Origin of the sequence: Saccharothrix sp., from assembly GCF_031180885.1 — a bacterium.
In the GTDB taxonomy this organism is placed as follows: domain Bacteria; phylum Actinomycetota; class Actinomycetes; order Mycobacteriales; family Pseudonocardiaceae; genus Actinosynnema.
Map to the genome: position 1 here is coordinate 57,672 of NZ_JAPSLK010000022.1, position 55,806 is coordinate 113,477.

The 55,806-nt window shown below is 72.6% G+C and carries 53 protein-coding genes and 5 pseudogenes (2 of these 58 running past the window's edge); 30 read left to right on the top strand and 28 right to left on the bottom strand.

What is annotated here, in order from left to right; translation table 11 throughout:
• Positions 1 to 778 carry the 3' end of an error-prone DNA polymerase gene (locus tag RIN75_RS23960; protein WP_309114249.1) on the top strand. 2,540 nt of this gene lie to the left of the window's left edge, so only the last 778 of its 3,318 coding nucleotides appear in the window; its start codon lies off the left edge, out of view; the stop codon is at positions 776 to 778.
• Between the two features lie 15 nt (positions 779 to 793).
• Here RIN75_RS23960 and RIN75_RS23965 read toward each other — a convergent pair whose 3' ends face one another.
• The gene (locus RIN75_RS23965) at positions 794 to 1,204 is read right to left on the bottom strand and encodes a RidA family protein (protein WP_309114250.1); all 411 of its coding nucleotides are present in this window, start codon (positions 1,202 to 1,204) and stop codon (positions 794 to 796) included.
• Positions 1,205 to 1,275: 71 nt separating this feature from the next.
• Here RIN75_RS23965 and RIN75_RS23970 point away from each other — a divergent pair, with 71 nt between their 5' ends.
• Complete coding sequence (locus RIN75_RS23970) at positions 1,276 to 1,638, top strand: helix-turn-helix domain-containing protein (RefSeq protein WP_309114251.1); 363 nt, start codon at positions 1,276 to 1,278, stop codon at positions 1,636 to 1,638.
• 126 nt (positions 1,639 to 1,764) lie between these two features.
• Here the strand turns inward: RIN75_RS23970 and RIN75_RS23975 are convergent, their stop codons facing one another.
• Complete coding sequence (locus tag RIN75_RS23975; RefSeq protein ID WP_309114252.1) at positions 1,765 to 2,124, bottom strand: hypothetical protein; 360 nt, start codon at positions 2,122 to 2,124, stop codon at positions 1,765 to 1,767.
• 117 nt (positions 2,125 to 2,241) lie between these two features.
• Here RIN75_RS23975 and RIN75_RS23980 point away from each other — a divergent pair, with 117 nt between their 5' ends.
• Positions 2,242 to 3,396 carry a hypothetical protein gene (locus tag RIN75_RS23980; RefSeq protein ID WP_309114253.1) on the top strand — a complete coding sequence of 385 codons (1,155 nt, stop codon included), beginning with the start codon at positions 2,242 to 2,244 and terminating at the stop codon, positions 3,394 to 3,396.
• Here RIN75_RS23980 and RIN75_RS23985 read toward each other — a convergent pair.
• Complete coding sequence (locus RIN75_RS23985) at positions 3,391 to 3,750, bottom strand: MerR family transcriptional regulator (RefSeq protein ID WP_309114254.1); 360 nt, start codon at positions 3,748 to 3,750, stop codon at positions 3,391 to 3,393. The genes RIN75_RS23980 and RIN75_RS23985 overlap by 6 nt on opposite strands.
• 81 nt (positions 3,751 to 3,831) lie before the next feature.
• Between RIN75_RS23985 and RIN75_RS23990 the strand changes: the two genes are divergently transcribed.
• On the top strand, positions 3,832 to 4,710 hold the full coding sequence (locus tag RIN75_RS23990) for an NAD(P)-binding domain-containing protein (RefSeq protein WP_309114255.1): 879 nt from the start codon (positions 3,832 to 3,834) through the stop codon (positions 4,708 to 4,710).
• Between the two features lie 3 nt (positions 4,711 to 4,713).
• Here the strand turns inward: RIN75_RS23990 and RIN75_RS23995 are convergent, their stop codons facing one another.
• Both RIN75_RS23995 and RIN75_RS24000 read right to left on the bottom strand, forming a co-directional pair.
• Positions 4,714 to 5,268, bottom strand: coding sequence for a hypothetical protein (locus tag RIN75_RS23995; RefSeq protein WP_309114256.1), 555 nt, complete (start codon positions 5,266 to 5,268; stop codon positions 4,714 to 4,716).
• Positions 5,265 to 5,972: an NIPSNAP family protein gene (locus RIN75_RS24000; protein WP_309114257.1), complete on the bottom strand. Its 708-nt coding sequence runs from the start codon at positions 5,970 to 5,972 to the stop codon at positions 5,265 to 5,267. Before RIN75_RS24000 ends, RIN75_RS23995 begins: the two co-directional genes overlap by 4 nt.
• Before the next feature lie 83 nt (positions 5,973 to 6,055).
• Between RIN75_RS24000 and RIN75_RS24005 the strand changes: the two genes are divergently transcribed.
• From RIN75_RS24005 to RIN75_RS24015, 3 genes are all read left to right on the top strand, one after another.
• A complete protein-coding gene (locus RIN75_RS24005) occupies positions 6,056 to 7,009 on the top strand; it encodes a helix-turn-helix domain-containing protein (protein WP_309114258.1) in 954 nt (317 codons plus the stop codon).
• An 87-nt stretch (positions 7,010 to 7,096) separates the two neighbouring features.
• Positions 7,097 to 7,339 carry a hypothetical protein gene (locus RIN75_RS24010; protein WP_309114259.1) on the top strand — a complete coding sequence of 81 codons (243 nt, stop codon included), beginning with the start codon at positions 7,097 to 7,099 and terminating at the stop codon, positions 7,337 to 7,339.
• A gap of 122 nt (positions 7,340 to 7,461) precedes the next feature.
• Positions 7,462 to 7,905, top strand: coding sequence for a hypothetical protein (locus RIN75_RS24015; protein ID WP_309114260.1), 444 nt, complete (start codon positions 7,462 to 7,464; stop codon positions 7,903 to 7,905).
• 53 nt (positions 7,906 to 7,958) lie between these two features.
• Here RIN75_RS24015 and RIN75_RS24020 read toward each other — a convergent pair whose 3' ends face one another.
• The gene (locus tag RIN75_RS24020) at positions 7,959 to 8,372 is read right to left on the bottom strand and encodes a hypothetical protein (protein WP_309114261.1); all 414 of its coding nucleotides are present in this window, start codon (positions 8,370 to 8,372) and stop codon (positions 7,959 to 7,961) included.
• Positions 8,373 to 8,491: 119 nt separating this feature from the next.
• Here RIN75_RS24020 and RIN75_RS24025 point away from each other — a divergent pair, with 119 nt between their 5' ends.
• Positions 8,492 to 11,467, top strand: coding sequence for a BTAD domain-containing putative transcriptional regulator (locus tag RIN75_RS24025; protein WP_309114262.1), 2,976 nt, complete (start codon positions 8,492 to 8,494; stop codon positions 11,465 to 11,467).
• Here the strand turns inward: RIN75_RS24025 and RIN75_RS24030 are convergent.
• Positions 11,454 to 12,002: a calcium-binding protein gene (locus RIN75_RS24030; protein ID WP_309114263.1), complete on the bottom strand. Its 549-nt coding sequence runs from the start codon at positions 12,000 to 12,002 to the stop codon at positions 11,454 to 11,456. The two genes, RIN75_RS24025 and RIN75_RS24030, sit on opposite strands and share 14 nt — an antisense overlap.
• A gap of 177 nt (positions 12,003 to 12,179) precedes the next feature.
• Here RIN75_RS24030 and RIN75_RS24035 point away from each other — a divergent pair.
• Together RIN75_RS24035 and RIN75_RS24040 are read left to right on the top strand one after the other, a co-directional pair.
• Positions 12,180 to 12,284, top strand: a pseudogene (locus tag RIN75_RS24035) (peroxiredoxin); the annotation flags it as partial.
• Positions 12,285 to 12,515: 231 nt separating this feature from the next.
• A pseudogene (locus RIN75_RS24040) lies at positions 12,516 to 13,752 on the top strand (hypothetical protein); the annotation flags it as partial.
• A 258-nt stretch (positions 13,753 to 14,010) separates the two neighbouring features.
• Here the strand turns inward: RIN75_RS24040 and RIN75_RS24045 are convergent.
• The 3 genes from RIN75_RS24045 to RIN75_RS24055 all read right to left on the bottom strand — a co-directional run bounded on the left by RIN75_RS24045 (position 14,011) and on the right by RIN75_RS24055 (position 17,511).
• On the bottom strand, positions 14,011 to 15,564 hold the full coding sequence (locus RIN75_RS24045; protein ID WP_309114264.1) for a BTAD domain-containing putative transcriptional regulator: 1,554 nt from the start codon (positions 15,562 to 15,564) through the stop codon (positions 14,011 to 14,013).
• 94 nt (positions 15,565 to 15,658) lie between these two features.
• On the bottom strand, positions 15,659 to 16,822 hold the full coding sequence (locus RIN75_RS24050; protein ID WP_309114265.1) for a protein kinase: 1,164 nt from the start codon (positions 16,820 to 16,822) through the stop codon (positions 15,659 to 15,661).
• Positions 16,819 to 17,511 carry a BTAD domain-containing putative transcriptional regulator gene (locus RIN75_RS24055; RefSeq protein WP_309114266.1) on the bottom strand — a complete coding sequence of 231 codons (693 nt, stop codon included), beginning with the start codon at positions 17,509 to 17,511 and terminating at the stop codon, positions 16,819 to 16,821. The genes RIN75_RS24050 and RIN75_RS24055 overlap by 4 nt, the downstream gene beginning before the upstream one ends.
• A gap of 170 nt (positions 17,512 to 17,681) precedes the next feature.
• Here RIN75_RS24055 and RIN75_RS24060 point away from each other — a divergent pair, with 170 nt between their 5' ends.
• The gene (locus tag RIN75_RS24060) at positions 17,682 to 18,524 is read left to right on the top strand and encodes a hypothetical protein (protein WP_309114267.1); all 843 of its coding nucleotides are present in this window, start codon (positions 17,682 to 17,684) and stop codon (positions 18,522 to 18,524) included.
• 6 nt (positions 18,525 to 18,530) lie between these two features.
• Complete coding sequence (locus RIN75_RS24065) at positions 18,531 to 19,004, top strand: hypothetical protein (RefSeq protein WP_309114268.1); 474 nt, start codon at positions 18,531 to 18,533, stop codon at positions 19,002 to 19,004.
• A gap of 358 nt (positions 19,005 to 19,362) precedes the next feature.
• Here RIN75_RS24065 and RIN75_RS44190 read toward each other — a convergent pair.
• A pseudogene (locus tag RIN75_RS44190) lies at positions 19,363 to 19,908 on the bottom strand (hypothetical protein); the annotation flags it as partial.
• Between the two features lie 591 nt (positions 19,909 to 20,499).
• Between RIN75_RS44190 and RIN75_RS24075 the strand changes: the two are divergent.
• Genes RIN75_RS24075 through RIN75_RS24085 form a run of 3 tightly spaced genes read left to right on the top strand, consistent with a single transcriptional unit; the run spans position 20,500 to position 25,243 of the window.
• Positions 20,500 to 23,547, top strand: a complete 3,048-nt coding sequence (locus tag RIN75_RS24075; RefSeq protein ID WP_309114270.1) for a hypothetical protein — start codon at positions 20,500 to 20,502, stop codon at positions 23,545 to 23,547.
• A 5-nt stretch (positions 23,548 to 23,552) separates the two neighbouring features.
• Entirely contained in the window at positions 23,553 to 23,996 is a 444-nt protein-coding gene (locus tag RIN75_RS24080; RefSeq protein ID WP_309114271.1) for a hypothetical protein, read from the top strand.
• 32 nt (positions 23,997 to 24,028) lie between these two features.
• Positions 24,029 to 25,243, top strand: a complete 1,215-nt coding sequence (locus tag RIN75_RS24085) for a protein kinase (RefSeq protein WP_309114272.1) — start codon at positions 24,029 to 24,031, stop codon at positions 25,241 to 25,243.
• A 1-nt stretch (position 25,244) separates the two neighbouring features.
• Here the strand turns inward: RIN75_RS24085 and RIN75_RS24090 are convergent, their stop codons facing one another.
• Genes RIN75_RS24090 through RIN75_RS24105 form a run of 4 tightly spaced genes read right to left on the bottom strand, consistent with a single transcriptional unit; the run spans position 25,245 to position 30,882 of the window.
• Positions 25,245 to 27,155, bottom strand: a complete 1,911-nt coding sequence (locus RIN75_RS24090) for a transglutaminaseTgpA domain-containing protein (RefSeq protein WP_309114273.1) — start codon at positions 27,153 to 27,155, stop codon at positions 25,245 to 25,247.
• The gene (locus tag RIN75_RS24095) at positions 27,152 to 28,183 is read right to left on the bottom strand and encodes a DUF58 domain-containing protein (protein WP_309114274.1); all 1,032 of its coding nucleotides are present in this window, start codon (positions 28,181 to 28,183) and stop codon (positions 27,152 to 27,154) included. The genes RIN75_RS24090 and RIN75_RS24095 overlap by 4 nt, the downstream gene beginning before the upstream one ends.
• A gap of 3 nt (positions 28,184 to 28,186) precedes the next feature.
• Positions 28,187 to 29,134, bottom strand: a complete 948-nt coding sequence (locus RIN75_RS24100; RefSeq protein ID WP_375296011.1) for an AAA family ATPase — start codon at positions 29,132 to 29,134, stop codon at positions 28,187 to 28,189.
• Between the two features lie 5 nt (positions 29,135 to 29,139).
• The gene (locus RIN75_RS24105) at positions 29,140 to 30,882 is read right to left on the bottom strand and encodes a fibronectin type III domain-containing protein (protein WP_309114275.1); all 1,743 of its coding nucleotides are present in this window, start codon (positions 30,880 to 30,882) and stop codon (positions 29,140 to 29,142) included.
• A 69-nt stretch (positions 30,883 to 30,951) separates the two neighbouring features.
• Between RIN75_RS24105 and RIN75_RS24110 the strand changes: the two genes are divergently transcribed.
• Positions 30,952 to 31,368, top strand: a complete 417-nt coding sequence (locus tag RIN75_RS24110) for a hypothetical protein (RefSeq protein WP_309114276.1) — start codon at positions 30,952 to 30,954, stop codon at positions 31,366 to 31,368.
• Here RIN75_RS24110 and RIN75_RS24115 read toward each other — a convergent pair.
• On the bottom strand, positions 31,355 to 32,590 hold the full coding sequence (locus tag RIN75_RS24115; RefSeq protein ID WP_309114277.1) for a HAMP domain-containing sensor histidine kinase: 1,236 nt from the start codon (positions 32,588 to 32,590) through the stop codon (positions 31,355 to 31,357). The two genes, RIN75_RS24110 and RIN75_RS24115, sit on opposite strands and share 14 nt — an antisense overlap.
• 26 nt (positions 32,591 to 32,616) lie before the next feature.
• Complete coding sequence (locus RIN75_RS24120; RefSeq protein ID WP_309114278.1) at positions 32,617 to 33,279, bottom strand: response regulator transcription factor; 663 nt, start codon at positions 33,277 to 33,279, stop codon at positions 32,617 to 32,619.
• Between the two features lie 83 nt (positions 33,280 to 33,362).
• Between RIN75_RS24120 and RIN75_RS24125 the strand changes: the two genes are divergently transcribed.
• Positions 33,363 to 34,016 carry a response regulator transcription factor gene (locus tag RIN75_RS24125; RefSeq protein ID WP_309114279.1) on the top strand — a complete coding sequence of 218 codons (654 nt, stop codon included), beginning with the start codon at positions 33,363 to 33,365 and terminating at the stop codon, positions 34,014 to 34,016.
• A 24-nt stretch (positions 34,017 to 34,040) separates the two neighbouring features.
• Here RIN75_RS24125 and RIN75_RS44195 read toward each other — a convergent pair.
• The 3 genes and pseudogenes from RIN75_RS44195 to RIN75_RS24135 all read right to left on the bottom strand — a co-directional run.
• A pseudogene (locus RIN75_RS44195) lies at positions 34,041 to 34,409 on the bottom strand (DUF5995 family protein); the annotation flags it as partial.
• Positions 34,410 to 34,468: 59 nt separating this feature from the next.
• Positions 34,469 to 34,783: a J domain-containing protein gene (locus RIN75_RS24130; RefSeq protein ID WP_309114280.1), complete on the bottom strand. Its 315-nt coding sequence runs from the start codon at positions 34,781 to 34,783 to the stop codon at positions 34,469 to 34,471.
• A 205-nt stretch (positions 34,784 to 34,988) separates the two neighbouring features.
• A complete protein-coding gene (locus tag RIN75_RS24135) occupies positions 34,989 to 35,267 on the bottom strand; it encodes a hypothetical protein (protein ID WP_309114281.1) in 279 nt (92 codons plus the stop codon).
• Positions 35,268 to 35,409: 142 nt separating this feature from the next.
• Here RIN75_RS24135 and RIN75_RS24140 point away from each other — a divergent pair, with 142 nt between their 5' ends.
• The 5 genes and pseudogenes from RIN75_RS24140 (at position 35,410) to RIN75_RS24160 (ending at position 37,673) form a co-directional block, all read left to right on the top strand.
• Positions 35,410 to 35,739 carry a helix-turn-helix domain-containing protein gene (locus RIN75_RS24140; RefSeq protein WP_309114282.1) on the top strand — a complete coding sequence of 110 codons (330 nt, stop codon included), beginning with the start codon at positions 35,410 to 35,412 and terminating at the stop codon, positions 35,737 to 35,739.
• A 71-nt stretch (positions 35,740 to 35,810) separates the two neighbouring features.
• Complete coding sequence (locus RIN75_RS24145) at positions 35,811 to 36,689, top strand: helix-turn-helix transcriptional regulator (RefSeq protein ID WP_309114283.1); 879 nt, start codon at positions 35,811 to 35,813, stop codon at positions 36,687 to 36,689.
• 95 nt (positions 36,690 to 36,784) lie between these two features.
• Positions 36,785 to 37,228, top strand: coding sequence for an SRPBCC family protein (locus RIN75_RS24150; protein WP_309114284.1), 444 nt, complete (start codon positions 36,785 to 36,787; stop codon positions 37,226 to 37,228).
• A gap of 15 nt (positions 37,229 to 37,243) precedes the next feature.
• Positions 37,244 to 37,434 (top strand): annotated as a pseudogene (locus RIN75_RS24155) (DUF664 domain-containing protein); the annotation flags it as partial.
• A gap of 95 nt (positions 37,435 to 37,529) precedes the next feature.
• A complete protein-coding gene (locus RIN75_RS24160) occupies positions 37,530 to 37,673 on the top strand; it encodes a hypothetical protein (protein WP_309114285.1) in 144 nt (47 codons plus the stop codon).
• Positions 37,674 to 37,708: 35 nt separating this feature from the next.
• Here RIN75_RS24160 and RIN75_RS24165 read toward each other — a convergent pair whose 3' ends face one another.
• Positions 37,709 to 38,257: a helix-turn-helix domain-containing protein gene (locus tag RIN75_RS24165; RefSeq protein ID WP_309114286.1), complete on the bottom strand. Its 549-nt coding sequence runs from the start codon at positions 38,255 to 38,257 to the stop codon at positions 37,709 to 37,711.
• Positions 38,258 to 38,324: 67 nt separating this feature from the next.
• Here RIN75_RS24165 and RIN75_RS24170 point away from each other — a divergent pair, with 67 nt between their 5' ends.
• The 3 genes from RIN75_RS24170 to RIN75_RS24180 all read left to right on the top strand — a co-directional run bounded on the left by RIN75_RS24170 (position 38,325) and on the right by RIN75_RS24180 (position 42,891).
• The gene (locus tag RIN75_RS24170; protein WP_309114287.1) at positions 38,325 to 40,850 is read left to right on the top strand and encodes a CHAT domain-containing protein; all 2,526 of its coding nucleotides are present in this window, start codon (positions 38,325 to 38,327) and stop codon (positions 40,848 to 40,850) included.
• Positions 40,851 to 41,223: 373 nt separating this feature from the next.
• Positions 41,224 to 42,384 carry an endonuclease/exonuclease/phosphatase family protein gene (locus tag RIN75_RS24175; protein ID WP_309114288.1) on the top strand — a complete coding sequence of 387 codons (1,161 nt, stop codon included), beginning with the start codon at positions 41,224 to 41,226 and terminating at the stop codon, positions 42,382 to 42,384.
• A 69-nt stretch (positions 42,385 to 42,453) separates the two neighbouring features.
• Positions 42,454 to 42,891, top strand: a complete 438-nt coding sequence (locus tag RIN75_RS24180) for a hypothetical protein (RefSeq protein ID WP_309114289.1) — start codon at positions 42,454 to 42,456, stop codon at positions 42,889 to 42,891.
• A 9-nt stretch (positions 42,892 to 42,900) separates the two neighbouring features.
• On the opposite strand, the gene RIN75_RS24185 is transcribed toward RIN75_RS24180, so the two are convergent.
• Genes RIN75_RS24185 through RIN75_RS24205 form a run of 5 tightly spaced genes read right to left on the bottom strand, consistent with a single transcriptional unit; the run spans position 42,901 to position 47,595 of the window.
• On the bottom strand, positions 42,901 to 43,584 hold the full coding sequence (locus tag RIN75_RS24185; protein WP_309114290.1) for a zf-HC2 domain-containing protein: 684 nt from the start codon (positions 43,582 to 43,584) through the stop codon (positions 42,901 to 42,903).
• On the bottom strand, positions 43,581 to 44,090 hold the full coding sequence (locus RIN75_RS24190; protein ID WP_309114304.1) for a sigma-70 family RNA polymerase sigma factor: 510 nt from the start codon (positions 44,088 to 44,090) through the stop codon (positions 43,581 to 43,583). Before RIN75_RS24190 ends, RIN75_RS24185 begins: the two co-directional genes overlap by 4 nt.
• A gap of 15 nt (positions 44,091 to 44,105) precedes the next feature.
• Positions 44,106 to 44,909, bottom strand: a complete 804-nt coding sequence (locus RIN75_RS24195) for an enoyl-CoA hydratase-related protein (protein ID WP_309114291.1) — start codon at positions 44,907 to 44,909, stop codon at positions 44,106 to 44,108.
• A gap of 11 nt (positions 44,910 to 44,920) precedes the next feature.
• Positions 44,921 to 46,111: a hypothetical protein gene (locus RIN75_RS24200; protein WP_309114292.1), complete on the bottom strand. Its 1,191-nt coding sequence runs from the start codon at positions 46,109 to 46,111 to the stop codon at positions 44,921 to 44,923.
• Complete coding sequence (locus tag RIN75_RS24205) at positions 46,108 to 47,595, bottom strand: amino acid adenylation domain-containing protein (RefSeq protein WP_309114305.1); 1,488 nt, start codon at positions 47,593 to 47,595, stop codon at positions 46,108 to 46,110. Before RIN75_RS24205 ends, RIN75_RS24200 begins: the two co-directional genes overlap by 4 nt.
• Before the next feature lie 345 nt (positions 47,596 to 47,940).
• Here RIN75_RS24205 and RIN75_RS24210 point away from each other — a divergent pair, with 345 nt between their 5' ends.
• The 4 genes from RIN75_RS24210 (at position 47,941) to RIN75_RS24225 (ending at position 53,108) form a co-directional block, all read left to right on the top strand.
• Positions 47,941 to 48,771, top strand: coding sequence for a hypothetical protein (locus RIN75_RS24210; RefSeq protein ID WP_309114293.1), 831 nt, complete (start codon positions 47,941 to 47,943; stop codon positions 48,769 to 48,771).
• Positions 48,772 to 48,879: 108 nt separating this feature from the next.
• Positions 48,880 to 49,158 carry a hypothetical protein gene (locus tag RIN75_RS24215; protein ID WP_309114294.1) on the top strand — a complete coding sequence of 93 codons (279 nt, stop codon included), beginning with the start codon at positions 48,880 to 48,882 and terminating at the stop codon, positions 49,156 to 49,158.
• 11 nt (positions 49,159 to 49,169) lie between these two features.
• Complete coding sequence (locus tag RIN75_RS24220) at positions 49,170 to 50,957, top strand: S8 family serine peptidase (RefSeq protein ID WP_309114295.1); 1,788 nt, start codon at positions 49,170 to 49,172, stop codon at positions 50,955 to 50,957.
• Positions 50,958 to 51,098: 141 nt separating this feature from the next.
• Positions 51,099 to 53,108, top strand: coding sequence for a cellulose binding domain-containing protein (locus tag RIN75_RS24225; protein WP_309114296.1), 2,010 nt, complete (start codon positions 51,099 to 51,101; stop codon positions 53,106 to 53,108).
• On the opposite strand, the gene RIN75_RS24230 is transcribed toward RIN75_RS24225, so the two are convergent.
• Both RIN75_RS24230 and RIN75_RS24235 read right to left on the bottom strand, forming a co-directional pair.
• Positions 53,109 to 53,732, bottom strand: coding sequence for an MFS transporter (locus RIN75_RS24230; RefSeq protein WP_309114297.1), 624 nt, complete (start codon positions 53,730 to 53,732; stop codon positions 53,109 to 53,111). It abuts the gene before it with no gap.
• 25 nt (positions 53,733 to 53,757) lie between these two features.
• A complete protein-coding gene (locus tag RIN75_RS24235) occupies positions 53,758 to 54,705 on the bottom strand; it encodes a helix-turn-helix domain-containing protein (RefSeq protein ID WP_309114298.1) in 948 nt (315 codons plus the stop codon).
• 100 nt (positions 54,706 to 54,805) lie between these two features.
• Between RIN75_RS24235 and RIN75_RS24240 the strand changes: the two genes are divergently transcribed.
• Positions 54,806 to 55,806: the 5' portion of an NAD(P)H-binding protein gene (locus tag RIN75_RS24240; RefSeq protein WP_309114299.1), read on the top strand. Its footprint extends 1 nt past the window's final position; the window shows 1,001 of its 1,002 coding nt (coding positions 1-1,001); the start codon lies at positions 54,806 to 54,808; the stop codon is cut by the window's right edge — 2 of its three bases fall inside, at positions 55,805 to 55,806.

Here is a 55,806-nt window from a genome sequence, read left to right on the forward strand (position 1 = left end):
CAACGTCCGCCGGGCGGAGATCAACACCAGCCAGGCCCACGCTGTTCTGGAACCCGACCCCACCAGCACCGGCGGCCACGCCATCCGCCTGGGCCTGGCCGGCGTCCGCACCCTCGGAGACGACCTGGCCACCCTCATCGCCACCCACCGCGCCGCCCACGGCCCCTACACCAGCCTCGACGACCTGGCCCGCCGCACCCACCTGACCACCCCCCAACTGGAAGCCCTGGCCACCGCCGGCGCGTTGGCCGACCTCGAACCCGACCGCCGAGCCGCCCTCTGGAAAGCCGGCGCCGCCGCCCGCGAACACCCCACCACCCTCCCCGGCACGGCGAGCGTCACCACCGCCCCCGCCCTCCCCGGCATGACCGCGTGGGAACTCGTGATCGCGGACCTGTGGGGCACCGGCATCACCCCCGACACCCACCCCATCCACCTGGTCCGCACCTACCTCGACTCCCTCGGCGCCCTCCCGGCTGATCGGTTGGCCCACGTCCCCGACGGCACCCGCGTCCGCGTCGGCGGCGTCGTCACCCACCGCCAACGCCCCGGCACCGCCGGTGGCATCACGTTCCTGAACCTGGAAGACGAAACCGGCATGACCAACGTCGTCATCAGCGTCGGCCTGTGGACCCTCCACAAGAACACCGCCCGCAACGCCAACGCCCTGCTCGTCAGGGGCATCGTCGAAAACGCCACCGGCGCCGTCAACCTCGTCGCCGACCACCTCCAACCCCTCGACCTCCGCTTGGCCCTGAAGTCCCGCGACTTCCGGTGAACGTGAACGGAGCGGTCAGTCCAGGACGGCGTACGCCTCGACCTCCACGAGCACGTCCGGTTCGAACAGGTAGTCCACCCCGATCGCCGACAGCGGCGGCAGCGGGCGTGGCAGGCCGAGTTCGGTGGAGACCCGTTCGATGCCCGCGACGAAGTCGTCGTACTTGTCCGGACTCCACCGGGTGACGAAGAACCGCAACCGGACGACGTCGGCGAAGGACGCCCCGGCCCCGGCCAGGCCCCGTGCGGTGTTGCGCAACGCCTGGGCGACCTGCCCGGCAAGGTCGTCGGTGGCGACGGGGTTGCCCTCGGCGTCACGGGCGATCTGCCCGGCCACGTGCACGTGGCGGGTGCCGGTGGCGACCGAGACGTGGTGGTAGGGGACGGGGGCGAACATGCCTTCGGGTGTCGACAACCGCACTGCCATGGGTGACCTTTCGTAGTAGGTATCCGATGTCTACCTGGTATCGAAAGGGCACTTCAACGAGACTAGGTGTCATGCCGGAAACCACCCCCGCCCTCACCGAACGCCACCGCGAACTGCTGGACGAGGTCCTGGACAAGTGGTCGCTCCAGGTCCTCGACGCGTTGTGCGAGAACCCGTTGCGGTTCAACGGACTTCGCCGGGCGATCCCGGTGGTGACGCAGAAGTCGCTGACCGCGGCCCTGCGGAGGTTGGAACGCAACGGGATGGTGGAACGGGTCGTGATCGACACCCGGCCGGTCGCGGTGGAGTACCGCATCACGGTGTTGGGCAGGTCGTTGCAGGACCTGGTGGACGCGCTCCTGCACTGGACCACCACGACGCTGGACGAGGTCGACGCGGCCCGAGCCCGCTTCGACGCCCGGACGGGCCGCTGAACCACTCGGACATCAAGAGCTTGTCTCACGCACGATGGTCATCCGGGGCGCGAGCGGGCGCCGCTCCGCCACCGCCCCCCCGGTCGGTCGGCGCGCCGCCGACCGGGACCACCGGCACACCGGTGATCAGGAAGTCCGGGTCGCCCGCCCCGATCGCGTGCCACACGCGCTCGCGGTGCGGGACCGGCGGGGGACCCGGTGCAGCGACGCGGTGAGACCGTGCGCGCGGCAGTGCTCGGCGAACTTCGCGGCGAACGGTTCCGCCGCGTGCTCGGGGATGTCGTACAACCTGCGCCCGGCCTGGTGGTCGAAGGACCGCGCCGCGGCGTCGGGACCGACGACCTCGAAGTCGACCGCCGCGACACCGGCGGACGCCCCGACCTCATCAGGCGAGCGCTCCCCGGACCACAACCCGAGGTAGCCGCCATCCACCAGCACGAGCTCCCCGGACGGACAGGTCACCGAGCCGAGCACGCCATCATCCACGGCGGGCAGTCCACGAACCACGCGCACGCGCTGAGGCAGCCACCGCACCTCGCGGCACCACTGCCCTGACCAGCCCGGTCGACGGGGGCGACGGTCCACGGTGGAATGATTCCGGCCATGCCGTCGAACACCGCCCGCAGGGTCCGTGCCACCGAGAACTGGTTCGTGCGTGACGGCACGCCGACGATGATCGAAGGTTACGGGTTCCGCACCCACGTGTTGCCGCGGATGTTGCCGGCACTGGGCTTGGTCACGTTGGCCAGTCTGGTGTGGCTGGTGCCGCTGCGGTCGGCCGGGGGACAGCGGTGGGCGTTGTTGGCGGGGGTGTTGTTGGCGACGTTGGCCACATGGGTGGCGTTGCGGTTGTTCGTGCGGAGGTTGCCGCGGTTGTCGCGAGGGGCGACGATGGGCGTGCTCGCGGTGTACGCGGTGATGCCGGTGGCGGTGCCGTTGTTGCAGCTCGCGGTGGACGACACGGTGACGCCGCCCGGTGGCAGTGCCGTCGGGCTGCTGGGGTTCGTGATCTTCTTCGCCGCGGTGTTCGTGGGCACGATGCTGTCCACCACCTACGGGCTCGGCACGTTGCTGCGCCGGGCCGTCCGGCACGCGGTCAACGACCTGGCCAACAGCGTCCGCCTGCTGGGTCGGGCGCTGCCCGCGATGCTGTTCGTGACCCTGTTCCTGTTCTTCACCGGCGAGCTGTGGCAGGCGATGAACAACCTCGGCTGGTTCCGGGTGTCCCTGGTCGTCCTGCTGTTCAGCGCGATCACCGTCCTGGCCGCCGCCGCCCGCCTGCGCGACGAGATCGGCCGCGTCGAACAGGACCTGCGCCCCGAACGCCTCTCCGCCGCCTGCAAGGGCACCCCGCTGGCCTCCGTCGAGATCACCGAACCGCTCCACGCGACCCCGCTCAACGGCCGGCAGAACCGCAACCTGCTGCTCATGCTCGCCACCCGCCAACTCGTCCAGGCGGCCGTGGTGGGGCTGGCGCTGTTCGCGTTCTTCCTGGTGCTGGGTCTGATCGTGGTCACGCCGGAGACCGCCGAGCAGTGGATCGGCGGCACGCCGACGTTCGCCAAGCTCCTCCCGGGCATCCCGGTGGCCCTGCTGCGCAACGCGACCCTGTTCGCGGCGTTCGGCAGCATGTACTTCGCCATCACGTCGATGAGCGACGCCGACCACCGCCAGCAGTTCTTCGCCCCGATCATCGACGAGGTCGAGCGGACCCTGGCCGTGCGCGCGGTCTACCTGATGACCCTGCGGGCCTCATGAACCGGGGCGTTCGGTGGCGGTGATGTAGTCGGCCAGGGCCTGGCGGGAGCGGGTGAGGGAGTCGATCTCGGCGTCCAGGGCTTGCAGGCGGGCGCGCAGGCCGTCGAGGAGTTCGGGGCACGGCTTCAACTCGGGCACCGGCCCGGTGGTGCACGGCATCATGAAGGCGATGACCTCGGTCGACAGCCCGGCCCCGAGCAGGTTCCGGATCCGGTTCACGGTCACCACGGCGTCGTCCCCGTACTCCCGGTAACCGGCGGCACTCCGACTCGGCTTCAGCAGGCCCTGCGCCTCGTAGTAGCGCAGCTGGTGCGTGCGGACCCCGGTGCGCCGGCTCAGCTCCCCGATCAACACCCCGGCCTCCTCTTGACCTTCATACCGGTGTGAACGTCCATGATCCCCTCATCTGTTCCGACTCCATGGGGGAGCTGACCGATGCGAAAAGAGGTCCCGGTGGCCGTGATCGGCCTGGGCCTGATGGGGCAGGCACTGGCCGGGGCGTTCCTGCGCGCCGGACACCCGACGACCGTGTGGAACCGCACCGCGGCCAAGGCCGACCCGCTGGTTGCGGAGGGTGCGGCGCGGGCCGGGTCGGTGGCGGAGGCCGTGGCCGCCGGCTCGCTGGTGGTCGTGTGTGTCACGGACTATGCCGCGCTGGCCGGGTTGCGGCCGTTGATCGGTGCTGTGCTCGGCGGAAAAGTACTGGTGAACTTGACTTCGGGGACATCCGAGGAGGCGCGGGAGGCGGCCGAGTGGGTTGACGCGGTGGGCGCTGAGTACCTGGTCGGGGCGATCATGTCCATGCCGCAGGAGATCGGGACGGCGGAGTCGTTCATCCTCTACAGCGGGCCGCAGGCGGTTTTCGAGCGGTATGAGGCGGTTTTGCGGGCGCTTGGCGACGGGGTGGTGCACCTCGGGGACGACCACGGTCTGTCCACTTTGTACGCCGGCGCCGGGGTGAGCCTGATGTGGAGCCTGCTCAACGGGTTCCTGCACGGCGCGGCGCTGCTGGGTGCGGCCGGGGTGGACGCTTCGGCGTTCGTGCCGTTCGCGCGGCAGAACATCGAGACGGCGGCGGGGTGGTTGGCGGGGTACGCCCGGCAGGTCGACGACGGGGTGTACCCGGCGCTCGACGCGACGATCGAGAGTCACGCGGCGGCGATGGGGATGTTGGTCCACGAGAGCGAGGTGGCCGGGGTGAACGCGAGCCTGCCGAGGTTCGTCAAGGACTTGGCCGACCGTGCGATCGCCGAGGGGCACGGCGGAAACGGCTATGCCGCGATGGTGGAGGTGTTCCGCAAGCCGCGCGTTTAGGCTTCACCACCTGAACGTGAACTGGTACCAGGGGCCGTCGATCGGGACGTAGTAGTAGCCGTCGCCGGTCGCGTCCTTCGGCCGTTCGCCGGGGCAGTGGGCGAAACCCGTGGAGGCGAACAAGCCGCCGGCGCCGTCGACGTCGATCAGGGCGCAGTGCTGGTCGCGCGAGGTGCCGGTGACCGGGTAGATGCCCACCTGGCGCTCGGCCCGCCGCGGCTGCTCCGCGGCCAGCGCCTCCAGCGCGGGGCGGTGCAGGTGGAACATGAGGCGCTCGACGGGGCCGGACCCGCCGAGCGCCAACGCGGCCAGCAACGGCACCAGGGCCAGCGGCCACAGGCGGACCACCGTGCGCCACCGGGGAGGCGGCAGGTCCAGCAGGGCGGACAGACCGATGCCGAAGGCCACCACCAGCACGAGCATCCACAGGTACAAGGAGGAGATGGTCGCGGTGAAGTGCCCGCCGGGCATGCTGACCGACCAGAGGAACCACAGCGTCGCCACCGCGGCCAACCCGACCGGCAACCACAGCCGCACCCGACTCCAGTTGATCGTCACGTGCGCAAGGACGCATGGCCCGCGCGCGGGTTGCTCAGGAATCCGGCGGTGGGGGACAGTCTCAGGTGCTGGGTTCGACTCACCCGGTCGGTCAGGTCCGGTGGCACCTGCTGCCACACTTCCGCGAGTCGCCGCTCGTGCTCCCGGTGGTGCTCCTCGTCGGGGAACGCCGCCAGCCACACGAACACGTTCTCCCCGGTGCGCACCGGCAGCGCGGGGTAGGTGTTCTCCGCCGGTTCGGTCCGGAAGCAGGCCAGGGGCGGTGCGCCGGTCGCGGCCAGCACGGGTGCCACGGTCTCCTCGAAGAACCCGACGAACTCGTCCGCGTCGGTCGCCAGGTGGTAGACGGTGATCGCCACCCGCGTCGACCCCGGCGGCATGATCGGTCCGGAGAACGAGGTGGGGCGCAGGAGCAGGGCGTCGCTGGTGTCGAGCATGGTGGCCCGCGCGGCGGCGCTGTGCTCGCGCCACGCGGCTCCGTGGACGTAGAAGGCGGTCAGCGCCTCGCGCCGGGCGTCCATGTCCGGGAACGCCCGCAGCCACACGAACCGGTCCGGGCGGTCTTCGTCGCGGAACCGGCCGAGGACGCGGATCCCGACCTCCTCCTGGGTCGTCACGAACTCCCGGTCGAACAACTCGATCAACACGTCCCGCTGCCCGGGACGCAAGGTGTACTGCCGCAACTCGACGACGTTCAGGTTCACGCCGGAGACGGTGCCGGCGCGACCCGGCGACCACGAGTGGCAGGACTTCCACTATTCGCACGATTCCTGCCAGACTCGGGCGCATGAGGTCCGTGGCCCTGGCCGTGATCGACGACATGCCGCTGTTCGAGCTGGCAATCGCCTGCGAGGTCTTCGGGCCGCAACGGACCGACCTGGCCGACCCCTGGTACGACCTGCGGCTGTGCGCGGCGGACCCGGCCGGCACCCGCAGCGAGTTCGGCTTCTGGCAGCGCGCCGACCACGGCCTGGACGCGCTGGCCGACGCCCACACGGTCGTGGTCCCGGCGTTGCCGTACGCGTGCGTCCAGTCCGGACAGCCCATCCCGTCGGCCCTGGTGGAGGCGGTGCGCGCCGCCGCCGACGCGGGCGCGCGGATCGTGTCGCTGTGCACCGGGTCCTTCGTCCTGGCGGCGGCGGGCCTGCTCGACGGCAGGCGGGCCGCGACGCACTGGATGTACGCCGCCACCCTCGCGATGCTGCACCCGAAAGTGCAGGTGGACGACTCCGTCCTCTACGTGGACGACGGTGACGTGCTCACCAGCGCGGGCCGCAGCGCCGGGATCGACCTGTGCCTGCACGTGGTCCGCGCGGACCTCGGCGCGCACGTCGCCAACCAGGTCGCCCGCCGCATGGTCCTGCCCGCGCACCGCACCGGGGGACAGGCCCAGTACACCGCCCTGTCCGTCCCGGACACCGACGACACCGGCCTGGGTCCGCTCCTGCACTGGGCCACCGAGCACCTCGACCAGCCGCTCACCGTGGACGACCTCGCACGCCAGGCGGGCATGAGCGCCCGCACGTTCGTCCGGCGCTTCCACGACGCGACCGGGACGACGCCGTTGCAGTGGCTGCTCACCCAACGCGTCATCCGCGCCCGGACCCTGCTGGAGACCACCGACCTGCCCGTCGACCAGGTCAGCGACCGCAGCGGCCTGGGTTCGGCGGCCAACCTGCGCCGCCACTTCGCCGCCCACCTCGGCGTGACCCCGACCCAGTACCGCCGCGCCTTCTCCTGACCCGCCGATGTCCGCAACCGGTCACGGTGCGGCACGCCCGGCCCGGCACCCGGAACCCTTGGGGCACCACGACCCGAAGGGAGGCACATGGGCCTGGACATGGACGTCGACCAGACCGGCCACGAGGTGAACCTGCTCGACGCGATCGGCGACGACCTCGGCCGCGCGTGGCGCGGCGCGCCCAGCAGGCGGCCGGCATCGCGAACCGGTACGCGGACGTGCTCGTCGCCAGCCAAGCGGATCATCATCGACGTCATCACGCGCACCGAAGCCCAGTACATCCGACTGCGGTGTCCCGCGCCGGGTTTCACGCTGGAGATCCCGGACTGAGCCAACGAAACTCTTTCGTCATTGAGACGTGCATTCGCGTCCGATCGGCTGACAGCGGAACCGTTGCCCGCCATGCGAAAGTGAGCGCCGGAACCCGCCCCTCGACGATGAGGAGAAGACGGATGAAGGCAAGAACCCTGTTACGCCTGGCCGGAACCGTCGCCGCCGCGTTGGTGGCCACGACGGTGGCGACGGCACCGGCCCAGGCCGCGCTCGGCCCCGCGCAACCGGTGGAGATCCAGCTGCGCGGCTACTCGTCCAGCGGTTACGAGACCAAGGTGGGGCACCTGAGCGGCACCATCCGGTTCGACGACGGCAACGCGCTCTACCGGCTCGACGTGACGATGAACCGGCAGTCCAGCTACGTGGACACCAAGCTGCGGATCGACGTGAACGGCGCGCCGCACCAGCACTTCTACCAGTCCGGCACGATCAACGCCGACTTCCCGTACGGCGGCACGGTGCAGAACGTGCGACTGGTCTTCGAGGGCCTCTACTTCGACGGCGCCACGAACACCGCGAAGCCGATCACGCGCAGCGCGTTCTACGACAACCCGTTCAACTGACCGGGTGGTGCGGCGAGCCGGCGCGGGCGGTGGTGCCGCGCCGGCCCGGCCCCTCAGGGTTCGTAGCGGAACGAGGCTTGGCCGCCGCGCACGCACACCGACCTGCCCACCTCCTCCGACGTCTGGAACGCCGAAACCTCGGCCTGGTACCGGCCCATCGCGGTGAAGTCCATGCCCTGCACGGGTGTGGCGCGCAGGTAGTCGTCCACGTGCAGGCGCGCGACACCGTCGGCGCCGGTGTCCGCCGACCCCACCACGGCACCGCCCTCGGGCGGCCACCCGAGCCGGAACTCCAGCACCAGCCCGGCGACCGGCTTCCCGCCGTCGACGGCCCGGGCCTGGAGGTCCAGATCGGCCGTGGGCGCGCCACCACCCCGGATGACCACCGGTTCGACGGTCACCGCCGTGTCGCATTCGTCCCCACCGCCGGTCGTGCAAGCCGCCCCGCCCAGGGCGAGCGCGACCATTACTGCTCCAAGTCGTTCCGCAGCCAAGGCCCCATCCCCCTCGACCGGACACTACTCGACCGCGCCGGTATTTCCGGGGGCTTCGGCCGATCCGAGGACATGTGTGGGAAGCGACGATCGTGCCGCGGTCCCTGGACGTCGAGTTGCCCCGGCTGCGGTTGGTCGACCGGCTCGCGGGTCGGTGGGAGCGGCCGGTGACGGTGGTGGTGGCCGGGGCCGGGTTCGGGAAGACGACGGTGTTGGCGCAGGCCGTGCGGGCGCACCTGCTGGAGCCGCGCGGGGTGGACGTGTGGGTGGACTGCGCGCCGGTCCACGAGAGCGCGGAGGCGTTGGCGGGGGCGCTGCTCGACGCGCTGCCGGGGCCGAGGGGGCGCGGTGCGCGGGCGGTGATCGACGCGTTGGTGCGGATGGCGCCTTTGGACGTGTGCCTGGTGCTCGACGACGTGCACGAGATCCCGTCCGGGTCGCCTGGTGCGGCGTTGTTGGCCGAACTCGTGCGGGGGTTGCCGGCGACGGCGCACCTGGTGTTGTGCGGGCGGGAGTTGCCGGACCTGCCGTTGGCGCGGCGGGAGGCGGCGGGGGAGGTGTTGCGGGTCGGCGCGGACGAGTTGTCGTTCACCGAGACCGAAGTCCGGGCGCTGGGGCGTGGGCTCGGGCGGGACCCGGCGTTGGCGGCGGCGGTGCGCGGGTGGCCTGCGTTGGTGCGGTTGGCGTTCGAGGCCGGGCCTTCGGCGCCGTGGCGGTACGCGCAGGAAGAGATCCTGGCTCGGCTGCCGGACGGGCAGCGTGATGCCCTGGCGGCACTGGCCGCTCTGCACACCGCGACGGACGACGAGGTCGCGGCGGTGACCGGCGAACCGGTCGTTCTGGCGGAGTTGGCGCGGCGGGTGCCGTTGGTCGGGGTGCTGGAGGACGGGCGGTATCGGGCGCACGAGCTGTGGGCGGAAGCGCTGTCCGTGGAGACCCGGCGGTTGCACCGGCGCGCTGCGGAGGTGTTGACCGCACGAGGTGATCTGGCGCGGGCGGGTGCGTTGGCCCGGCGTGGCGGGGACTGGGGACTGCTGGCCGAGTTGGCGGTGGTGCTGGTGAACACGACGTTGTCGGCGTTGCCGGTGGTCACCGCGCGGCGCTGGCTGGAGCGGGTGCCGGACATCGCGCGCGACGAACCGGCCTTCCTCCTGCTGCACGCGGCCGTCCTGCACGCGAGCGACTTCGCCGACCCGCGCATCGACCCGCTGCTCGACCGGGCCTGGCAGGGCCTGAAGCACACCGCCGTGCTGGGCCAGGCCGTCATCACCGCGCACTCGCGGGCCGACCTGCCCCGGTTGGCCGAACTGGCGCGGCGGGCGGGGGAGTTGCGCGGCGCTCCGACCGCGATCGCGTTGGTACTGCGGCACAGCGTGGCGGCGACCCTGGCCGAGGTCGGCGGGGACCCGGAGGCAGCGCTCGCCGAGATCGAACGGGCGCCCGTGGTGGACGTGCCGCGCCCGGTCGCGCTCGCGACGGTCCGGTTCCACTACCACTGCCTCAACATGTGCGGGCGCGCCGGGGAAGCCGCCGACCTCGCCGACGAGGCGCTGGCCGACGCCGACGAGCAACACCTGCGGCTCAACGGGCCGATCGCGCGCTGGTTCGACGGCGACCCGGCCGACCTGGCCGTTCTCCGGGGTGCACCGCTGGACGGCACGGCCCGGGATTCCTTCGTGTCGGCCGCTTTCCAAGCCGTGATCGCCGCGTGCTGCGGTGATTCGGGGGACTGGTGCCCGCTGCCGTGCGGCGACCCGGCGGGCCACGACAACCCCCGGGACGCGGTGCTGGCCTGCGCCGCGCGTGCCGCCGTCCTGGTCGGTGGCGGGCAGGAAGCGTTGGCGCGCCGGACGTTCGCGGACCACTTGGCGCGGTGGCCGGTGACGGACCGGTTCCACGAGCGGCACCTGCGGCGGTTCCTGGCCCTGGGGTACGTGCTCAGCGACGTCCTGCGGGCGGTGTGGGACCGGACCGACCTCGGGCCGTCGCACGCCAAGGCCCGTGCCGCCGCTCGTGCGCTGGTCCTGGCCCGGGCCGGGGACGTCGGTCCGGCGGCGCGGCTGCCGTTCGAGCACGCGTTGTGCTTCCTGCCGTTGCCGTGGTCGGTTGAGCTGGCGGCACGCTTGGCGGAGGTGGGCGACCTCGGTCTGGGCGGGTGGTTGGCTGATGTTCTTGGACCGGTCGTGCACCGGTCGCTTCGGTCCGCCCCACCGCGCGGGGGAGCGGCGCGGCTGCTCGCCGCTGTGCCCCCGCCGCCCGTGACCCGGACCCGCGTGGACGTGCTCGGCGCCATGCGGGTCACCCGGGACGGCGCGCCGGTCGACCCGCCGGAGCTGCGTCGCGTCCGGGTCCGGCAACTGCTGGCCGCCCTGGTGGTGCGGCCGGTGCTGACCCGCGAGCAGGCGTGCGGGCTGCTGTGGCCCGACCTCGACCCCGCCGACGCGGCGCGCAACCTGCGGGTCACCCTGACCCACCTGCGCCGCCTGCTCGACCCCGACCGCGCCCGCGGTGACGCGAGCTTCCACCTGCGCACCACGGGGGACGCGATCCGCCTGGTCCGGTCGAAGTGGCTGGAGGTGGACCTGTGGCGGTTGGACGCGCTGAACGCCGAGGTGCGCGCCGCCCGTGCCGAGGGCGATCTCGACCGGGCCACGGAATTGCTGGCCGAGGCGGTGGAGCTGTGGCGCGGCGATCCGCTGTCCGACCTGCTGGACCTGCCGGCCGCCGAGCCGGGCCTGGAGGCCGACCGGCTGCGGGCGCTGCACGGTCGGAACCTGCTGGACCTGGGCGAGCTGTGCCTGGTGTCCGGTGAGCCGTCCCGGGCCTGCTACCTGGCTGAACGCGTCCTCGCCGGCGACCCGTTCGCACCCCGCGCCCACCGCCTCCTGCTCGCCGCGGCGCTGAAGAGCCGCGACCCCGCGCGTGTCACGGCCGCCCGGACCACCGTCGTCGCGGCGCTGTCCCAGCTCGGCACGCCGCCGGACGGGGCGACCGCGTTGCTGCTGCGGCAGGCGCTGCTCCCGGCCGCTGGTCGGGAGCAGCGCGGGGCGGTGGTCAGCAGTCGATGACGACCTCGTCGTTGGGGCAGCTGTCGCCGACGGGTGCGCCGCCGTTGGCGGTGTCGCCCTCGATGTGCGGGCCGCCGTCGAGCGTGTCGAGCCCGTCGCCGCCCGCCATCCGGTCGTCGCCGGGACCGCCGAACACGCTGTCCTCGCCGTCGCCCGCGATCACGTCGTCGTTGCCGAGGCCGCCGAAGACGGTGTCGTTGCCGATGCCCGCGTCGACGTTGTCGTCACCTTCCTGCGCGAACACCAGGTCGTCGCCCGGCCCCGCGTAGACCACGTCGTTGCCCGCCAACGCGCAGATGACGTCGTTGCCCGCCAGCCCGGCGATCTGGTCGGCGGCGGGCGAGCCCAGGATGACGTCGGCCCCGTTGGTCCCGACGGTGGGCACGCCCGGCACGGCGTAGATCGTGGGCTCCAACCCGTAGCAGGGCTGGGCCCACGGCGGCGGCGGGTCGTCCGCGACCGCGACCCCACCCGCGGCGAGCACCCCACCCGCCGCCACGGCCGCCACCGCGACCAGCCGAGTACGCATGTTCATGACAGAGCCTCCCTTGTCCGATGGCCCTTCGGCCACGGGACGAGGCTGCGCGCCCGGCGTTAGCCGACCGCTAACCGATCCGGTGAACCCTTTCGCGCGTTCGCGCCCTCTTGTGCGGGTCACAACCGGTTCGAAGGGAACTCCGCAGTGCTCACACCAGGCTCCGCCGCTCCCGAGATGGTGCTGGAAGACACCACCGGCCACACCGTCCGCCTGCCCGACGACCACGCGGTCCTGCTGTACTTCATGCGCTCCACGACCTGCCCCGTGTGCCACCGCCACGTCCGCGACCTGGTCGAGAACGCGGACCGCTTCGCGACGGCCGGCGTCCGCGTCCTGATCGCGGTCCCCGGAGGACCGTGCGACGGCGGCGGCGTGGAAGGCCAAGCGCGGCATCCCGCACACCGTGGTCACCGGCCGCCCACACGCCCTGGTCGGCTTGAGCCGCAAGGCGTTCGGCTCGATGCAGCAGTCCGGCACCGTCCTGATCGACGCCCGCGGCACCGTCCGCCAAAGATGGACCGGGCCGGGGCGGACCTCGACGCGGCCGTCGCGTCCATCCGGGAGCACGCGGTGCCGTTGGTCGTCCAACTGCCGATCGGCGCGGAGGACTCGTTCGTCGGTGTCGTCGACCTGCTGCACCTGCGGGCGCTGGTGTGGACCGACTTCGGCATGTCGGAGGAGCCGGTGCCGGAAGCGTTGCGGAGGAGGCGAACCGGCGGCGTCGGCTGCTGGAGGAAGCGGTGGCCGAGCTGCACCCGACCGCGTTGGAGGAGTTCGTGACGGAGTCGACGGTGTCCGCCGGGACGCTGGCGGCGGCGTTGCGGGACCTGACGCGGAGCGGTGCCGGCGTGGTCGTCCTGTGCGGGTCGGCCTACCGCAACCGCGGTGTCGAACCGTTGCTGGACGCGGTCGCCGCCCACCTGCCGTCCCCGGTGGGGCCGCGCAGACCGAGCGGCTGATGTCGGCGTTGGCGCAACTGGTGGAGGAGGACCCGGCGCTGGTGGTCCGGACCGATGCCGAGACCGGGCAGACCGTGCTCTCCGGGATGGGCGAGCTGCACTTGGAGGTGGCGGTGGAGAAGGTGCGCCGTGACCACCGGTTGGAGCTTGCGGTCGGGCGGCCGAAGGTGGCTTACCGGGAGACGGTGGTGCGTGGTGTGTCGGGGTTCGTGTACCGGCACGTCAAACAGGAAGGGGGTGCGGGGCAGTTCGCGCACGTGGTGCTCGACGTGGAGCCGTGGGACCCGGACGGAGATCGGCACGGCGGGTTCGAGTTCCTGTCGACGGTGACCGGTGGTCGGGTGCCGGCGGAGTACGTGCGTGCGGTGGAGGCCGGGTGTCGGGACGCGTTGGCTGATGGTCCCCTGGGCGGCCATCCGGTGACGGGTCTGCGCGTCACGCTGACCGACGGCAGCACGCACGTGAAGGACTCGTCGGAGATGGCGTTCCGGACCGCGGGCCGGCTCGGGCTCCGGGAAGCCCCGCGGGCGAGCACGATGGCGCTGCTGGAGCCGGTCGCCGAGGTGGCGGTGACGGTTCCGGAGAGTGCCGTGGGCGGGGTCCTGGGTGACCTCGCGGCTCGGCGGGGCCGGATCCTCGGGTCCACCGCGCGTGCGGGAACCGCGGTGGTGACGGCGAGCGTGCCGTTGGCCGAACTGTTCGGGTACGCGACCCGGTTGCGCAGCCGGACCCAAGGCCGGGGCACGTTCACCACACGGCCCACCGGCTTCGCGCCCGCCCCGATGTAGTGCGCATGACGGCGGGTTCGACCAGCGCGCTCCACGACCAACCGGCGCTGCGTGATTGCCCGCCCATGCAACATCAACTCGACCCAACCGTCAAGGCTGTCCGGTCAGTTCGGTGAGCAGGGTGAAGCCGTGGTGGTCCACCGCCCACGACCGCGACCTTCGTCCCGGACGGCGAGACCGTCGCGACCGCCACCGGCCGTCCTGCTCCGACCCGCTCGACCACCTGCTCCGCGAGCGCGGCGTCACCCTGCACGCCGGTCACAACCGACCACCCGACACGACTTCCTGAAGCTCTCCGAACACCGGCCGGCCGTATGCCCTGGTGGGCGTGATCGACATGATGTCTTCGGCTGCGGCCGGCACGACTCTGGTTTCACGGGCGGGGGCGAGCAGCGTGCCGAACCGGTGGGCGGTCCACTGTGGACGTGAGCGGAAGATCGCCGCTGCTTTCCGGATCGCGGCGGGGTGGCCGCCGGTGTGGCGGATCACCTGGTGCAGGACGTCGGTGGTCGGGGTGCGGTCGCCGGTGGCGGTGCGGAAGAGGGTGGTGGTGTGGTCCGGGGGGAGCGGGGTGAGGGTGATGGGGTCGACGGCGTCCAGGTGCAGCAGGGGAGCGCTGGTGGTGACCAGGACCATGCAGCCGGCGCTGCCCGGCAGCAGGGGGCGGACCTGGTCGGCGTCGGTGGCGTCGTCCAGCAGGAGCAGGACGCGGCGGCCGGTGAGGGTGGCCCGCCACAGGGCCGCGCGTTCCTCCAGAGCGGCGGGGACGTCGCAGACGCCGGCGGCGCGCAGCAAGCGGGCCAGGGCGTCGTGGGCGGACAGCGGGCCGTCGGCGCGCAGGTCGACGTGGAGGCGGCCGTCCGGGAAGTGGTCGGCGAGCAGGTGGGCGACGTGGACGGCCAGCGCGGTCTTCCCGATCCCGGGCCTGCCGTCGATCACCGCCACCGGGACCCCGCCGGACCGGCTCAACCGGATCAGGCGCGCCACCTCGCGCTCGCGGCCGGTGAAGTCCGGGACGGCCCGCGGCAGGTCGGAGCGCAGTGGACGGTCCGAAGTGGACGTTGACGGCTCGGTCAGCGCCTGCCGGTAGGCCTCGGCCAGCTCGGGTCCGGGGTCCACGCCCAGTTCGTCGGCGATCACGCGGCGGGCCTGGTCGTAGGTGGCCAGCGCCTCGCTGCGCCGGCCCGCGCGGACCAGGGCCATGACCAGCCGGGCCCAGGGTCCTTCGCGCAGGGGCGCGGCGGTGGTGAGTTCGCGCAGCAGGGCGACGGCCTCGCGCAGCCTGCCCTGGGCGGTGAGCGCGTCGGCCAGGGTTTCCCGGACCTCCCAGCGCAGTTCGGACAGCTCCGACACCACCGGCGCGACCAGGTCGTCGGCCAGTTCGGCGAACGGCCTGCCCCGCCACAGCGCCGACGCGTCCTCCAAGTGGTGCACGGCTTTTGGCAGGTCACCACGGGACATGGCGTGCCGAGCGTCCACCGTGAGCTGCCGGAACCGGTCGACGTCCAGCTCACCCGGCTCGACCCGCAGCCGGTACGCGCCCGGCCGCCCCTCGACGCGCGGCCCGCCGTCCCGGGTCGCGGGCAGGAACCGGCGCAGCTGCCACGCGTAGCTCTTGAGGTTCGACCACGCCGAGCGCGGCGGCGTCCGGTCCGGCCAGACCGCCTCGACCAGCCGGTCGAACTCCACCCACCGACCCGCGTCGAGCAGCAGCGCGGCCAGCAGCGCGGCCGGTTTCCGGGTGACCCGGGTGGTGGTCGACCCACCTTCCGGCACGGCCACTTCCAACGGTCCCAGCACGCGGAACAGCACTTCTTCCCCACCTCCGGTGTTCGGCGCCGCCGCGGGTTTCGAGCGGCGACGGCACCACTGTCACAGCCGGATCATGAGGATTCGATTTCAACCGTCAGACCTTGCAGGTCGCGCCGCGGATCGCCTTCGGTTTCGTTTCGAGGACGCGTGCGCCGTCCGTGGCCTGGACCAGGAAGCAGTACTTCACGCCGGCCTCGACGGGCACCCGCATCGCGCGGTTGCGGTGGGCGATGAGGACCTGCGGGGCGCGCTTCTCCGGGGCGACGACCACGGCGAAGGTGAAGCCGTCCGGGGCTTCCCAGGCCAGGTCGACGTGCGCGCCGGCGTCGGTCGGGTCGGCCAGGGTGAGGGTGGTCGTGGCTGCCGCGGTCGTGGTGGTCGTCGTCGCCGGCTTGGCGGGTGCGGCGGAGGGCGGGTCGGAGAGCTGGTCGTGGATGAGGTTCGGCACGGTCGCCAGCACGGAGGCGGCGGCGACGATCCCCGCCACGGTCCGGACCCGCACCCGCTTGCGCCGCGCGGGCGGTTCTTCGGTGTCCTCAGGTGGTGTTGTCTCCTCCTCGGGTTCGTTGGGGTCGAGCAGGGCGGAGAGGTGGCGGACCACGGTGTCGGCGGTCGAGGGGCGGTCGGCCGGGTCGTCGGCGAGCAGTCGCCGCACGAGCCGGACGAGTTCGGGCGGGGCGTCCGGCCAGGTCACGTCTTCCGCGTTCGGTGGCGCGCCGGTGAGGGCGAGGTGCAGGACGCCGCCGAGTCCGTGCAGGTCGGACCGCTCGTCCCGGGTGCCGTCCCGTGCGGTCTCCGGGGCGGTGTACTCGCCGGTGACGACGGGGAAAGCGCGGCGCAGCGCCAAGCCGAAGTCCGCCACGACGGGGGCGCCGGACGGGTGGAACAGGACGTTGTGCGGGGTCAGGCCGCCGTGCACGACGCCGACCCGGTGGGCCGCCGCCACCGCCGACGCGACCGCGTGACCGACGGAGAGGACGTCGGGCAGCAGGAGGGGGCCGCTGCCGGCGACCAGTCCGGCGAGGGAGGTCGAGCAGAGTTCCATCTGGAGCGCGGGCCGGCCGTCGCCCGCGTCCATCACCTCGTCGACGGGCAGGATCGGGGCTTGGTCTCTTAGCGGGACGAGCGCGGCTTGTTCCTCGTGGAAGGCGTCGAGGACGTCCTGGTCGACGGGCGGGTAGACCTTGAGGGCCAGATAGAGTCCACTGTAGACGGTCGCGGTGGGTCCGGTGCCCAGCGGCTCGAAGTCGTCGCTCACAACGCCCTCCTCAGCGGAGTGTCCAGCACGCGTGAAGCCTTGCGGAACGCGGCCTCCGCCTCGACCGGGCGGCCGGCGTGGGTCAGCACCTCGACCAGGCGCAGCCAGGTGCGTTCGCGCTTGGGGTCCTCGACGGTGAGGGCTTGGAGGAGGGACACCGAGCCGGCGGTGTGCTCCATCATGAGCATGGCGTCGACCAGGCCGTCCAGGGCGGCCCAGCGCAGGGCGGTGAGGCGGGTCGCTTCGGCGCGGCTGTGGTAGCTGTCGAGGTCGGTGAAAGGCTTGCCGCGCCACAGCTGTGCGGCGCTGCGGAAGTGGTCGGCGGCCGTTTCGGGGTCGATCGGCAGGGTGTTGAGGCCGTCGCGGACGAGCTGTTCGAACACCGCGCTGTCCAGCTCGCCCTCGGCGATGTTGATGCGGTGGCGGCCGTGCATGCTCGCGATGCGCGCCGATGTGCCGTCGTGGAGGGGGATGCGGCGGCAGAGGTCGTGCACGTGGCGCCAGAGGGCGTCCGTGGGGGCGGTGGTGCTTTCCGGCCACACCGCTTCGGCGAGGCTGTCCACGCCGACCCAGGTGTTGGGGCGCGCCAGCAGTGCGGACAGGACGCGCTCCGGTGCGCCGGGCGGGATGTCGGCGCGGCGGCCGTCGGCGTGGACGACCTCCAGCGGCCCCAGTACGCGGAACAACATGCGCGTCGCTCCTTCTCCTCGGTCGTTCGGTTCTCGCGTCGACCGTAGGGGCGGGGTGTCCAGCGGCGGTGCAGTCGGCGGGGCGGTGGGTCGACCGGTTCTGCATCGGGTCTGCACCGCGGGGTGTGACCGTCCCGGCACGCGTTTCCGCCTACCTGGAGTGAGGAGTCATGGAGGAATCCGGGAACAACCTGCGCCGTGCCGCGCTGTACGGCGTCGCCGGCCTGGTGACCGCGGCGATCGGTGCGTCCGCGGTCAACGTCTTCGCCGCGGAGGACGAGAAGAAGGACCAGAAGCCGGCCGCGCAGTCCGCTTCCCCTTCCCCGTCCACGCCGTCCACGCCGTCGTCGCCGCCCGCCCCGCCGCCCGTCGCCCAGCCGCCGGTCGCCCAGACCCCGCCGCCCGCGCCGAAGCCCGTTCCGGTGCCGGAGGCCGCGTCCCAGGAGCCCGCCGCGCCGCCCGCGCCGCCGGTCGTCGCCCGGCCCGTGGCGAAGCCGGTCGTGAAGTCGCCCGTGCAGAAGGTGATCGCCGAGCCCGAGGAGCCCGAGACGCCCCCGCCTCCGCCGCCGGCTTCGGTCGCTTCGGTGGCGCACGCGGAGGTGAAGACGACCGGTGAGGGCAAGGCCGAGGTGGTCGTGCACCTGTCGACGCCGAAGAAGGAGAAGAAGCCGTCGCCGACGGACGAGGCGTTGAAGAAGGCCAAGGCGGAGGCGGGGGAGGCGAAGAAGAAGGTGGAGCGGGCCGAGGGCGAGTTGTCCAAGGCGAAGAAGGAGTACGACGAGAAGCGCGGTGAGGTCAAGAAACTGCGCAAGCAGAAGGACGACGAGCGCAAGAAGGAGCGCGAGGCCAAGTCCAAGAACAAGCCGAAGGCCGCGTCGGTGCTGACCGTTCAGACGTCGCCCGACCTGGCCAAGCGGTTGCAGGACAGCGGCAAGGGGGACAAGGGCGGCAAGGACAAGGGCGACAAGGGCGGCAAGAAGGTCACCATCTCCGTCTCGGCGCACAGCGGGTGATGGCCGATGGACACCAAGCACGCACGCATTCCCTTGGACGACTACATCTCGTCGTCCGATGACGCGGACACGTTGCCCTACAACTCCTACTACATCGTCATCCCCGACGACTCGGCCGACGACCTCCACTCCGACGAGGACTCCGACGAGGACTCCGATGAGGACTCGGAGTTGGACTTGGACTTGGACGCCGAGTTCTTCGACGACGACGAGGACGACGAGGACGAGGACGGCCACTACCGCCACTACGCGTCGCCGGTGGTGTCGCGCGAACCGATGAGCAGTGCCTCCGCGGGCCGTATCGGTGGGGTGTCCGCGGCCCTGGTCGCCGGTGTGGTGCCCGCGCTGGTGGTGGACCTACCGGCGGCGCTGGCGGCCGGGGTGGCCGCGGGTCTGTTCGGCGGGTTGATGGGGCGGTCGCTCGGGATCGAGCTGCACGAACGTCGGCAGGCGCGGAGGGAGGCCGATCGTGGGTATTGAGCGAAGGACGATCCGGCGGGCGGCCTTGTACGCGGCGTCGGGCGGGTTGTTGACGCTGGCGTTCGGAGCTCTGGGCGGTCAGGAGGCACAGGCGGAGCCGAGGTCGGCAAAGGAAGGCCACAACACCTCCCGCGCCGCACCGGCCAAGTCGAAGCCCAAGCCCGCCGCGAAGAAGAAGTCCCCCGCGAAGAGCAAGCCCAAGCCCGCCGCCAAGAAGCCCGCCGCGAATAAGCCGGCCACCAAGAAGCCCGCCGCCAAGAAGCCCGCCGCCAAGAAGCCGGCAGCGACCAAGCCCGCCGGGACCAAGCCCGGCGCCCGGAAGCCGCCCGCCAAGAAGCCGGCAGCGACGAAGCCGGCAGCGACGAAGCCGGCAGCGACGAAGCCGGCAGCGACGAAGCCGGCAGCGACGAAGCCGGTCACCAAGAAGCCGGCCGGGACGAAACCCGCCGCAAAACCCAAGACCACCCCCAAACCCAAGGCCACCCCGAACCCCGTACCAAAGCCGAAGGCAACCCCAAAGCAACCTCCCCGAAAGCCGCCGCAGGCGGCCCCGCGCAAGCCGGGTGTGCCGAAGCCGCCGCAGGCGACCCCGCGGAAGCCGGGTGTGCCGAAGCCGCCGCAGGCGTCTCCGCGCAAGCCGAACACGCCCAAGCCGCCGCAGGCGACCCCGCGGAAGCCGAACACGCCGAAGCCGCCCCGGGTGACGCCGCGTCGGCCGGAGTTGGCCAAGCCGCCGCGGGTGACTCCTCGCCGGCCGGAGTTGCCCAAGCCGCCGAAGGCAAACCCGCGTAGGCCGGTGCCCGAGCCGCCGCGGGCGTCTCCGCGTGTGCCGCAGCCGCCGGGCAGGTACATCCCTCCGCGAGTCGACCGCAAGAAGCCCCTCCCGCCGAAGCCGACCCCCCAACCCCGGGCGCGGTCGCAGTACACCCCGGCCCCGGTCGGGTCGAGCGGTGCCAGGTCGACGGGGGCCAAGCCGGTCATGCGGTCCACCGCGAGGACCCCGGCGGCCCCTTCGCCTCGCGCCCTGCCCAAGCGGTTACCGCCCAACGCCTCATCACCCAAGCCACTGCCGCAGTCGCTGCGTCGGGCGGAGGCGGCGGCGGAGCGTGAATCCGCGACGGCACGCGAGTACGCGGCACGACGGGTCACGGGTCTCCGGCAGGCTCCGATACCCAAGCTGGTGGGCAAGCCCCCGACACCGAAGTCGACCGCAAGGCTCGCACCGCCGGCTGCCCGGTCCGCAGCTCCCGTCGCCAGGCCCGTGCCACCGGCGGCAAGGCCCGCACCGCCAGGGGTGAGGCCCGCGCCGCCTGCCGCGAGGCCCGCGCCGCCTGCCGCGAGGCCCGCGCCGCCTGCCGCGAGGCCCGCGCCAACAGCCGCACGACCTGTGCCGCCAGCTGCCCGGCCTGTGCTGCCTGCCGCGAGGTCCGTGCCGCCGGGGGTGAGGCCTGCGCCGCCGGCGGCGAAGGGGGTGCCGCCGGCTGCCCGGCCCGCGATGCCGACACCGAAGTCGGCGGTGAAGTCGGCGTCGGCGGCTGAGCCGGGCGTGAAGCCGGCGTCCCAGCCCCTGCCGAAGGCTCCGGCGCCCCAAGTCGCGCCTCAAGCCGCGCCCAAACCGCCGGCCGCCGGACCAGTCGCGCCGCCGCCGACCGGGGTTCGGTCGCAGTCGTTCCGGTGGGGTGAGGCGGCTGCGCAGAAGGAGTCGGAGACGGCTCGTCAGTACGCCGCGCAGCGGGTTGCGGGTGTGCCGGCGGCTCCGGTGCCGAAGCCGGTGGTCAAGCCGTCGGCACCGGTTGTGGCGGCGCCGCCGCCGACCTCGCCCGCGCCGCCGCCGACCGGGGTTCGGTCGCAGTCGTTCCGGTGGGGTGAGGCGGCTGCGCAGAAGGAGTCGGAGACCGCTCGTCAGTACGCCCCGCAGCGGGCCGCGCGCGAGCTCCAGCTCCAGATCGCACGCGGCCAGGCCGACTACCACGACGCCATCTCCGGGAAGACCCCCGGGCAGCGGCCCGTCCACGTCGTCGAGCGGGTCTCGGAGAACAAGACGCGGATCACCGACGCGCGCACCGGGAAGTCCGTGGTCCACAACATGTCGTTGCAGGACTACATCCACCCGTCCAAGTCGGTCGACGCCTCGATGTCCGCCGTCGTCGGCGGCGAGGTGACCAACTACCGGCAGTCCGTCGAGGTCGACCACTGGGAGAAGCTGCCCGGCAAACAGCGCCCGGACGTGTCGGTCGGCCGCACCCGGGACAACCAGGTCGTCGCGGTCTCCCGCGGGGAACTGCCGAAGGACGTCCGGGACCGGCTCAAGGACGGCCTCGCCGTCGACGAGGGCACCCTGCCCGACGGGCGCAGGATCACCGTCTTCAACCCCAAGTCCAAGGTCGAGCACAACGCAGAGGACCTGGGCCGCCAGTGGCAGGAGACGGTCAAGGACGGCAAGGTGCAGCCGGTCGAGGTCGGCCAGGCCGTCGCCGGCACCGCCGCGCTCGCCGGCGACACCGTGATCGGTTTGGGCCAGTCGGACCTCTACGGCACCGGCAAGGACTGCCTGGGCAGCGGCAAGAACTGCGATGACTTCGGCACCGAGGCCGCGTTCACGGCGGTCGGCGTGACGCCGCTGAAGGGCGCCGGACTGCTGCGGCACGCGGCTCGTGGCGGAAGCGGTCTCGCACGCACCGAGCAGGCGGCGGAGAAGGCCACGCAGGCGGTGCGGTCGCAGGGTTCGAAGGCGCGCGAGAGCGTTCCGACCAAGCCCCCCGAGCAGGCCCGGGCCAGGGTGCCGGAGAACGCCACGGTGCCGGAGCGGGTCGCGGTGCCCGAGCGGGTCGCGGTGCCGGAGAAGGCGCGGGTGCTGGAAACCGTGCCGGCCAGGGGGCCGGTGAGCGTGGACGTGCCGCGGACGCCGCCGGTTCGGCAGAAGCCGGACGCCCCGGCCACCCGCAAGAGCCCGGACAACCCGCCCCCGCGCACCACCCCGAACACCCGCACGACCCCGGAACCCTCGCGGCACCCGGTGTTCAAGCGGGCTCCGGAAGTGGTCGCACTCGGGATCGCCAGTGCCGCGCAAATCCCGGGCAAGCCCGAAGGACCGCGCGAACCCGGCGGACCGCGGCAACCGGAGACGCCGACGATCCGCGAGGGCGAACCGCACTTCGACGACCCGGCCAACCCGGACACCCTGGCCGACCCGGAAGCACCGGAGATGCCGCGCCCGGAACCGGGCGGCACCAACCCCATCACCCCGGAACGGCCGTCACGACCCGACGCCCCCCAAGAATCGGACATTCCCGACGAGGCGGATCAACCCGGGGAACCGGGCAGCCCACAACCCGGGGTCACCGAGGCCCAGACCGACCGCGAGAACGGCGAGAGCGGCGGAAACGGCGAAAGCGGCGAGAACACCGGCCCGGCGCGACCGAGCCGCGACGAGGGCGCACCACCCGCGCAGCCAAGTCATGACGCAAACGCCCCCGCCGCCCAGCCGACCGGCACCACCCCCGCCGCCCGGCCGACCGGCAACGCCTCCGCCGCCCGGCCGACCGGAGACACCCCCGCCGCGCAACCCGACAACGGCCCGGAAACGGCGGTCGAGGCCATGCGGCAGCAGGTTCGGCCGCTGGACGAAGCGCTGGCACAGAGGCCCGCGACGCTCGCCGGCCTCGTCGGCAACCCACAGGCCCTCGCCATGGTCCAAGCCGCCGTGGACGCCCTGGCCAACGGCAACGCCCAGGACATCGTGGACCGCTTCCGAACGACCCCCAAACCCTCCCCGGCCGTGCTGACCGACCACCAGTCGGCCGTCGTCCGGGACGTCACCACGGTCACCAGGGACTTCGACGCGCAGGACCTCCGCCAACAGGGCTTCGCCGAGGCCTGGGCCGACAACGCCACCCGGAGGAGCGAGTACCTGGACCAGCTCTACGCCGACTCCGCCCGCCTCACCCCCGTCCTCAACGGCTTCGCGCAAGCCGTCGTCGACGACCTGGGCGTGGGCCGCGTCAAACCCCGACCCGAACCCAAGAAGCGGAGCCGGGCCGAGGACAAGATCACCGAGTACGGGGGCGACGTGAGCCGGCTGACGGACCTGACGGCCTCCTCCATCCGGTTCGCCACGGTCGACGACGTCTACCGGGGCCTGGAAGCGGTCCTCGACGCCACCCGCAGGCCCGGTTCGCCGATCCGCATCGTGGAGATGAAGGACCGCTTCACCAGGCCGCAGCGGGCCGGCTACCGGGACATCCTGCTGCGCATCCAGCTCGACATGGGCACCGACGCCCACGGCAAGCCGAGGTACCACGTGGGAGAGTTGCGCTTGCAGGCCGACCCGATCGAGGAGATCTCGGAGTACGAACACCGCGCCTACGAGGTGCGGAGGGACTTCGAAGTGCTCAGCCAGAAAGCCCGTCGCGACCCGTACCCCGAGGAGACCGCGTTGTCCGCGTTGTTGGAAACGGAGTCCCGCATCCTGTACACGGAAGCCTTCATCCAGGCGGGCGGCCGACCGGCGGACCCGACGGTCAACCGGCGAGAGGGACGGTGATGGTGGTGGAAGAGCGTTCGTACTACATGTACTACGACCGGACCCTCGTGATCGACGAGTTGCCCGACGGGACCTGGCGCGGGTCCCTGCTCGACTGGGACACCGGCGAGTTCCACCCGGCCGACGAGCACGTCCTGCGACGGGTGCGCGGTGCCTCCACGACCGCCGACATCAGCGGGATCGACGAGGACGAGTTCGTCCTGCGCACGGAACTGGTCCGCGAGGACCGGCTCACCGGCGACGGCCCGGTCTTCGCCCTGTACGCGGCGATCGAGACCCTCTACGCCCGCAAGGACGCGGAGCGGCGCCGGTTCACCGACGAGGAGTTCGAGGTGATCACCCACATCCGCCGCACCACGTTCGCGCTGTGGGAGCAGGAGGCGGCGCGTCGGGCGCGGGGCGAGCAGCCCACGTTCACCGCCCGGCGCAAGACCTCCTCCGACGATTGAGTCCTCGGGCCGACTTGGGACCATGGACGGCGATGGTGACTTCAGCTGAACCCGAAGTGGTGCTCAAGGCGTTCCCCGGCGACCTCGACCGGCGCACCCGGTCCGCTTGGGAGCGCGAGAACGCCCGCTGGTCGCGAGTGCCCGGCACCCGGGTCGTGCACGGCACCGACGTGATCGAAGGGCGGTTCACGGTGCAGGCGGAGCGGTGTCCACTCTCGTTGGTGGACACCGCTCCGCTCCCGATCCCCGAGGCACTGGCGCTGGCACGCGCCTTGGCGACAACGCTGGCGGCGGCACATGCCGCAGGACTCGTGCACGGCGGTATCACCGCGCACAACGTCCTGTTCCGCGCCACCGGCGAACCCGTGCTGGCGGACGGCGGTCTGGTCCTGCGCGACGCCTTCCCGGTGGCGCCGCCGGTCGAGTGGGCCGCGCCGGAGACCGTGCGGGACGCCGTCCGGGACGCCCGGGCCGACCACTACGGGCTGGGCGCGGTGCTGTTCTTCGCCCTGACCGGCAAGCCACCGCACCCCGCACGACTCGGCGAAGGCCCCGAGGAGCACGCCCTGCGCGTCCTGGGCGAACCCGCACCCGAACTGGAGCGGCCGGACGTGCCGCTGGGCCTGGCGAAGCTGGTGCACGCACTGCTCGCCCGCGACCCCGACGCACGACCCGCCGACGTGCTCGCCGAACTGGACCGCATCACCGCCACCGCGCCGCCCGCCACCGCGCCGCCCGCCACTGAACCCCAGGCCGCCACCGAACCGCGAACCATCACCGATCCCACAGGCGTTCCCCGCCCGACCGGCAAGCGCATCCAAGTCGCCGAAGCGAAACCCCTACCGGACACCGACCGCCGGGAGCGCATCGGCCTCATCCTCGGCGTAGCCGCCGCCCTGGCCCTGTTCGCCGCCGCACCCTTACTCCTGCTCCGCGACGACCCGCCCGCACCGTCCCCCCAAGCCCCCGCGGTCAGCGCCCCCCGAGCCCCGCAGATCCACGTCATCGAAGTACAGGACGCCGGCGACCACGTCACCATCACCTGGAGCGGCCCCGACCTCGACTACGTCGTCATCACGGCCCCGGAGGGCAAACCCAACTTCCCCTCACCCGAGACCCGCGACCGCACCGCCCGCATCACCGTCGAACCGAACCGGAAGCACTGCTTCGAAGTGCAGGGCACCGACGGCCGCAACACCTACCACAGCAAGCCCCACCCCATCCGCTCCGCCAAGTGCACGAGGTGACTCACCACCGGAACGCCGCGCGCACCCGAACCCACAACGGCAACCGCCGCAAACCCGACCGAGCCTCCCGCACGGCCTCCCACGCCCGCCCCGACGCGTCCACCCCGGCGCCGGACCACAACCCGTCGTCCACGGCATCCGCCAACCGCAGCACCGCACCCCCGACACCCTCGGGCGCGACCGCACCCCACTCCCGCACGGTCATCGCCGAAGTCACCGCGAACCCACTGCGCCGCAACCGGTCCCGCACCTCGGCACACGCGGCCTCGACCGTGCCCACGCGCCGACGCCGCCACGACCGAACCGCCCCCGCACCCGGCACCGCCGCCACCCCGCCAACCAGCAGCACCCCGACCACCCAAGCCCACGGGAACTCTGAAGCAGGCGGCACGACCTCAGGCGGCAACGGCGGCTCGGACACTTCCCCGACCGGCGGCAACTCCTCCCGAGCCCGCTCGGTGTCCCGCGACACCCCGTCGTCCGAAGAGCCCCGAACGGCCCCGGTCGGGTCCAACGCAACCCACCCCACACCGGCCACGGCCACCTCCGGCCACGCCACCGCGTCCCCGTTGCGCACCACCGTCCCCTCACTAGGAGACGAGAACCCGACCACGAGACGCGCCGGAATACCCCTGATCCGCGCCAACGCCACATAAGCGGCGGCGAACTGCTCGCTGGTGCCGCGCTTCTCGCGCAGCAGGAACCGTTCGAGCGCGGGCCAACCGTGCCCCACCGGCAACGGCCCCGAGGTCACCAGCTCGTAGTTCTCCCGCAGGAACCGCTCCAGCAGCAACGCGGTCCGGAACGACGACCGCGTCCCCGACACGGCCCGCTCCGCCAACGCGCCCACCTCCGGCGGCACCGAACCCACCCCGCCGAACCCGCCCGGCGCACCCGGATCGATCGCCGCATCCGCCAAACCGTCGACCTGAGCAGGCTCCCACCACGTCAGCCGGTACTCGCCGACCCGCTCCTCGGCCAGCAACGTCCCCCGCTCCGGGTCCACCAGCGGATCGACACCCTCCACGGTCGCCGGCCACGCCTGGCTCGGCAGCCACGGACCCGGCATGTCCCGCAGCCGCACCACGGCCGACCGCGACGAGGTCGGCACCCGCACACCCCCACCCGGCGGCAACCCGGTCCCCATGCGCCGCAACGAAACCCCGGGCGTCCAGTTGACGCCGTCGAACTCGTCCAGCACCGCGATCGGCCACCGCTCGACCCGCGACCCGGCCGAGTACTCGAACACCGCGGTCCCAGGCTGCGCCAACCGAGCCGGCAGCTCCACCAACGGACTGGTCACCCGCGAGGAAGCCAACCCGGCAGGCGCCCGCAACGACAACGCCGGCCCGGTCGGCACCAACCCCAACACCGCGGCCCCCACGAGCCCGGCCGCCAACGCCACCCACGGCACCCGCCGCGCCAAGACCACCGCGCCACAAGCCCCGAACGCCAGAACGGCCGCCACCGCCGTCACCCAGCCCGCCGCCGCATAAGCCTGGCTCAACCCGGCCACCGCGAGCACCGGCAAGAACGCCGCCAACGGCGCCCGGCGCAGCAACTCCACCCCGAACACCGCCGCCACCAGCACCAGCAACGGCACGAAGACCAACGCCTCCGGCTCCGGCCGCACCGGCCACGTCGACTGCAACGCCGACCGCCACGACTCCGTCGCCCCGACCACCAACGCGCCCACCGGATCAGCCGGACGCAGAGCCGCCAACAACCCGGCCAGCCCCGCGACCACGGTCCCCACCGCGCGCCACGCCTCCCGCTCGCGCAGCCACACCGCGACCCCGAACGCGGGCACCACCGTCGCCCCCACCGCGAGCAGCAACGGCCCCACACCGAACACCGGCGCGAACAACAACCCCGCCACCACCGCGGCCACGAACAAAGCCGCAATCCTCACGCGTTCCACCGCCGCACCACCTCGGCCGCGTCCACCCCGCGCACCACCCGCGCGCCCGGCACCTCACCGGCCCCGCCGAGCGCCAACACGACATCCGGCCGCAACACCGCGAACGACTCCACCGAGCCCGCCGTCACCACCACGAACCCACCGGGCGGACGCGCCGGCAACACCCCGTCGGAAGAAACCCGCAACACGCACAGCTCGTCCAACAACCGTTGCCCCGCAAGAACACCGCCATCCACCGACACATCCACACCACCCGGCGTCAGCAGCCGGCACCGGTACCCGGCGACCGCACTCGCGTGCAACACCGACGCGGCGACCTCCACCACGTCCTCAAACGACTCGGAGTGCCGCGTGTCCACCAACACCGCCAACAGAGGCCGCTCGGGATCGGCGTAATCCCGGACCATCAACTTCCCCGTGCGTGCACTGGACTTCCAGTGCACCAGCCGCACCTCGTCCCCGGGCACGTACTCGCGCACGTCCCGCAGGTCCAGCGAACCGCGTGGACCGCCGGCCGCGCCCTCGTGGTGGTGCCGGCGGTGCCCGGCGGCGAACGGCCGTGCCGGGTGCCGGCGCGGGCGCACCCACAGCGTCGCCGTCGAACCGGTGCCGACGTCCTTGCGCACCAACCCCAACGGGTCCGTCCGCTCGACCACCAGCGGCCCCACGACGTGCTTGCCCCGCTCCGAGGTCGGCAACTCGTACCGGTACACGGCGTCGGCCCGCACGACCACCCGCCGCACGTGCCGCCCGCACCGGTCCCGCGCGGTGAACCCACCGCCCGCGTTGCGCACCGACAGCGTGGCCAGCGCGGGCTTGCCCCGCTCGACCCGCACCGGGTGCACCGACCGGGTCACCTCGACCGGAGACCGGCGCGAAACCCCCGGGAACCCCGCCAGCACCGCCCCCGCCAGCAGCCCGCCCAACGCCAGGAACAGCGGATACCCCGCCACGATCCCCACCGCACAGCACACCGGGGCCGCCACCACCACCGCGACCCCGCGCGCGGTCAGCCGCACCGCTCAGCCCACCGGCGGCACGGCCACCGCGGCGAGCACCTCGGCCACCACGGCGGCGGCCCCGCGCCCGGCCAGCTCCGCGTCCGGTGTCAGCACCAACCGGTGCGCCAACACCGGTTCCGCCACCACCTTCACGTCGTCGGGCCGCACGAACAACCGCCCCTCCGTCGCCGCGTACGCCTGCGCGGCCCGCACCAGCGCGATGCTGCCCCGTGGACCCGCGCCCCACCGCACCGCCGGGTGCGACCGCGTCCCCACCGCGACCCGCACCGCGTACTCGCACACCTCGGGCGCGATGTGGACGCCCCGCACCTCCTCGATCGCCTCGGCCAGCTCGGCCGTGTCGACCACGGGGGAGAGGTCTTCGGGACGGACCCGCGCCCGGTCGCTCATCACCACCAGCACCTCGGACGCCAGGTCCGGGTACCCGACCGACAGCCGCATCAGGAACCGGTCCAGCTGGGCCTCGGGCAGCCGGTAGGTGCCCTCCATCTCGATCGGGTTCTGCGTGGCCACCACCAGGAACGGGCTGGGCACCTCGTGCTCCACGGAGTCGACGGTCGCCCGCCGCTCTTCCATCACCTCCAGCAGCGCGGACTGGGTCTTGGGCGTGCCGCGGTTGATCTCGTCGGCCAGCACCACGTTGGCGAAGATCCCGCCGGGGTGGAACTCGAACCGCTCGGTGTTCTGGTGGTACACCACGACCCCGGTGATGTCGCCGGGCAGCAGGTCGGGCGTGAACTGGATGCGGTTCCACGTGCCGCCGACGCTGCGCGCCAGGCACTTGGCCAGCGTGGTCTTGCCCAGCCCCGGCACGTCCTCGATCAGCAGGTGCCCCTCGGCGAACAGGGCGGCCACGGACAGCCGCACCAGTTCCGGCTTGCCGCGCACCACGCGCTGCACGTTCTCCGCGATGGCCTGGTAGACCCGGGTGGACACCGGCACGGCCACGGTCGTCACTGCTTCTCCCAGTAGTAGCGGTTGGACTCGACGCCGCCGGCCACGACCCACACCGTCTGGCCGTCGCCGCTGAACGGGAACCGGTCGTCGACGATCTGCGTGCCCTCGGCGTCGGTGGTCAGGGTGACGCCGGGGTTCACCCGGCCCCACTCGCTGGCGTACGGGATGATCTCGTAGGACGTGTTGGGCGCGAAACCGCGCATCTCGATGTGGATGAACGCGCAGTCCGGCGCGCGGCACGAGTCGGTCGTGGTGTCCTTGCCGCGGGTGACGGTGATCGTCGGCACCCGCCGGGGCGTGGCCTGCGCGGACGCCCCCGGACCGCGGCCGACCCGGTTCTCCGCCACCACGGTGAACGTGTAGGCGGTCCCGTCGGCCAGGCCGTTCACCGTGGCGCTGCGCTGGCTGCCGGGGACGGTGAGGCCGCCGCCGTTCCAGGTGACGTGGTAGGCCGTGACCGGCGCGCCGTTGTCCGCCGCCGGACCCCAGGTCACCACCGCCGAGCCGCTGCCGGGCGTGGCGGTCACGCCCGAGGGCGCGCCGGGCGGGCCGGCCGCGATCACCGGCGGGTTCTGCCGGGTCACCTGCTCGGTCGTGGTCGTCGGGGCAGGCGGTGGGGGAGTGGTCGTGGTGGTCGTCGGCTGGGGCTTGCGCTCCACGGGCACCTCGGTGACCGCGCCGCCGGGGTCGACCACCAGCACGTGCTTGCCCTCGCCGCCCTCGACGTAGACCCGCTCGTCGTCGGCCTTGGTCAGGCGCGGCTTGCCCGACTCCGGCGGCACGGGCGTGACCTGGCGGCGGGTGCCGGCGCTGTCGTAGGTCACCAGCCGGCCGCTGCCGTGGTCGAGCACCGCGATGGTCGAGCCGGTGGTCTCCGGCCCGGTGTACTGGCCCTCTTCCAGGTCCACCACGACGTTCTTGGCCGCCGGCCGGTCGCCGACGACGGGCGCGGAGTCGACCAGGTAGAGCGTGCCCGCCGGGTCGAGGATGGACACGCGGCCGTCGACGTCGGCCGCCGCGACGCGCGTCTCCTCGGGGACGTCGGTGCCCAGCGGTCGTTCGGGGCCGTTGCCCTCGACCGCGCGCATGGTGTCGGCGGTGGTGTCCACGAACACCGGCTTGCCCCCGACGACGGTCAGGCCGCCCTTGTGACCGGCCGGCGCGGACGCCGGGCAGGACGGGACGGTGGTGCCGCGCGCCAGCTTGCACAGCGCGCCGGTGTCCACGCGGTGCAGCCACACCGTGCCGTCCTCGGTGGCGACGGGGTTGCCGAGCTCGCCGCCCACGTCGATCACGGCGTGCTCGGAGCCCAGCCGCACCACGACCGCCGCGTCCCGGTAGACCAGGTACGGCCCGCCCGCGGTCTCCAGCGGCACCGGGACCTCGTCGGCGGCCGGCGCGGGCGTGGTGGCCTCGACCCGCAGCGTGGACTTGCCGAACTCGGTGTACTGGCCCGCGCCGACCACGTACCCGCTGGTGTCGCCCTGCACGACGACGCTGCCGGGTTTCGCGCCGGGCAGCGGGACCTCCGCGTCGACCTGCTTGGTGGCGCCGTCGACGTGGTAGACCTTGCCCGCGGCGGTGTTGACCACCCAGTGCCCCGGGTTGAGGAACTCCAGGGCGGGCACGTCGGCGGACCCGCCGACCGCCACCGCCGCGACCACGACGCACCCGGCGGTCAGGGCGGCGACCGGACCGCGGCGACCCCACTTGCCGGTCCACTTGGTGAACAACTTCATCCGTTCCGCTCCCCCTGAAGGCTCGGTCACGTAGCGTATGGCACTCGATACAAGAACGGTCCAGAACTGGTGCAGCGCAAGCTCTTGGTGCCCGCGGCGGTCCTCGTCGCGGCTGTTCTCGCGGTCGTCGCGCTGACGGCCGAGCGCGACGTGCCCGTCGCCGCCCTGCCCGCCAAGCCGACCATCGCCGGTCCGCTGCGGCTGGAACCGGCGCGGCCCAAGGCCGGCCAGGAGGTCACCCTGCGCGCCGACCTGGCCGCCGACCGGCAGTTGACCCTGCGCGGGCTGACCGTGCGGGTGCAGGACGCGGCGGGCGTCCCGCACGACTTCCCCGAGCTGCGCGACCACACCCTGGGCACGACCCCGCAGGAGATCCGGCTGCACCGCGCGTTCCCCGCGCCCGGCGAGTACACCTACTACCTCGCCTACCGCCTGGACGGCGACTGGGTGACGCTGCGGCCGTGGGGCACGTTCACGGTCCGCTGACCGGGAAGCTCAACTCGAAGATCGCGCCGCCCTCCTCGGCGTTGAACACCCGCAGCGAACCGCCGTGCGCGAGCGCCACCCAGCGCACGATCGACAGCCCCAGCCCGGAGGACGCGCCGGACCCGGTGAACCGGTCGAACGCCTCCTCGGCCAGCGCCGCGTCGATGCCCGGCCCGTGGTCGGCCACGGTGACCCGGCCGTCCGCCACGGTGATGTGCACGATCGCCTCGACGCCGGGTTGGTGGCCGTGGCGCAGGGCGTTGCTGAGCAGGTTGCCGACGGCTCGTTGGACCAGGGTGCGGTCGACGTCCACGGCGGTCGGGGCGGCGGTGAGCGTGACCTGCGCGCCGTGCTTGGGCGTTTCCTCGACCACGCCGGCGACCAGTTGGTCCAGCCAGACCCGTTTGATGGTCAGTTGTTCCACGCCGGCTGCCAGCCGCGCCCGGACCAGGAGACCGTCGATGATCCCGCCCATCCGGCCGGCCAGCCGGACCGTGCGGGGCAGCAGTTCGCCGTGCTGGTCGGGGTGGCGCAACGCGGATTCGGCGAGGGCGCGCAGGGCGGCGACCGGGGTGCGCAGGTCGTGCGCGGTCTCGGCGAGCAGCACCTCCTGCTGTTCCAACGCGGCGGCGGCCGGGCGGATCGCGCGCCCGGACAGCACGTGCCCGGCGATGCCCAGCGCCACCGCGAGCACCAGGCAGCCCGCGATCACCGTCCACAGCACCACCTGGTGCCGGGACCGCTCCGGCCCCAGGCCGGTCACCGCGACGATCGCCCCCACCACCGCGCCGTCTTCGGTGCGCAGCGGTTCGGCGCGGACCCGGAGGTCGTCCTTGTCGCCCTGGAGGACGGCGTTCTTGCCGACCGCCTCCGTGGCCAGGCCGCTGAGCACGCCGATGTCCACCGGGGCGCAGGCCTGGTCGCTGGTGTGGCCGAGGAACTCGCGGGGCGCGCCGCCGGGCAGGATCGCGAACTGGGGGCACTCGCGGTTGATCGGGTCGCGCACGAGTTCCGCGGTGACCAGGGATCCTTCGAAGTCGATCAGCCGGCTGGCCACCGCGGTGACCCGGCGCAGTTCGGCGTCCAGCCGCTCGGCGCGCTGCTCGGCGTCCTCGCGGACCACGACGATGGCCAGCACCAGCAGCCCGGCGGTGTTCATGGCGGTGAACAGCACGGTGAGCACCCGGCGCAGCGCACGCAACCGCGCCGCCGACCCGCTCACACCCGACCCTTTTGCACCCGACCCGCTCACGACAGCCCCAGCCGGTAGCCGTAGCCGCCCACGGTGTGGATCAACTCGGGGGACCGCAGCTTGCGCCGCAGCCGCAGCACCACCACGTTCACCGCGTTGGGCGCGAGGTCGGCTTCGGCGTCCCAGCAGTGCTCGATCAACTCGATGCGGCTGACCGCCTGCCCGGCGTGCGCGGCCAGGTACTCCAGCACCGCGAACTCCTTGCTGCTCAACGTCAGCGCCACGCCCGCCCGGGTCACCTCGCGCCGCGCGCAGTCGACCTCCAGGTCACCGTGCCGCAGCACCGAGGGCCGCCCGCGACCCGCCCGCCGGACCAGGGTCAGCACGCGGGCGGCCAGCTCGTCCATGGCGAAGGGTTTGACCAGGTAGTCGTCGCCGCCGTGGTTGAACCCGTCCACCCGGTCGGCCACGGTGTCGCGCGCGGTCAGGAACAGCACCGGCACGGCCCAGCCCTGGCGGCGGCGGTCCTGGACGTAGTCGATCGCGTCGCCGTCGGGCAGCATCCGGTCGAACACCACGCACTGGTGCGTTGTCTTCGTCAGTCTCCGGTCGGCCTCGGCGATGGTCGAGGCGGTGTCCACGTCCAGCCCCGAACCCCGCAGCTCCGCCGTGACCGCCACCCGCAGGTCTTCGTCGTCCTCCACCACCAGCACGCGCATCCGCCTTGGTTCCCCGCTCGGCTCGGTTTGGGGACGCACGCTAGCGGGTCGGCGGGTGGGGGCGTGGCGATACCGTGGGGTCCGTGCGGATCTTGGTGACCGAGGACGACGAGGACCTGCTGTTCGCCGTCGCGCTGTCGTTGCGGGGGGAGGGCTTCGCGGTCGACGTGGCCGCGGATCTGGCCGCCGCCGACGAGGCGCTGGCGGTGAACTCCTACGACTGCGCCGTTCTGGACCGGATGGTGCCCGGCGGGGACACGCTGGACCACGTGCGGCGGTTGCGGGAAGCCGGTTTCCAGGTGCCGGTGCTGTTCCTGACCGCGTTGGACGACGTCGCCGACCGGGTGGCGGGCCTGGGGGTGGGGGACGACTACCTGGTGAAGCCGTTCGCGATGGACGAGCTGGTGGTGCGGGTGCGCAGCCTGTGCCGGCGGGGCGCGATCGGCCCGCCGGGGCTGTTGCGGCACGGGGACGTGGAACTGGACGTGGGCCGGCGCGAGGCGAGCCGTGCCGGTGTGGCGCTGACCCTGACCCCGACCGAGTTCGCCGTCCTGCAGCTGCTGCTGACCCGGGCGGGCGAGACCGTGTCGCGTGCCGACCTGATCAGCCACGCGTGGGACGAGATGGCCGACCCGAAGTCCAACGTCCTGGACGTCCTGATGACCTCCCTCCGCCGCAAACTCCGCCCACCCCAGGTGATCCACACCGTCCGCGGCATCGGCTACCGGCTCGGGTGAAGCCGGACCAGCACGGGCGGGGGTCTTGGCGTCGACGGCCTTGAAGTAGAGGTCGGCGAACAGGACGTCCATGCGTTCCAGGAAGGCAGGGTCCTCGAAGAAGCCGTCCACGATGTTCTGCGCCACCAACTCGGTGACCCGCAGGTACATCCGGTTGAAGCAGGCGACGCCGTCGTGCGGGTCCAACTGCCGGTCGATCTCCCGCATCCGGTCGATCACCTGCTCGACTGAGGTCGGGACCTGGACGGGGTGTGGGTCATGGTCGGCTCCCGGGTCGAAGCGCCGGCCGGTGTCGACACGACCCAGCCGACCGGACCGCCCGGTAGTCGACCCCGCGCCGTGCCGGACACCAGGGACCGCAAGGGGTTTCAGCCCTCCACGCCGTCGGCTCACCCGGGAGGGGCGCGGGGGAACCCACCGGAACCGGGGCGGGCGCGGACGGCGCTGGGTGGTCAGCCGGTCGTGCGGTGGCGGCGGACCGGGCCGGCGCGCAGGTCCGGGGTGCGTGGCCGGTGCACGTGGACCGGGATGGGGACGCCCGGGACCGGCTCGGCGACGGGAGCGGGCTCGGGTGCAGGGGCGCGGGCGGGTTGCGCGCGCAGGAGGCGGTACGCGGCGAGGACGGCCGCGAGCCGGTCCGGGTCCGGGGTGCGCCGGTCGGGGTGCAGTTCGCGGACCAGGCGGCGGTAGGCGGCGGTGATCTCGGCCTGCGTCGCGTTCGGGGGGACGCCGAGGACGTCGTGGGGGTCTGGCCGGTTCCGGGTCATGGTCGTGCGGTCGTGGCCGGCGGTCCGGCCGAGCGCTGGTCGCACGGGTCCGCCGGGGCGCTGGTCGTGCCGGGCCGCGCGCACCGGTCGTGCGGGGCCGCGCGCCGGTTGTGCGGGTCCGCCGGGGCGCCGCGTCACGAGACGCCGTGGGCGACACCGGCCCGGACAGGCCCCGGCCGGACCCGTGGTGTTCGGTCAACCGTTGTCACGATGTGCGGGATGCCTCGTACCTCCCTTCGGGCGGAGAGCGCTGACGCGCCCACGCGTGCACCGGCAGCACGACCCGGACGCCGACCGGCTCCCGGTCGACCGGCCGCCGCGCGACCGGGTGACCCGGCGGCTCGGCGCGGTCGGGGGAGGGCTCGGTGGGGAAGGGCTCCGTGGGGAAGTTGGCGGCGACGATCGCGTCGAACTCCGCGTCGAGCCAGGCGGGGTCGCCGTAGACGAGATCGGCGAACTCCTCCGCGCCCACCACTGTCGTCATCGCGCACCACTCCCCGGTCTCCCACGCCCAGGTCGTATGCCCAACTACAGCTTTTATATAGCTGCTACTGGAGGTTTTGTCAAGGGGTGGCCCCCGCTAGACTGGCGTGCGGATCTCAGCCCCGCGGACGAACGGTGAGCCGGTGGCCGACCTGGACAAACTCGACGACCCCGACTACCCGGCGTACACCACGGGTCAGGCGGCGCAGCTGCTCGGCGTCCAGGTGGCGTTCCTGCACAGCCTCGACGCGGCCGGCGCCCTGCGCCCCGAGCGCTCGAAAGGCGGCCACCGCCGCTACTCCCGCCGCCAACTGACCTACGCGGCACGCCTGCGCGCCCTCTTCGACGAGGGCCACACCCTCGCGGCGGCCACCCGGATCACCGGGCTGGAGGACGAACTGGCCGCCGCGCACGACGAGATCGCCGTCCTCCAGGAACGCCTCGACGGCGGTCCGGCGGCCGACCAGCCCTGATCGCCGGGCCGGCGCGGTGGGCGGTCCGGCGGCCGACCGCCCCTGATCGCCGGGCCGGCTAGGCTGGCGGGGTGTTCGACTCGCCGGACTTCGACCTCGCGCCCTACGCGGAGTTCGACTCGGGGGCGTTGGTGCGGCGCACGTTCTCCTCCTGGGACGACGCGGGCTGGCGGTCCTTGTTGGTGCAGTCCTTCGACCACGTGGCCGAGGCGGACCACGTGCCGCTGCCGGGCGTCGCCGACCTGCACTTGGTGCTGTACGTCGCCGGGGACGTGGACATGCGGACACGCTCGGGCGGGAAGCCGGTGCGGACCCGCAGGGTGCCGGGGACCTTGGAGCTGATGGTCCCCGGGCGGGGGAGCGTGCGCGAGTACCGGGCGTCGTCGGCCATGCGCACGATCCAGGTGCACGTCCCGTCGGGGACCGTCGCCCAGGCCGCGGACCGGTTGGGCGGTCCGGAGCCGGACTTCGAGGCGCTGGCGGCGGCGGTGGCCGGGGGCGACCCCGTGCTGGAACACCTCGTGCGCGGACTGCCCGCGGCCGCCGGCGTCGACGACCTCTACGCCGAGTCGGCCGCGGCGTTCCTCGCCACCCACCTGCTGACCCGGGGCCGGCACGAGCGGCTGCCGGGGCCCGAGCACGCGGCGGTGCGCGCCGGGATCGCGGTGATGCGCGAACGGCTGGCCGAACCGCTGGCGCTGGCCGACATCGCCGCCGAAGCGCACCTGAGCGTGTACCACTTCATCCGCGTCTTCCGGGCCGCGACCGGCGAGACACCGCACCGGTACCTGACCCGGCTGCGCGTCGACCGGGCGCGCCGGCTGCTCACCACCACCGACCTGACCATCGGCCAGATCGCCGAGCGCTGCGGTTTCGCCAGTCCCGGTGCCCTGTCGACGGCGTTCCTCGCCCAAGTCGGCGTCCGCCCTTCGGTGTACCGCAAGATCTGATCGATTCCCGCCAATCCGGCGCATGGTTCGCGGGTGGCCGGTCACCTAGCGTCGGGGGTGCACTGACGACGTCTGCACTGGGGACTTCACGGAACATGTTGAGCTACAACGCGACCGCGACCTCGACCGCACCTCCGGCCGTCGTGTGGCACCTGCTCGTGGACGCCCGCACCTGGCCGGTCTGGTCCACTGTGGACAGTCTTGTCGTCGAACGGTCCAGCGGCCTGGGCGCCGACGGCCGCGACCCGGTCGGCGCGGTCCGCGCGTTCCGCTCCGGTCGCACGGTGACCGGGGAACGGCTGACCGGACTGGTCGAGGAGGAGCGGTTGACCTACGAGGACGCCTTCAACTCGGCCATCCACGACTACCGGGCGACCATCGACCTCGCGCCCACGCCCGACGGCGGCACCACGATCCACTGGCACGGCACGTACAAAGCCCGCTGGGGGCTGGGTTGGCTGATGAAACGCGTCATGCCGCGCGTGATGCAGCAGATGGCCGACGGCCTCGCCTCCCACGCATCGACCCTGACGGAGTGATCGAACGCCATGCCCTCTCGTCACCGCTACACCGTCCAACGCGTCGATGACGTCCGCGACCACCACACCGACCTCACCGCCCCGCTCCGCCCGGGAGGCCCCAGCGCCCGCGGGGCACTCACCCACGCCTGATCGAGGAAACCGGCCGCCACGCCGGCCGCGCCGACATCCTCCGCGAACTCATCGACGGCACCACCGGCCGCTGACCACGCCCTCGGCGATAGTCACCTCATGCACTTTGGCGGAATGTTCCGGCGCATGATCGCTGTCGCGGCGCCCGGACCGCTCTTATCGTCGCCGCATGGGTGAGCAGGACCCGCCTCCGGGAGATGACCCGTGCGCATGGGGCCAGGTCCTCGACCTCGCCAAGGCCCCGAACCGCGCTTGCCCGAACGCCCCACTCCGGCAACTGAGGGACAAGCGCTACCGCCTGACCCCGGACTGAGCACCGCGCACTCACCGCCGCGGAGTCTCCGCGCGCTACCTGCCGTAGCGCAGGCCGTTCAGGAGGAGGGTGAGCAGGCGGTCGGCTTGGTCGGGGGCGTTCCGGGTGGCCCAGGCGATGGCGGTGACGGTTTTCAGGATCTCGGTGTCCGTGGCTTCGGTGGTGATGGTGTTGGCGGCGCGGGCGCGGTTGAGGAGGTGGGTGGTGGTGTCGAGGAGTTCCTTGTGCCAGGGGGACGGGGTTTCCGGGGTGTGGTCGAGGGTGGTGTTGAGGAGGGTGGCGGAGAGGCCCCGGTAGGTCAGGGCGTGGTGGAGGGTGGCGTGCAGCCAGGTCGAGAGGGCGGTGAACGGGTCGTGGGTGGGCAGCAGGAGGTGGTGGCCCAGGCCGATCAGGTCGGCGATCTGGTGGGAGAGGGTGGCTTCGACCAGGTCCAGGCGGGTGGGGAAGTGGCGGTAGAGGGTGCCGCTGGCCACGCCCGCGCGCCTGGCGATGGCGTCCAGGGAAGCGTCCACGCCGTGTTCGGCGAACGCCAGTTTGGCGTGCTCCACCAGCATTTCGTAGTTGCGCTGGGCGTCGGCGCGCATCCACGTCCTCCCACGTGACTCCGACCGTGCCTCACGTTAGCGGCGTGGTGGTCCGTCAGGGTGGGAAATGGGCGATCTGGGGGAAGCTCGGCGGTTGTCCACGTTGAGCGTGGCGTTGATCGGGCGGTTTCGGCGCGGCGGGGACGTGCGTGACCTGGACCAGGCGGTGGACGCGGCCCGTCGGGCCGCCGCGTTGACGCCGTTGGACCACCCGGACCAGGCGGTGCACTTCATGAACCTGTGCGCTGCCCTGCAAGACCGGTACCGGCGGACCGACGCCGTCGAAGACCTGTTCGAGGCGGTGAGCGCGGCGATCCAGGCGGTGGCCGCGACGGGGATGGACCACCCCTCGTACCCGGCGGCGGTCACCAACCTCGCGATGGTGCTGCGGGCCCGGTTCGAGCGCATCGGGAACCCGGGCGACCTGGACGCGGCGGTGGCGGCGCAGCGGGACGTGCTGGACCGGCTGCCGCCGGGCGACCCGGACGAGGCCCGTTACCTGGCCGAACTGGGTGTCTCGCTGCGGGTCCGGTTCGAGCGGACGATGGTGGACGACGACCTGGGCGGCGCGTTGGACGCGTGTCGACGCGCCGTGGACGCCACCCCGGCGGACGACCCGGTCTTCGCGGCACGACTGACCACACTCGGCAACGCCTGGCGGACCGCGTTCGAGCACACCGGCCGGCTGGGCGATCTGGACGAAGCCGTGAACGCCCACCGCCGCGCGGTCGACGCCACACCGCCGGACCACCCCGACCGCACCGGCTGGCTGTCCAACCTCGGCCACGTGCTGCGGATGCGGTCCGAACTCCGGAACTCCCCGGCCGACCTCGACGACGCCCTCCGCTGCTACACCGAAGCGGCGGAAAACGTTGCAGGTCAGACGTTCCAGCGCATGACTGCGGCACGGTCGGCGGCGATCATGGCCGAACGCAAAGGCGACCTGGCGAAAGGAGCGGACCTGCTGGAGGCCGCGGTCCGGCTGGTGCCCGAGCTGACCCCGCACCGCCTGCCGCAGCGCGACCGCCAGCACCAGCTCACCGGGATCTCCACCCTGGTGGACGAGGCGGCGGACGCGGCCCTGGCCGTCCCCTCGCCCTACGCCGCACAACGCGCGCTGGAACTGGTGGAAAGCGGTCGGGCGGTGCTGTCGAGCCAGACCCTGGAAACCCGCGGCGACCTCACCGACCTGCGCCGCGTCCGCCCCGACCTCGCCGCCCGCTTCGCCGACGTCCGCGACCGGCTCGACCGGCACACCGGCCAGACCGTGCACACCGACCCCGTGGCGGGCCGGATGAAGACCACGACAGAGCTGTTCATGGCCCTTTCCGAGGCCGCAGGCGGGAACCTCGAAGCCGACCGCGACACCGACCGCGACACCGACCGCATCGCGATCGCGGAAGAACTCGCCGCCACCCTGCGGGACATCCGCGCCCTCGACGGGTTCGCCCGCTTCGGTCTCCCACCCACCGGCCCGGAACTGCACGCCCAGGCCGCGCACGGCCCGGTCGTCACCCTCATCCTGACCGAAAACCGTTGCCACGCCCTGATCCTGACCCCCGAAGGCGTCACCGCCCTCCCGCTCCCCGGCGTCACCGAACAGGCCGTCGTCGACCGCACCACCGACTTCCACCAAGCGCTGCACGGCGTGGCCCGCCGCGAAATCGCACCCTCAGCGCACGGCCCCGACACCCAACACACCCTCACCACGATCCTGGAATGGTTGTGGGACAACGTCACCGGCCCAGTCCTGGACCACCTCGGCCACCGCGACACCCCGACAAGCGAATGGCCGCGCGTGTGGTGGGCACCCGGCGGAAGGCTCGGCCTGCTCCCCCTCCACGCCGCGGGCCACCACACCGACCGCTCCCGTCGCACCGTCCTCGACCGCGTGATCTCCTCCTACACCCCGACCATCCGCGCCCTCGGCCACGCCCGCGCCCGAACGGCCCAGCACCCCACCAGTTCGCTCATCGTCGCCATGCCCACCACCCCGGGCCTGCCCGGCGACGGCCACCTCCCGCACGTGCTCCGCGAAGCCGAGGCCCTGCGCACCCTCCTGCCCGACCCGCTCACCCTCGTCGAGCCGGCACCGGGCACCACCGGCCCCGACACGCCGACCACCCGCCGCGTCCTCGACGAACTCCCCAAGCACGCCATCGCGCACTTCGCCTGCCACGGCACGCACGACACGACCGACCCGGCCGCGAGCAGCCTCCTCCTGCACGACCACGCCGAGTCCCCGCTCACCGTCGCCCACCTGGTCCCGATCGACCTGCACTCGGCCCAACTGGCCTACCTCTCCGCCTGCAACACCGCCCTGAACAAGGCCGACCGCTTCCTCAACGAGGCGATCCACCTGGCCGCGGCCTTCCACGTGGCCGGTTTCCCCCACGTCGTCGGCACCCTGTGGGCGGTCGACGACGAGATCGCCGTCGAGTTCGCCACCCGCTTCTACCGCGCCCTGCGCACCCCCACCGGCCTTGACGTCGGACGGTCCGCGCACGCCCTGCACACCGCCGTCCGCGCCCACCGCGACGCCCACACCGCCACGCCGTACCTGTGGGCGTCCCACCTCCACTGGGGCGCATGACAGAACCGGCGCAAAGTGTGAAAGGGTCTGGATCGAGCAAGACTCCGACCGCGCATTGCTTGGAACGGTCGCGGGCCGAAACGTGTGCCGGCACACGTTTCCCACCTGACGGAGGAACTGCGATCCGCCGCAGATCTTCCTCGCAAAACTCTTTGGCTGCACCCGACCAAAATGTGGTAGCCCTTCGGGCGGGCCATACGGGGATGACACAAGCAAGAAGCCCAAGTTGAGGTGTGTGCCCCGGCGGCACTGCCCGACGGCGCTGCGCGCCGAAAGCCGCGCTGCGCGCCTCACACGAACGGGTGACGGTCGTAACCCGGTCGTGGGTGTCGGCGACTGGACAGGCAAGACACCGTGGAATCGAGGCGTCGCCATGACCTTGCGACTTGCGACCTTCAACGTGGAGAACCTGTTCGAGCGGGCGAAGGCCCTGTCCGGGACCGCCGCCGAGGCCGGTCCCGTGCTCGCCGCCTACAGCCGGTTCAACACCGTGTCGGCCGAACCCGTCTACACCGAGACCGACAAGCAGGAAATGCTGGCGGCGCTGGAGACCCTCCGGGTCCTCGTCCGCACCGACCGGCTCGTGCTCAACCCGCGCCCGTTCGAGGCGTGGGCGTTGCTGCGGGAGAACCGCGGTGACTTCCTCAAGCAGTCCAGCGGCGACGTCGCCATCGTGGCCACCGGCCGGGGTGACTGGATCGGCTGGGTCGACCTGATCACCGAACCGGTCGACGAGGTCGCCACCCGGATGACCGCCAAGGTCGTCAACGAGGTCGCCGCGGACGTCCTGTGCCTGGTCGAGGCCGAGCACCGTCCCGCCCTCGTCCGGTTCAACGAGGCCCTGCTGGACCGCCGCTACGCGCACGCGATGCTGGTGGACGGCAACGACCCGCGCGGCATCGACGTGGGCCTGATGACCACCGGGCGGGTGACCGTCGAGTCGGTCCGCAGCCACGTCGACGACCCCGACCCGGAGCGCGCCGACCGGGCGCTGTTCAGCCGGGACTGCCCGGTGTACCAGTTGCGCGTGGCGGGGCGGGAGTTGTTCGTGCTGCCCAACCACTTCAAGAGCCAGTCGTTCTCCAGCGGCAACCCCGATCCGTTGCGCCGCCGCCAGGCCACGCGGGTCCGCGAGATCTACGACGACCTGCGCGCCGAGGGCGCGGAGCTGATCGCCGTGCTGGGCGACCTGAACAAGGGGCCCACCAACGACATCCCGCCCCAACACCCCACCCTCGAACCGCTGCTGGGCCCCGGCACCCCGCTGGTCGACACCGCGAGCTTGGCCGGCTTCGACCCGGGTCCACGTCCCGGCACCTTCCAGTCGTGCAGCCTCCGCAACCGGTTGGACTACATCCTGGTCTCACCGGAACTGGCCGAGCTGACCACCGCGGGAGGTGTGTTCCGCAAAGGGCTGTGGGGCGACCCGGACAACGTCAACCCGCCGCAGCAGTGGCAGATCTACCCGGAGATCACCGCGTCCCGCCACGGCGCCTCCGACCACGCCGCGGTGTGGATCGACGTCGACCTTTGAGCCTCGGTGGGGCCGAGTCGTAGAGATGCGCTGCTGCCCGGCCGGCCGGGCAGGCTAGGGTCCGCCGGCATGGGCGCACCCGACCTCGTGGCGATCGACCACGACGACTACCACGCCGAGCACGTGGGCCGCACCGCCGACGGCCGGCAGTTCTTCCTCACCACCCCCTTCGAACCCGCCACCGCGGACGACCCGGGCAACGAGTTCGTGGCCCTCTTCCTGTTCGACGCCGCCGGCCGCCTCCTGGAGGCCCGGATCGACGAACTGGGACCCCGCGCCACCCTGGACGCGAAGCACCGCCGGGACCGCTACGAGGCCAGGTTGCGGGAACTCGGCGAGGTCGCCTTCGGTCGCATCGAGGTCGCGCCCTTCGCCGTCGAGCGGTTCGGCACCACGTTCGGCCTCCTCGCCCGGCCCGGCGAGGACGGCGACTGGTGGGTGGAGCTGCACCCGGGCAACTACATGGCCTTCAGCGAACCCTGGGACAGCGGCGAGTACGACACCTGAAGACACACCTCAGAACTCGACCCGCAGGATCACGAGGTCCTTGTCCACCAAGCGGATCTCGATCGCGGTGACGTCCGAGCGGCCCAGCTTCGTCGTCGCCACCGGGCGGGTGGTGGAGCCGGGGCCCGCCGTCCAGGTGGCTACCTCGACGGCGGAACCCTGCTCGTCCACCACGTACAACGCGTACGCGAACGCCGGCGGCGGCGGGCCGGACGCGGGCACCGCGTAAGAGCATCGGACCTCGATGCGCGTGCCCCACGGCTCGTCGACCAAGCGCACGCTCGCGGTCACCGGGCTGGGCACGGTCTGCTGCATCACGACGTCCGGCGGGACGGCGACCACCGGCGGGGGCAGCGGCCGGAGCAGGACCGTCACGGCCGCGCCCACCAGGGCCGCGATGACGACGGCGGCGGCGGTCGCCAGGCGGGCCCACCGGCGCCGCGAGCGTTCGACGGCCAGCAACCCGGCCAGGACCGAAGGCTCACCCGCGGGTTCGGGCTCCAGCAGGGCGACCGCGCGATCGCGCGGCACTGCGGACAGCAGGCCGGGCACGCCCGCCAGCGCCGCCACGTCACCCGCGCACTCCGGGCACCCGCCCAGGTGGGCCTCGAACTCGCGCCGCTGCGCCGGGGCCAGCGACCCCAGCACGTACGCGGCGCCCCAGTCCCGGTACGGATCGACTGGCCCGCTCACCGTCCGGTGACCCCCTTCTCCTCCAACGCCAGGCGCAGTGCCCGCAGACCGTAGTGCAAGCGGGACCGCACCGTCCCCTCGGGCACGTCCAGTTCCGCCGCCAGCTCCGCGACCGACTGGCCCATGTAGTACGCCCGGACGATCACGGTGCGGTGTTCGGGGGTCAGCTGGGTGAGCACGTCGGCCACCAGCCAGGCGTCCAGCGCCGCGTCGCTGGGGTCCGACCGGACCCGCTCGGGCACCCGCGCCGACCCCACCTCCCAGCGGGCGCGGGCGCTGCGCAGCTCGTCGATCACCACGTTCCGGGCGACCGTGTACAGCCAGGCGCGGGCCGCCGCGGTGCCCTGCTCCAACACCGCCGGGTTGCGCCAGGCCCGCAGCAGCGCCTCCTGCACCACGTCGTTGGACAGCTCCTCGTCGCCGGTCAGGCGGCGCACGTACCGCCAGAGCGCGGGCGCGTGCTCGTCGTGCAGGGCGCGCAGCAGCGCGGTGTGACTGTCGTTGATGGTGCACCTCCTCGGCTAGTCGCGCGGCATCGGCGACCCGAACACGGGTGGGCGTTTGGCCAGGAACGCGGCGGTCCCCTCGCGCATGTGGGGCGTGGTGAACGCCTCGCGGAACGCGGCCAGCTCGACGTCGAGCCCCTCGGGCACGGTCCGGCCGCGCACTCCGTTGATCACGGCTTTGGTCAACGAGACAGCGTCGGCCGAGTTGCGGGCCACCTGGCGCAGCGTGTCACGGGCGGCGGCCAGCAGTTCGGCGCGGTCCTCGAACACCGCGTTGACCAGCCCCAACCGCAGCGCCTCCGCCGCGTCCACGTGCCGCCCGGTGTAGATCAGCTCCCGCGCGACGGCCGGCCCGACCAGGCGTTGCAGCCGCACGCACCCGCCGAAGCCGGGGATCAGCCCCAGCACCACCTCGGGCTGCCCGAACACCGAGCGCCGGGTGGCGTAGGCGAAGTCGCACGCCAGCACCAGTTCGCAGCCACCGCCCAGCGCGTAGCCGTCCACCGCGGCCACGACCGGGTAAGGCGCTTCCTCCAGCAGCCGGGTGACCCGCTGGCCCAGCGCCCCGAACCGCTCACCCTCCTCCGGGGTCATCGCCGCCATCTCCCGGATGTCCGCGCCGGCCACGAACGCCGGTCCCGGCGCCCCGGTGAGGATCAACCCGGTCACCGCCGGCCCGGACAGGAACTGCGCCAGCTCCGCCAGGACCTGCCCGGACAGCGCGTTGCGCGCCGGCGGGCGGGACACGGTGAGCGTGGTGATGCCGTCGTCGTCGGTCTCCACGACGAGTGTCGAGTGGTCCACTGCGCTGTCGTCCATCGGCCGGCTCCTCACGAGTCCCAGATCGCGCCGAACGCGGGCACCCCGCGCGCTTCGAGCGATTCCACGACGTGCCAGGTGGTCTTCTTGTTGGAGATGCAGATGACGGCCTCGGCCTCGAACTCGCGGTGCGCCCGCAGCGCCAGTTCGACCAGGTCCGGCTTGCCGTCGCGGCCGGTGTCCCACACGACCGCGTGCGGCTGCACGCCGAGGATCTCGTCCACCAGGTCGTCGCCGTAGGTGGCGCGCGGGTCGCGGGTGGACCACACCAGCCGGGACGGGGTGTCGCCGGAGAGCAGGTGCGGCAGGCAGGGGCCGATGCCGCTGCCGGTGGCCACCCACACCACGCGGGTGAACAGCTTGTCGATGTTGCCGACCCCGGCGGTGGGCACGCCCTTGACCCACAGGTGCGTCGGCAGGTCGTCGATCAGCGCACCGGTCCAGTCGCCGGCCCGGGAGATGGTGAGCCGGAACCCGGAGCGCCCCGGCGCGGGCACGTTGGCGAACGAGTGCCACTCCAGCAGCGGGTTGCGGCTGACCGCCGTGGACGACCCGGCGAACGGCGTGACGCCGTAGTCGAACGACACCAGCGCCACGTGGTTGGACGGGCGCACGATCCGCACCGGCACCTTCCGCAACCGCAGCCACGGCAGCGCCACGCTCACCACGACCAGCACCAGCAGCCAGAACGGCACCGAGCCGAAGAACCCGGGCTGCGCGGCGGAGTGCACGGCGAACAGCACCAGGGTGGTCCACCCGGCGAACCGGTGGGTGCGCTCGAACAGGTCGTGCTTGCGCGCCCGCAACCTCGGCAGGGCGAACACCACCATCCCCACCAGCAGCGCCAGGATCACCCACGCCAGCGGGTCGGCGGTGGTCCAGGCGACCACGGCGAACCAGGCCGTCGCGCACACCGTCCCGCCCACGTGCAGGCCGCCGAAGTGGTAGACCTTGCCCAGCGTCCAGCGGACCTTCAACGGCCACGTCGTCGGCGCGCTGGTCGCGACCCGGAAGAACAGGTTGATCACGTGCTGCTGGCGGACCAGCACGGCGAGGGTCAGGTTGGCCACCACCATGTCCGCCGGGTCCGCGCCGAACAGCGCGAGGTTGACCAGCACGACCGCCGCGGCCAGCCGGTTGTGGTGGGTGAAGGGCCGCCTGCGCAACCACGTGCCGCGGGCGGTCGTCTCCAGCGCGGTCATCCGACGCTCACCAGGGCGCGCAGGGCGGCGCGGTCGACCTTGCCGCGGTCGGTCAGCGGCAGGTCGTCGACCGGGACGACCAGGGACGGCACGCAGTAGTACGGCAGGGCGCGGGCCACCGCCTCGCGCGCGGCGTCCGGGGCGACCGTGGCGGGGCTGACGAACCCGACGAGCGCTCCGTCGTGCAAGACCGTGGTGGCCCGCACGCAGTCAGGGGTGGTCTCCAGCGCGGAGGTGACCGCGTCCAGCTCCACCCGGAAGCCGCGCACCTTGACCTGGTCGTCGGTGCGGCCGTGGTGCTCCAGTTCGCCGTCGGCGGTCCAGCGGCCCAGGTCGCGGGTGCGGAACATGACGTGGTCGCCGCCCAGGAACGGGTCCGGCCGGTAGCGCTGGGCGGTGAGGACGTCGTTGCCCAGGTACCCGGCGGTCACGCACGCGCCGCCCGCCCACATCTCGCCGACCTCGCCGATCCGGCACGGGCGCAGGTCCTCGTCGAGGATGTAGACGGTCGAGTTGGGCACCGGCCGCCCGATGGTCAGCCGCCGGCCGTCGTAGCGGCTCACCGTGTTGACGATGGTGACCTCGGTCGGCCCGCACGCGTTGTGGAACTCCGCCTGCTCCGACCACTCGTCCGCCAGCGCCTGCGGGCACCGCTCACCGGCCACCGCGACCACGCGGACGTCCGGGCACCGGCTCCGGTCTATTGTGGACAGAACGCCGGGGGTGGCGATCAGGACGGTCGCGGTCTCGGCCGCCCGCTGGACCTCCCGGCCCCGCACGACCAGCGTGGCGCCGTGGCTGAGCGCGGCGAAGATCTCCCACACCGCCATGTCGAACGCGATGTTGAGCAGTTGCGCCACCCGGTCACCCGGCCGCACGCCCAGCGACCCCGGCGCGGTGAGCAGCACGTTGCACAGGTTGGCGTGGGTGACCCGGACGCCGTTGGGCACGCCCGTGGTGCCGGAGGTGAAGATCACCACGGCGGTGTCGCCCGAGTCCACCCGCGGCGGGGTGACGTCCCGGCGCGGCAGGGCGTCCAGGCTGAGCACCGTGCCGGCCTCGATGCCGCTCGCGTGCTCGCTCGTCGTCAGGACGACGTCGATCCCGGCAGTGCGCATGACGTGCTCTAAGTGGTGCGGCGGGGTGATCCGCACGTCCTGCGGCACGTACGCGGCACCCGCCTTGAGCACGCCCAGCAGGCCCACCACCATGTGGGTGGACCGGGTCAGGAACAGTCCGACGTGGTCGCCGGGCCGGACACCCGCGGCGACCAGGGTCGCGGCGACCTGGTCCGAGCGGGCGTCGAGTTCGCCGTAGGTCAGGCAGGCGCCCTCGTGCTCGACCGCCGGGGCGTCCCGCCGCCGGGCTGCCTGCGCCTGGAAGGCGTGGTGGACGCGGTGGAACGGCGGCGTCTCGACCGGCCCGCGGGCGAACCGGTCGAACCGGGCGCGGTCGTCCGGGGATAGCGCGTTGAGCGTGGTCATCGCGGTCACGGGGGGCGTCCCTCTCGTCGGCTGGGGGTTGGCACCCGGTTCGAACGAGACAGACCGGTTGAATGTTCAAATGAGATGCGAAAGTTGCTCCACACATACGCGCGAATGGTCCATTCGGGGGCTTTGGGGGTCCATTGTGGACTGTTTAGCGCTCCATTCAGGACTAAAATGGGCTCTCACCACGTCGAATCGGGTTTCGACATGAGGTCGAAGATCGGCTGCGCCGTCCTGGGCCGTTAGCTGCGGTGCGAGTGCGCCATCGGGGGGCCTGGTTGACGGCGCGAGGTTTGTAATGCAAACCTGATTGCGTCGTAGTGTGAAGGTGGGGGGAGAGCTGTGGACGCCGATCCGAAGAGCCTGCTCGACGAGTTGTCCGCCCTGCGGCGGCGCGTGCGGGGCGACCGCAACGGCCACTGGCTGCCGTTCCTGCTGTTCGGGCTGGTCGTCGCGGGGGCGATCCCGTGGTACCTGCCGCAGGGGTGCCCGTCCGGGTGCACGTGGTCGAGCAACGACCTGCCCTCGCTCTGGCACTGGCTGCACCCGACGGGGCAGGCGGGCCACCTCTGGGGCACGCACCCGTCGCTGTGGAAGGACTTCTACTGGATCGTCGCGCTGACCATCGCGTTCCTCGTGACGGTCGGCTGGTACCGGTGGCGGGCGCGGAAGGTCGGGGTGGAGACCTCCACGCGGCTCTACGCCCAGGTCACGCTGTTCGTGCTGGCCTTCCCGCTGCTGGGCGTGCCGGTGTTCACCGAGCTGTTCTTCAACCGGCTGGGCTGGCCGCTCGCCCTCTCCGTCCTCGTCGTCGGCGTCGTCGCGGTCACGCTGGTGGCGAAGCGGAAGCTCCGGACCGCGATCGCCGTCCTGGCGCTGATCCTGGTCGCCCACTTCGTGATGATCTTCCCGTACGGGCACCTGCTGGTGGTGGCGGTGGGCGTGCTGGGGCTGGCGTGGGTCGAGCGCAACTGGCTGTGCACGTCGATCGCGGTGCTGTTCGCGGTCTGGGCGCTCTTCGTGAACGGGTGGGCCACGTGGGTCTACGGCGCGGCCCTGTGGCCGGTGCCCCTGCTCGACTTCGGCGACCTGCTGTCGTCGTCGCTGGTCCTGGTGCTCGGCGCGGTCGGTGGTCTCCTCACCGGGCGTGGGCGGACCCGGGTCCCGGCCTGAAGGTGTCGGCCGCGCTACCCCCGCTGTCGCCCGTTCGGGCGCTAACGCCGACTCCGAACGGCCGATACCCCGGGTAGAGGTGCACGCGGGGAGGTAGCGTTTGCCGACGTGGAGCCCAGGCGCGGGGTGCTCGCCCCGGAGCTGGAGCGGTGGAGCCGGGAAGCCGACGACGGCGACCGGCGGACCGCCCTGGTGCGGCTGCGCGGCGGGACCGAGGTCGGCGAGGCGGCCGGGCGGCTGGCGTCGCTCGGCATGGAGGTCACCAGCAGTGGCCCCGGCTCGGTCATCGGCACCGTCTCGCCCCCCGTGCTGCGCCGGATCGGTCAGGAGACCTGGGTGCTCGCCGTCGAAGGACCCCGAACCCTCAGGACTCTCGGGCACGGCTGAAGGGCGGGGCGATGGAGCCCAGACGTGACACGGTTCTGGACGCGCGGTTGCGCAGGGCGGCGGCGTTCGCGGAGTCGGACCTGCCGGTGGAGGAGAGCCTCGGGGCGCGGACGCTGGGTCGCGAGACCGCGCCGCGCCGCACGACGGTGAAGCTCCTGGTGCGGTCGGCCGAACTCGGGGCGGCCGAGCAGTGGCTGGCGGCGGCGGGCGGCGGGGTGGTCTCCGTGCCGCCGGACCCGGACTCGTCCGGGCAGGTGGTGGTGCTGGCGGGCGTCCCGGTGTCGGCACTGTCCGATTTGGACGGTCAGCCGTGGCTGCTGCGCGCCGAGGCGCCCAAGGAGATGTTCACCCGCATGGACCGCGCCCGCGGCCCGGTGACCGGCGTGGACGCGGTGCAGGCCGCGCACGGCGACCTCACCGGCGCCGGGGTGTTGCTGGCCGTGGTGGACACCGGGGTCGACTGGTCGCACCCGGACTTCCGCCACGACGACGGCACCACCCGGCTGGAGCGGTTCCTGCACGCCCACGTGCCGGCGGGCACGGAGGAGTCGAAGTTCGACGTGTTCGACGCGGGCGCGATCAACAAGGCGCTCAACGGCGGCCCGGCCATCCCGACCGGCGACCCCGGCGGCCACGGCACGCACTGCGCGTCCATCGCGGCCGGCAACGGCCGGGGCGCCACCGACCGCAGGTTCCGCGGGGTGGCCCCCGAGTGCTCCCTGATGGGCGTGCGCGCCGAGCCCCTGCTGGACGTGCACATCATCGAGGGCATCCGGCAGGCGTTCGAGCTGGCCGGCGACCGCCCCGCGGTGGTCTCGCTGAGCCTCGGCGGCCACTTCGGCGCCCACGACGGCACGTCCGCGATCGAGAACGAGATCGCGCGGGCCACCGGACCGGGCCGGATCGTGGTCGTCGCGGCCGGCAACGAGGGCGACGACGGCGTCCACGCCCAGGGCCGCCTGGTGGTGGGCGAGGAGCTGAAGTTCACCGTGCGCGTCCCCGACACCGGCCTGGTGTTCTGCGACGTGTGGATCCCGCGCGGCGACCAGGTGGACGTGTTCGTGGAGTCGCCCAGCGGGACCAGGTTCGAGCCGAACACGGGCGAGACCTCCACACCGGACGGCACGTTCGTCGCGGACTTCGTGGAGAACCCGGTCAACCGCGAGCAGAACCTGACCTTCCTGATGATCAACGGCACGGTCGACGACCGCTGGACCATCCGCATCACCCCGCTTTCCGTGGTGCACGGCGAAGTCCACGCGTGGGCCGGCTCGGTCGAGGGCGGCCGTCTCATGTTCCCCGGCACACCCGTCGAGGGCTACTCGATCGGCATGCCCGCGACCGAGGAGCGCGCGATCGCGGTGGGTTCCCTGATCTCCCGCAACAAGTTCGAGGGTCCACAGGGTGACTCGACCCTGCCGGGGCTGTCGGTGGACTCGCTGTCGGCGTTCTCCAGCGAGGGGCCGACGCGGATCGGGGTGCAGAAGCCGGACATCGTCGCGCCGGGCCAGGTGGTGACGGCCGCGTTGTCGGCGGGTTCGGACATGGCCACCAACCCGCGCTTGGCGGGGCGGCGGCACCCGTCGGGGAAGTACGTGACGATCCAGGGCACCAGCATGGCGACGCCGTTCGTGGCGGGGATCGTGGCGTTGATGCTGCAACGGGAGCCGCGGCTGACGCCGGAAGAGGTGCAGCAACGGCTGCGGATCTCGGCCCGGCGGGACGCGGCGACCGGGCCGGTGTGGAACGCCCGCTACGGCTGGGGGAAGTTGGACGCGGAGGCCCTCTTCCGCGCTTGATCTGCTCTTCGGTGCCTGCGGCGTCGAAGCAGCGCCGCAGGCACCGCGCGCCGAAGGTTCGTGCCGGCGGTCGTTGACAAGTGATCGGGTCCGCCCCACTCTGGGAACGCTCCCAGTCCATCATCGTCGATGAGGACCGCCATGAGACCGCGCCTCGCCGTGCTGCCCGTCCCCGTAGCTCTCCTGGCCTCGCTGTTAGCCGTACCCGTCCAGGCCCAGGACGACCCACCCGCACCCACCACCACGGTGACGGTCAACGCACGCGCCGGCCTCGGCACCGTCGACCCGGCGGCCATCGGCGTCAACCACGCGATCTGGGACCCGCAGCTCGGCACCGACGCGGTCGCCGACCTCATGAAGGACGCCGGCGTCGGCGCGATGCGGTACCCCGGCGGCTCGTACTCGGACATCTACCACTGGCGCGACCACACCGCGCCCGGCGGCTACGTCGCCCCCAACACCGACTTCGACCACTTCATGGCCGGTGTGCGGCGGGCCGGCGCGCAACCCGTCGTCACCGCCAACTACGGCACCGGCACGCCCGAAGAGGCCGCCGAGTGGGTCCGGTACGCGAACGTCGAGAAGGGCTACGGGGTCAAGTACTGGGAGATCGGCAACGAGAACTACGGCAACGGCCACTACGGCGCGAACTGGGAGGCCGACAACCACCCGGACAAGAGCCCGGCGCAGTACGCGAGCCTGGTCCGCGAGTACGCGGCGGCGATGAAGGCGGTCGACCCGACGATCAAGGTGGGCGCGGTGCTCACCTCGCCGGGGGAGTGGCCGGACGGGATCACCGCGGCCGGGGACGCGGGGTCGTGGAACCAGGTCGTGCTGTCGGTCGCCGGGCCGGTGGTGGACTTCGGCATCCTGCACTGGTACCCGGGCGGCACCGGGGCGGAGGTGTTGACCAAGACGGACCGGGTCGTGGACATGGTCCGGATGGCGCGGGAGCAGGCGGTGCGGTTCGCGGGCAAGGACCTGCCGATGGCCATGACCGAGATCAACACGTCCTACGGCCGCAACACCCAGCCCGGGGCGCTGTTCGCGGCGGACGCCTACGCGACGCTGCTGGCCAACGGCGTGTTCACGGTCGACTGGTGGAACGTCCACAATGGAATGGGCACGGTCTCGACGGTCGCCGGGCACACCGACTACGACGATTTCGGCCTGTTGTCGAGCGCGAGCTGCTCGGGCGGGATCTGCCAGCCGGCGCTGAACACGCCGTTCGCGCCGTACCACGCGTTGTCCATGGTGTCGCGGTTCGCCCGCCCGGGTGACCGGTTCGTCGCCGCGTCCAGCTCCGACCCGCTCCTGCGCGCGCACGCCACCCGCCGGACCGATGGTGGGCTGGCCGTGCTGCTGGTGAACGAAGACCCCGACAACGCCAAGACGGTGTCGTTGCGGTACGCGGGCTACACGCCGGCCGCGGACGCGCAGGTGCTGAGCTTCGGCAACGGCGACAGCGGGATCTCTTCCGCCTCCGGCAGCGCGTCCGAGGCGACCCTGCCGCCGTACTCGATCACCACCCTGGTGCTGCGCCCGACCGGCTCGACCGCCGGCCCGGCGAGCCCGCCCCGCCCGACCGCTTCCGCGGTCACGGCGACCACCGCGACCCTGACCTGGCCGACCCCGCCGGCGGGCGTGAAGTACGAGGTCCACCGGCACGTGGGCACGCAGGGCGAGCAGTGGGGCGAGACCACCGGCACCTCCTTCACCGCCGCGAACCTCGTGCCCGGCACCAGGTACACGGTCAACCTGGTCGCCCGCGACGGCGCCGGCCGCGTGTCGTGGTCGTCCGAACCGCTGACGTTCACCACCGGCACGCCCACGACGTCGAGCTGCGCGGTCACCTACCGGGAGGCCACCAACTGGGGCAACGGTTACGTGGCCAACGTCGAGATCGCCAACACCGGCACCGAGCCGCTCGACGGCTGGTCGTTGACCTGGACGTGGCCGACGGCGTGGCAGCAGATGTCCAGCGGCTGGAACGCCGACTGGGCGCAGACGGGCGCGGACGTCCGGGTGTCGAGCACCACCCGACTCGCTCCCGGCGCCACCACGACAGCCGGCTTCGTCGGCGCCTACCAGGGGCCGAACGTGCTGCCGACCAGGTTCACCCTCAACGGCATCCTCTGCACCACCCGCTGACTACGCCCTCAGCGGCCCCTGTTGCGGGGGCCGCTGAGGTTGGGCCGTCGTGCGGCACGCTTGTTCACCACGAACGTGGTCGGACCCGTCGAACCCAGCCCGGCGTGACGCGGTCCCGCCGCCCCGCGTCGACCAGCGGGCGGCGGCCCGTCGGGGCAGCAGGAGCGGGGTCGCGAGGATGAGCAACCCGGCGGCACCGATCGCGATGCGCGGGCTGGTGGTCGCTGCCAGCAGGCCCCAGAGGGCGGTCACGGTGGCGGTGGTGGTGTGGTTGGTGACCGACCACGCGGTCAGGGCGCGGGCGACGCGGTCCGGCGGGGTGTGGTCGAGCCGGGACGTGGCGAACACCGGGTTGAACACGCCCATGCACGTGACCAGCGCGAACTGGACGGCGATGACGAGCGCCAACCCGCCGGTGCCGGGCTGGACGAACGCCAACCCGATCGGCCAGCACACCCGCAGCCACCCGGCGACGAGCAGGACCCGGTGCCGGCCGAACCGGGTGACCAGCGGGTGGGCCGCCAGGACCGCGATCAGCGGGAACGCGCCGAACCCGAGCCACGTGCCCACCGTGCTGACCGAGTACGCCGCCCACAACCACCCGAACTGCCCGCCCAACCGCACACCGATCTCCCCTCGACGTGGAAGATCAAACCCCGGGTGCGGTGCGGAAGGTGCGGCGGTAGGTGTCGGGTGGGACGCCGACCGTGCGGTGGAAGTGGCGGCGCAGGGTGGTGGCGGTGCCCATGCCCGCGGCGGCGGCGATGGTGTCGATGCTGTCGTCGGTGGTTTCGAGGAGCTCCTGCGCGCGGCGGATGCGCTGGGTCAGCAGCCACTGGAGGGGCGTGGTGCCGGTGGCGGCGTGGAAGTGGCGGGCCAGGTGGCGGGAACTCAGGTTCGCCCGGCGGGCCAGGTCCTCCACGGTGAGCGGCTGGTCCAGCCGGCGCATGGCCCAGGGGAGGACGTCGGCCAGCGGGTGGTCGTCCTGCGCGGGCACCGGGGTGGTGACGAACTGGGCCTGGCCGCCGGCCCGGTGCGGTGGCACGACCAGGCGGCGGGCGACCACGTTCGCGACCGCGGAGCCGTGGTCGCGGCGGACCAGGTGCAGGCACAGGTCCATCGCGGCGGCCTTGCCCGCGGAGGTCAGGACAGTGCCGTTGTCGACGTAGAGGACGTCCGGGTCGACGGTCACCGCCGGGTAGCGCGCGGCGAGCTGGTCGGTGTGGGCCCAGTGGGTCGTCGCGCGCAGGCCGTCCAGGAGGCCGGCGGCGGCGAGCACGAACACGCCCGTGCACAGCGAGACCACCCGTGCGCCGGCCTTGTGCGCTGTTCGCACCGCGGCTACCAGGTCGGCCGGCGGGTCCGCGTCGACGTCCGCCAGGGCGGGGACGATCACCGTGCCGGCCCGGGTGAGCGCGTCGAGGCCGTGGTCGGGTTCGAGCAGGAAGCGGCCGACCCGGACGGGGTGCGTGCCGCAGACGCTGACGTCGTACCAGGGGCCGGGGACGGCGTCCGGGCGCGCGCCGAAGACCTCGTAGGCGAGCGCGAGTTCGAAGTGGAGCATCCCGTCCGTGGCGGCGACCGCGACCGTGCGCATGTCCGAAATTGTACGGGTCGTGTCGTTTCGGACACTGGGCACAGGTCGGCGCGGCGGACGAGGATTTCTCCTCGTTGGATCACTTCAGCGAGGAGCGGGCATGACGAACGTGGCGGTGTACGGCGCTTATGGGCACACCGGGCGGTTCGTGGTCGCGGAGTTGCGTGAGCGCGGATTCGTCCCGCTGCCGCTCGGCCGCGACCGGGAGAAGTTGTTGTCGGTTGGCGGTGAAATGGAGGTGCGGCAGGCGTTCGTGGACGACCCGGCGTCGCTCGACCGGGCGTTGGCCGGGGCAGCGGCGGTGATCAACTGCGCCGGGCCGTTCGCCACGACCGCGGCTCCGTTGGTGGATGCGGCTTTGCGGGCGGGCATTCCTTACGTGGATGTCGCGGCCGAGATCGAGGCCAATGTGGACACTTTCGGCGATTTCGGGAACCGCGACGGTGTGGTGGTGCCGGCGATGGCGTTCTACGGCGGGCTGGGGGATCTGCTGGTGACGGCCGCGATGGGGGAGTGGACGGCGGCGGACGAGGTGCACGTGGCTTATGGGTTGAGCAGTTGGCACCCGACCGCCGGGACGTTGGCGTCGGGCGCGGTCTCGGGGCAGCGGCGGGGTGGTCGTCGGGTCCGGTTCACGGGTGGGCGGTTGGCGTACCACGACGACGCCCTGCCGACGCTGGAGTGGTCGTTCCCGGCGCCGTTCGGGGTGAGGGAGGTGATCGGGGAGTTCACGATGGCCGACGTGGTCACCGTGCCCAGTCACCTGGACGTGCCGGAGGTGCGGACGTACATGAGCGCCAACGCCGCCGCGGACCTGTTCGCCCCCGACGCCGCAGCGCCGACCGCCGCGGATTCGAGTGGTCGGTCGGCGCAGACGTTCGTGGTCGACGTTCTCGTGCGGTCAGGTGGTGCGGAACGGCGGATGGCCGCCTCCGGCCGGGACATCTACGCCATCAGCGCGCCGCTGGCGGTGGAGGCGGTCGACCGCGTCCTCACCGGCCGGTTCAGCGGGACCGGTGTCCTTTCGGCGGGGGCGGCGTTCGACGCTCCGGACTTCCTCAAGGCCCTGTCGCCGCACCTGGTCCTGCACGTGCCGGAGTG

Excerpts from the sequence above, each read along its gene's own strand:
- RIN75_RS24195 (WP_309114291.1), bottom strand. The coding sequence starts at position 44,909 with ATGGACGACAGCGCAGTGGACCACTCGACACTCGTCGTGGAGACCGAC.
- RIN75_RS24165 (WP_309114286.1), bottom strand. The coding sequence starts at position 38,257 with ATGCGCGCCGACGCCCAGCGCAACTACGAAATGCTGGTGGAGCACGCC.
- RIN75_RS24055 (WP_309114266.1), bottom strand. The coding sequence starts at position 17,511 with ATGTTGTTCCGCGTACTGGGGCCGCTGGAGGTCGTCCACGCCGACGGC.
- RIN75_RS24020 (WP_309114261.1), bottom strand. The coding sequence starts at position 8,372 with ATGGTCGCGCTCGCCCTGGGCGGGGCGGCTTGCACGACCGGCGGTGGG.
- RIN75_RS24175 (WP_309114288.1), top strand. The coding sequence starts at position 41,224 with ATGACCTTGCGACTTGCGACCTTCAACGTGGAGAACCTGTTCGAGCGG.
- RIN75_RS24200 (WP_309114292.1), bottom strand. The coding sequence starts at position 46,111 with ATGACCGCGCTGGAGACGACCGCCCGCGGCACGTGGTTGCGCAGGCGG.
- RIN75_RS23970 (WP_309114251.1), top strand. The coding sequence starts at position 1,276 with ATGCCGGAAACCACCCCCGCCCTCACCGAACGCCACCGCGAACTGCTG.
- RIN75_RS23965 (WP_309114250.1), bottom strand. The coding sequence starts at position 1,204 with ATGGCAGTGCGGTTGTCGACACCCGAAGGCATGTTCGCCCCCGTCCCC.
- RIN75_RS24150 (WP_309114284.1), top strand. The coding sequence starts at position 36,785 with ATGTTGAGCTACAACGCGACCGCGACCTCGACCGCACCTCCGGCCGTC.
- RIN75_RS24060 (WP_309114267.1), top strand. The coding sequence starts at position 17,682 with ATGGAGGAATCCGGGAACAACCTGCGCCGTGCCGCGCTGTACGGCGTC.
- RIN75_RS24120 (WP_309114278.1), bottom strand. The coding sequence starts at position 33,279 with ATGCGCGTGCTGGTGGTGGAGGACGACGAAGACCTGCGGGTGGCGGTC.
- RIN75_RS24065 (WP_309114268.1), top strand. The coding sequence starts at position 18,531 with ATGGACACCAAGCACGCACGCATTCCCTTGGACGACTACATCTCGTCG.
- RIN75_RS24205 (WP_309114305.1), bottom strand. The coding sequence starts at position 47,595 with ATGACCACGCTCAACGCGCTATCCCCGGACGACCGCGCCCGGTTCGAC.
- RIN75_RS24030 (WP_309114263.1), bottom strand. The coding sequence starts at position 12,002 with ATGAACATGCGTACTCGGCTGGTCGCGGTGGCGGCCGTGGCGGCGGGT.
- RIN75_RS24225 (WP_309114296.1), top strand. The coding sequence starts at position 51,099 with ATGAGACCGCGCCTCGCCGTGCTGCCCGTCCCCGTAGCTCTCCTGGCC.
- RIN75_RS24005 (WP_309114258.1), top strand. The coding sequence starts at position 6,056 with ATGAGGTCCGTGGCCCTGGCCGTGATCGACGACATGCCGCTGTTCGAG.
- RIN75_RS23990 (WP_309114255.1), top strand. The coding sequence starts at position 3,832 with ATGCGAAAAGAGGTCCCGGTGGCCGTGATCGGCCTGGGCCTGATGGGG.
- RIN75_RS24010 (WP_309114259.1), top strand. The coding sequence starts at position 7,097 with ATGGGCCTGGACATGGACGTCGACCAGACCGGCCACGAGGTGAACCTG.
- RIN75_RS24130 (WP_309114280.1), bottom strand. The coding sequence starts at position 34,783 with ATGACCCGGAACCGGCCAGACCCCCACGACGTCCTCGGCGTCCCCCCG.
- RIN75_RS24235 (WP_309114298.1), bottom strand. The coding sequence starts at position 54,705 with ATGCGCACGGTCGCGGTCGCCGCCACGGACGGGATGCTCCACTTCGAA.
- RIN75_RS23980 (WP_309114253.1), top strand. The coding sequence starts at position 2,242 with ATGCCGTCGAACACCGCCCGCAGGGTCCGTGCCACCGAGAACTGGTTC.
- RIN75_RS24180 (WP_309114289.1), top strand. The coding sequence starts at position 42,454 with ATGGGCGCACCCGACCTCGTGGCGATCGACCACGACGACTACCACGCC.
- RIN75_RS24075 (WP_309114270.1), top strand. The coding sequence starts at position 20,500 with ATGCCGACACCGAAGTCGGCGGTGAAGTCGGCGTCGGCGGCTGAGCCG.
- RIN75_RS24135 (WP_309114281.1), bottom strand. The coding sequence starts at position 35,267 with ATGACGACAGTGGTGGGCGCGGAGGAGTTCGCCGATCTCGTCTACGGC.
- RIN75_RS24085 (WP_309114272.1), top strand. The coding sequence starts at position 24,029 with ATGGTGACTTCAGCTGAACCCGAAGTGGTGCTCAAGGCGTTCCCCGGC.
- RIN75_RS24220 (WP_309114295.1), top strand. The coding sequence starts at position 49,170 with ATGGAGCCCAGACGTGACACGGTTCTGGACGCGCGGTTGCGCAGGGCG.
- RIN75_RS24160 (WP_309114285.1), top strand. The coding sequence starts at position 37,530 with ATGGGTGAGCAGGACCCGCCTCCGGGAGATGACCCGTGCGCATGGGGC.
- RIN75_RS24170 (WP_309114287.1), top strand. The coding sequence starts at position 38,325 with ATGGGCGATCTGGGGGAAGCTCGGCGGTTGTCCACGTTGAGCGTGGCG.
- RIN75_RS24105 (WP_309114275.1), bottom strand. The coding sequence starts at position 30,882 with ATGAAGTTGTTCACCAAGTGGACCGGCAAGTGGGGTCGCCGCGGTCCG.
- RIN75_RS24015 (WP_309114260.1), top strand. The coding sequence starts at position 7,462 with ATGAAGGCAAGAACCCTGTTACGCCTGGCCGGAACCGTCGCCGCCGCG.